This is a genomic window from Roseibium aggregatum (genome assembly GCF_014692675.1).
In the GTDB taxonomy this organism is placed as follows: domain Bacteria; phylum Pseudomonadota; class Alphaproteobacteria; order Rhizobiales; family Stappiaceae; genus Roseibium; species Roseibium aggregatum_C.
On record NZ_JABFCZ010000017.1, the window covers coordinates 57672 to 115342 of the forward strand.

Sequence of the window (57671 nt, forward strand, 5' to 3'; positions counted from 1 at the left end):
GAAATCGCCCGCGAGACGCCGGAAAAAGAGCGGGCCGGAACCCTGTGGCAGATGCTCGTGCGCAGGGCCGAGGCGAGTCCGAAATGGGACGAGGTGCGCAAGAAGCTGGATCTCTGGCGCGCCCGGGCCGACTTCATGCCGCCTTACGAGTTCTATGCCCGATTGCTTGCGGCAGACGGCGGCAGGCATGGCTTCCGCGCCCGCCTCGGCGTCGAGGTCGATGACGTGCTCGACGAGTTTCTTGCCCTCACCATCGCCTACGAGCAGACCGGAACACCCGGGCTTGAAGGCTTCCTCGCCTGGATGGATGCCGCCCCGACGGAGATCAAGCGCGAACTGACCAATTCCAAGGGCATGGTCCGCATCATGACCGTCCATGGCTCCAAGGGGCTGGAGGCGAAGATCGTTTTTCTGGTCGACCCGGGCGGGGCGCCGGTCAGCGCGATCCACGATCCGGCCTTCCTGCCGCGGCAAAGGCATGACAACCCGCTGCTGCCGCCGGCTCTTGTCTGGCTGCCGGTCAAGGAGGAACGGACCCCCTGGCATGCGGAGGCCATCGACGGTCTGCGGGAGGGCCAGGAGGAGGAATACCGCCGCCTGCTCTATGTGGCGCTGACCCGGGCCGAGGACCGCCTCGTCGTCTGTGGCTGGGAACCCAAGCGCGGCGCCCACGACGCCTGCTGGTACAACATCGTCGCCCGCGCGCTCAGACCGGAAGCGGAAGAGGTCAAGGGCGCCGGCGGTGAGACGGCCGCCTGGCGGTGGCAGAAGGAACAGGCTCCGGCAGTGGAAGAACGGAAAGGGCACCCCGCCGAAGCCGCAGCGCCTGTCGAACCCGAACAACCGGCACTGCCGTCCTGGCTGACGCAACGGGCACCCGCCTTCGTCCGTAAGGCCCGGCTGCAGCCGTCCCGCGTTTTCGAGGTGATGGAGGAAAAGGAAGGGATCGAACCGGTCCCCGCCGCTTCCAGGCTGGAAGCGCGCCGCCAGCCGGCCCATTGGCCACTGGAAAAAGGCCGGCTCGTTCACAGGCTGCTGGAAACCCTCCCGGACCTTGCGCCGGGTGAACGGGAAGCCGCGGCCGAACGGTTCATTGCCGCCGCGCTGCCGGAGGAGTTCGCCGGTTATTCCGGGGCGCTTCTCGGCGAAGTTCACGAGATTCTGAACGCCCCCGAATTCTCCCCGCTTTTTTCAAGTGCGGCCCGGGCCGAAGTGCCGGTGGTCGGCAACCTGATTGCGTCCGACGGCAAGGAGGTCTCCATCTCCGGTCAGATCGACCGTCTGGTGGTCGAACCGGACCGGGTCCTGATCGTCGACTACAAGACCAATCTGCGCCCGCCGGCGGCAGTGGAGGGGATTCCGCAAGAATATCTCGCCCAGCTTTGCGTCTACCGGAAACTGCTGTGCGGGATCTATTCCGACCGGGCGGTGGAGGCAGCGCTCCTGTGGACCGTGACCCCGTCGCTCATGCCGGTGCCGTCGGACCTGCTGGATGAGACGTTTTCGCGCCTGCGCAGCGACGGTTCGCCCGCTTGACGGATCGCCAATGGCTACCTACGTTCGGCCCAACGCGCGTGATCGCTTTTCAGCGTCCGCATGACCTGTGAAAGAGGCAAGACATGGCTACCAACAAAACCACTGACGCTACGTTCGAAGCAGACGTTCTGAAGTCTTCCGAACCGGTCGTCGTCGATTTCTGGGCGGAATGGTGCGGCCCCTGTAAAATGATCGCGCCGGCTCTTGAGGAAATCTCCGAGGAAATGTCGGGCCAGGTGAAGATCACCAAGCTCAACATCGACGAGAACCAGGACATGGCCATGAAGTATGGCGTCCGCTCGATCCCGATGCTGATCCTGTTCAAGGACGGCGAACCGGCTGCAAGCCAGGTTGGCGCCGCGCCGAAGGGCAAGATCGCCGACTGGATCAAGAGCGCGCTCTGATTCCAAAACGGGCCGAAGAGGCCTTTGGACCAGTTGCCCCGCACCGGCGGGCGACATGATCGGTGGTTTTCAGGCGGGTATGCTTATGGCATATCCGCTCGAACCGTTTAGGTCATGACCTAAACCGACCGAACGCAATCTTACGGACCACATATGAGCAACGACAACAACACCCCTGAAGATAAAGAGGCCGAGGTCGCCGCTCAGGCCGCGGAAACGGCGGCCGAAGAGGCGTCTGCCGGCAACGAGGCAGCCGACCCGATCGAAGAGCTGAAGGCGGAAAACGCCGAGCTCAAGGATCGGGCTCTGCGCGTGATGGCGGAAATGGAAAACCTGCGCCGCCGGACCGAGAAGGAACTGAAGGACGCCCGGCAATATTCCGTCGCGGGCTTCGCACGCGACATGCTGACGGTCTCCGACAACCTGCGCCGGGCGCTTGATGCCATTCCGGACGAGCTGCGCCAGAATGCGGATGCCGGGCTTGTGGCGCTTCTCGAAGGCGTGGAAATGACCGAGCGCGAGCTTCTGAACCAGCTTGAAAAGAACGGCGTGAAGAAGCTCGATCCTGCGGGACAGAAGTTCGACCCCAATTTCCATCAAGCCATGTTCGAGGTTCCGAATACGGAAGTGCCGAACAACACGGTCGTCCAGGTCGTTCAGGCCGGTTACAGCATCGGCGACCGTGTCCTCAGACCGGCCATGGTCGGCGTCTCCAGGGGCGGTCCGAAGGAAGCATCCCCTGCACCGCAGGACGGCGGCGACGAAACCGGGCAGACGATCGACAAGACCGCCTGACGCTTTCTAAAGCCCGATTGAATTCTATAATGCCGCTTCCCCGGTCGCCGGGGAGGCGGTTTTTCTTTGGGGGCGGACATGTTGTTGCAGGTGCTGGATTACATTGGCGTCGGTGTTTTTGCCGTTTCCGGCGCCATCGTGGCCTCGCGCAAGCAGATGGATTTCATCGCTTTTCTGTTTTTCGCCACCCTGACCGGAATAGGCGGGGGAACCCTGCGCGACCTGTTGCTGGACGTGCCGGTTTTCTGGGTTCATTCCAACGCGTATCTCTTTGTCTGCGTGGCGGTCAGCGTTGCCATGTGGTTCTTCGCCCATATTGTGGAAGGCTTCGGAAAACCGCTCAGGTGGGCCGATGCGGTCGGCATCTCTGCCTATTCGGTGATGGGCGCCGCCAAGTCGCTCAGCGTCGGCGACACAGCCCTGGTTGCCGTGTCGATGGGAGTGGCGACGGCGACCTTCGGCGGCATCCTGCGCGATGTCATCGCCGGCGAACCGTCCGCGATCGTCAAATCCGAGATTTACGTTTCGGCTGCCTTCGCCGGTGCCGGAACTTATGTGCTTCTCGCGACGCTGGGGATCGGCGGATGGGGCGCGGCCGCTGCAGCCGCTGCCCTGGCGTTCGTTCTGCGCGGCGGAGCCATTCAATTCGGCTGGACGCTGCCGGGCTACAGCAGCCCGAAATCGTGAGTGCCCGTTTGGATTTCAGGTCAATGCCCGGACATGAAAAAGCCGGCTATCAAGCCGGCTTTTTCAAAAAAACGGGATCCGGGCTTACATCGAGACCAGAGATGCCGTCAGTCCGATAACGGCGATGGCCAGCATTGGCAGGCCTGCCGCGTAGACCAGCGTCCTGAGCATGGTCTGTTCCTTTCGTGCAGATACGGGTACGTCGTTTGTTCCTCCCCATTCGTGGCGTCATATGGGGAAGAAAAACCGTTTCTGGAAGAGGATCAGCTTCTCAAATAAATGTGTCCGGCGACCGCGAGATCCGCCAGCCCGGAGGATCCTCCCGGGTGAAAATGGGTCATCTGGCCGTAAAACCGCCGCCCGGCCTTTTCGCCCTTTGCCAGCTCCCGGAGATCGGCGGCGATTTCCTCGCCGGTGAGCATCCCGGCCTCGTTCCGGTCTCCGACGAAAATCCGCACCTGGGAAAGCATGTCTTCTTCAAGGCGGGTGCCGGGGTCGAAGACATCGATGTGTACGCCGGGCGAAAGCGCGGCTCCCGGCAGGTCGAGCGGGCAACCGGAGGCGCAGCAGATCATGTCCGCACCCGCAACCGCACCGGCCAGGTCGTCCGTTGCCCCGAAGGTGACGCCTTTCAACTTCGGATGGAGCCGAAGCCGGTCGAGGAAGGCTTCGGCGCCTCCCATCAGGAGAACGGACCGGATGTCCCTGACGGCCGTATAGGCCGCCAGCAGGCTTGGCAGCATCGGATCGGAGCCCAGGACCAGCAGACGGCTGGTGTCCTCCCGCGCCAGATAGCGTGTGGCCAGCGCATGCAGGGCGCAGCGCCGCCAGACGGCAAGCCGCACGCCGTCGAGAAGGGCGACGGGATGGCCCGTCGTGCCGGACAGAAGCAGGTAGAGGGCCGAGCCCGACTGGGAGGATCCGATATCGGGCGTATCGTCTGACTGGGGAAGCTCGAGCGTGATCCCGCAGCCGATATAGCCCCGGTCGGTGTGGCCCTGCGCCACGAAATTGGACCAGGCCGGGATCGCCCTGAGAATTCCCGCGGTCTCGTCGGGGCGCTCAATGGGAAAATGCGCAGGTTGCGGGACAACGATCCGGGACCGGTAGGCGCGCAAAAGCGTTTCGATCAGCTCCGGATAGGCAAGGGCGCTGTCGATCTCGTCGCTGGAAATGATACGCATGGATCAGAAACGGTCACGCAGCGTGTCGGCTGTCGGGTCCTGAAAGCTTGGGAGCCGTCGACGAGGCGCCGGGGGTCAGGCTTTCGGTTTGTTCGCGCAGCTGATCGGCTTCCTTATGCCATTTGTCGGCTTCGCGGCGTTTCACGCGCGCTTCCTTGCGCCAGCGTCCCTGTTTGGCCCAGGAACCGAGACCGCCGACAATGATGCCGACGCCCAGGCTGGCGAAGATCACCCAGAACAGCGGGATGTTCACAATCGTGAGGCGGGGGTCCTGGGGATCGAAGGGATTGAGCGACAGGGAGACCGTGTGGCGGTTGGCGACCGACAGGGGAACAAGCACAACGGCAATGGCCAGAAGAATGATGTTCTTGATAAACCGGGTCACAGGGGCCTCCTGAAGCCGTTTTCATGCAGGGACGATGTATCCGCGCCACTCACCGCGCCAATCTCCGCGTTGGCAATCTGCGGCACGGATGCACTCCTGTTTAGCCCTTAGTCGTCGCCGTGGTCCACACCGTCGTTCAGGCGTACACGCATTTCCTTGCCGGTCTTGAAGAAGGGCACGAATTTTTCGTCGACTTCCACCTTCTGGCCGGTCCTGGGATTGCGCCCGACCCGCGCCGGCCGGTTCTTGACGGAGAAGGCGCCGAAGCCGCGCAATTCCACCCGGTCACCGCGCATCAGGGCCTCGGTGATCTCGTCCAGAATGGCATTGACGATATTTTCGACATCACGCTGGTAGAGGTGTGGATTTTGTTCCGCAATATGTTGAACCAGCTCTGACTTTATCATTTGCCGCGCCCCCTCGATTTATGGATTTTCGTCTGCCGCCTCAGGAGCCTGCCAAACCGATACAAGACCGTCAAGCGTAAGCCCTCGGGGAATCAGTCCTTTAGCGGCTCCCAGACTACCGGTGAGACCTTTTGCGAAGCCTTCGCCGAGACTTTGGCTCATGCTGCTGGCCAGCGGCAGTCCGTCTTGATCCTCATCCACGCTCCAGTTGATCACCGGCAGATCCTTTGCCACGGACCGTTCCGTCTCCAGCCAGGAGATGGCCGCGTCTTCGCCGCCGATGGCATCGATCAGCTTGAGATCCAGAGCGTTGTGCCCGGTATAGATTTGCCCGTCGGCGCGGCTGCGGGCTTCTTCCACGCTCAGCCCGCGACGTTCCGCCACAAGGTTCACGAACCAGTCGTAGGAATCCATGACCAGCGTTTTCAGCATGGCGCGGGCTTCCGGCGACGTCGGCGTATAAAAATCCGGTTCCGCCTTCAGCGGTGCGCTTTTGACCGCATCCATCTGGACGCCCAGGGTTTCCATCAGCTTGGCGATGTTGCCGAACTGGAACAGGACGCCGATCGATCCGGTGATCGAATTGTAGCGGGCGACAATGTGGTCCGCCGACAGGGCGATCATGTAACCGGCAGAGGCGCCAACGGTGCGGATTTCCGCCACCAGCGGCTTCTTTTCGGCCAGTTTGCGCAAGGCATCGTAGAGCGCCTCGCCGCCGGTCGTGGACCCGCCCGGCGAATTGATCGAAAGGATCACGCCCTTGACGGCCTTCGCCTTGGAGATCTTTTCAATCAGCTTCAGCTGGTCCCGGTTTTCCAGGATCACGCCGTCGATGGACAAGCGTGCGATATGGGCGGATCGCTTGCCGATACCGGCAAACCCGGCCGCGTAGGCGATGCCGGCGATGACAACGAGCGCGACCAGGATGAAGGCGGCCCCGCGCCAAAAGGACAGTTTGCGTCGCATCCGTCTGCGGTCCACCAAGGCGTCTGCATCAAGGCTCATGTCTGACTAGCCGTCCCTAACCGGATTGAATGTGGGTCTGGCCACCTAAATAGGATCAAGGCGGCCGAAAATGCAATTATCTGCAAATGTTTTAGCGAAAATTCCCGCACTGGCATCGCCGGGCCGCATTCTCGCACTTGCGCAGGCCGATGCCTAGAGCGGCATTATGCGATCTTTCGTTCCACCCGCGCCAGGGCGCCCGACAATGTCTTCACGATTCCGTGATCGTGCGGCAATCGCGGCGCAGGCCGGCGGCCGAGCGTGTCCGTCCCCGCGGAGGCGGACTGTCTGGACACGGGAGTGTCACCGGGAACGGAGGACGCAGCCAGCGGCGATTGCTATTCGCCCGCGTCCGCCCCCTCAGGCGCTGGCGTCCTGCCTGTCGCGGGACAGGAAAACGATCACCAGGAAGAGGATCATGGAAAGAATGGTGAGCAGGGACCCGACCTTCGCGAACAGTTCTCCTTCCTGCCGGATCGCGAATACGATCCCGGGGATGAAAATCCACAGAGCCAGGGTCGCCACTACGAAATGGATCCTGGCCAGCAGGCCTTGGGCCGCTTTCGGGACCAGATGATAATAGATGCCGAACAGGGCCATGGTGACCCAGCCGAGCAGGTTCAGGTGGGCATGGGCGGGCGCCAGCGCGAAGTCCTGGACCACCGACATGTGGATGCCGAAGGCCATTCCGGCGATGACGTAGATGATGGCTGTAAAGAAAAACCAGAATGCAAGTCCGCGCATAATCTCCCCCTCATGATCGCATGCGTCTGCAGGAGATTATCCGAAAAAATACATAGTGCTACTTTAATTCGGCGCACAGCCGCCGGGCGGGAAAGCCCGGCGGCTGTGCGCCTGCTTGTCATGCTTCTAGTCGATACCGACCAGCGAGATCGCAAAGGTCAGGTCCTTGCCGGCGAGCGGATGGTTCGCGTCCAGGATGACGTTGTCGTCGCCGACCTCGGCAATGACCACCTGCAGCGTCTGGCCGTCCTGGGTCTGGACCTGCAGCTGCCGGCCGACCTCGAGGGGAATTTCCGGCGGGAACTGGTCGCGCGGCACCGGCTGGCGGGCCTGGGGCTGAACCGGTCCATAGGCCTTGTCGGCGGGAACGTGAACGGTTTTCTCGTCACCGACCTTCATGCCTGGAATGGCGTTGTCGAGGCCGGGAATGATCTGTCCGGTGCCGACCGTGAACTTCAGCGGATCGCGGCCTTCGGAACTGTCGAAAACGGAGCCGTCGTCCAGCGTGCCCTTGTAGTGAATGGATACGGTATCACCCGCTTTGACTTCGGTCATCGCGTGTCTCTCAATTCTGTCTGGTAGTTTTGGGGACGGTGAGTGTGCGAGGCCGCGCGTGTGGCGCAGGTTCTCTTGGCGCATGTCAAGCGTAACGGCTGTGGGCGAAATGTCAAAGGCGGCCCGGAACGGTCCACATTTAGACTTTCGGGCCCTAACCGGCCCAGGGTGCGGAGGACAGGATCTGCCGGGCCTTCCGTCTTTGCAGGAGCCTGCCCAGCCGGGTTTTGCCGGACCCGGCGGTCCCGCTGGCGCAGGCCTCCAGCGGCTGCAGGATCGCCCACACGGTCGCCGCCGCGTAGCCATCCGTGTCGTAGCTGCCGTCCATGAAGGATTGCCGCTGCCGCCTGAGCGCCTCCAGGCAGGGGTCAAGCGCGACCATGCCGTTCTCGTCGAGATGCTGCTTGATGATCGCGACGGCGCAGTGAACCGCATGGGCCTGCTGGTTGCCGACCGGCCCCCAATACCAGGTATCCTCTGTTTTCTTCTGCGCCTCGTCCGCCTCCCGGCGCACCACCTCGTCAATGTCGCAAATGCTGATTGTGGCAGGTGTCATGGCTCTTCGGACTGTTCCATGAAGACGGTCATGCACGCAAGCGGATAGAAGTCGGGGCGGGCACCGCCTTGGCCCACGCTCAGGCCGTCATCACACGGCGAAGTCCGGGTGATCCAATCCACCTCACCACAGGTCGGGGAAGAGGGGAAAGAAACATGTCTTCTTTCTTTCGCAATCGCTCCGACAAACGGCCGGGCGAGTAGATTGCCCGGACTTCGCCGGGCAATGACGATGGAGAGTTTGAAGAATTGTCATGAGTCAGAAGGGCGGCCCGAAGACCGCCCTTTCGCATTTCTGCCGGTTCGGGCCGCTTACTTGTCGACGCCGCCCCAGATGGCTTCGGCGGTCTTGACCACCAGTTCCAGCTTGCGGCGCTGGTCGTCCATGGTGACCTTGTTGCCCTCTTCCGTGGAGGAGAAGCCGCACTGCGGCGCGATGCCGAGCTGGTTGATGTCGCAGTACTTGGAGGCTTCCTCGAACTTCTTCTTCAGGTCGTCGAGGCTTTCCAGTTCCGGCGTCTTGGTGGTGATGAAGCCCGGCAGGACGCGCTTGTCGCCCTTCGGCAGCAGACGCAGCGGCTCGAGCGAGCCGGCACGTTCCGTGTCGTACTCCATGAAGTAGATGTCGATGCCGGTCTTGTTGAAGATGGCGTCGGCGGCCAGGTCATAGGCCCCTTCGGCCGCGTGGGTGGAGACGAAGTTGCCGCGGCACAGGTGCATGCCGATCTTCATGTCTGCCGGACGGTCCTTGATCGCCTCGTTCATGGTCCAGGCATACTTTTCGATCAGCATGTCCGGATCCTGGCCGAGTTCCTGTTTGGCGGCACGGTGCTTCGGGTCGCACAGATAGGCGAAGAAGATGTCGTCCATCTGCAGGTAGCGGCAGCCGGCCGCATAGAACGCCTTGACCGCCTTGGCATAGGTCTTGGCCAGGTCGGCGAACAGGACGTCGAGGTCCTTGTATTCGGCCGGCGCGATGTCCTTCGGATCGGTGCGGAAATGGCAGCAGGACGGGCCGGGAATGGAGATCTTCGGCTGCACCTTGGTGTTTTCGGCGACGAACTTGTAGTGCTCGATCATCGGGTGGTCGTCCGGGAAGTCGAGCTTGGAGGTGATCGTCGGGAAGATCGGGCGCAGCTTGACGCCGGCGAACTGGACGCCTTCGTCCCGCTCTTCCAGATCGAGGCCGGTCAGGCCGCCCATGAAATCATAGTGCCAGAAGGAGCGGCGGATCTCGCCGTCGGTCACCGCCTTTAGGCCGACCTCTTCCTGCATCCTGATCACGTCGACGATGGCCTTGTCCTCGGCGGCCTTCAGTTCCTCGGCCGTCACGGTCTTGTCTTCGAAATATCCCTTGCGGGCCGCCTTGACGGCGTCGGAGCGCAACAGGCTGCCGACGTGATCGGCACGATACGGGGCTCCGGTGACAGGCTTGGTCATGTATTTCCTCCATTGCCGCGGCTGCCGTCTGCAGCACGCCATGTATACATATCGGCGCCTTTCCTATCGCGGCGAAGCGGCGGCGTAAAGGCCACCCGACCGCCGATGCGCTAAAATGCCGTGCCGCTTGCACACTTCGACCTCCTTGCCGTTTGATCGATGCGAGTGGATTGCCCGGACTTCGCCGTGCAATGACACGGGGGAATGGCAAGGCTTATCTACACACGCTGCGTCATCACACGGCGAAGCCCGGGTGATCCAATCCATCTCGCCATAATTTCCCGAAAGTCGGGATGGTTCACACCCCGCTCCACCCGGTTCGGCTGAAGCGGAAATGAAATGTGCGAATGTCCTGGCCCATGGAGAAAGGAAGCTGAGCCTTGCCTGACGCAACTGCCCTGCTTCAGGAAAACGGGTTGGGTATGGGTCAACAAAAAAGCCCGGCGTTGCCGCCGGGCTTTTCGATGTCGGTATAAAGATCGGCTGGGCCGGTCTTATTCCTCGTCGCCGTCGCCGGCCTTCTTGAGGGCGGCACCCAGGATGTCGCCGAGGGACGCGCCGGAGTCGGAGGAGCCGTACTGAGCGACTGCTTCCTTCTCTTCCGCGATTTCCAGCGCCTTGATGGACGCGGACACGCGGCGGGTCTTCTTGTCGAACTGGGTGATGCGGGCGTCGAACTTGTCGCCGACGGCGAACCGTTCCGGACGCTGTTCGGCACGGTCGCGGGACAGGTCCGCGCGGCGGATGAAGGCCGTCAGGTCGCTGTCTGCGATCTTGACTTCCAGACCGCCGTCCTTGACCTCGATCACCTCACAGGTGACGACGGCATTCTTGCGGATGTCGCCGGCAGCAGCGGATTCCATCGGATCGCCGCCAACCTGCTTGATGCCGAGGGAGATACGTTCCTTCTCGACGTCCACATCGAGCACCACGGCCTTGACCATGTCGCCCTTCTTGTATTCCTCGATGACCTGCTCGCCCGGACGGTTCCAGTCCAGGTCGGACAGGTGCACCATGCCGTCGACATCGCCTTCGAGACCGATGAACAGGCCGAATTCGGTCTTGTTCTTGACTTCGCCCTCGACTTCGGTGCCGACCGGGAACTGCTCTGCGAAAGCTTCCCACGGATTCTGCAGGCACTGCTTGAGGCCGAGCGAGATCCGGCGCTTGACCGGGTCCACTTCCAGGATCATCACTTCCACTTCCTGGGAGGTGGAAACGATCTTGCCCGGATGGACGTTCTTCTTGGTCCAGGACATTTCCGACACGTGGATCAGGCCTTCGATGCCCGGCTCCAGTTCGACGAATGCGCCGTAGTCGGTGATGTTGGTCACGCGGCCGGTGAACTTGGCGCCGAGCGGGTACTTGGCTTCGATGCCGTCCCACGGATCGGTTTCAAGCTGCTTCATGCCAAGGCTGATGCGGTGCGTGTCCTGGTTGACACGGATGATCTGCACCTTGACGGTCTGGCCGATGGACAGAACTTCCGACGGATGGTTGATGCGGCGCCACGCGATGTCGGTGACGTGCAGCAGGCCGTCGATGCCGCCGAGGTCCACGAACGCACCGTAGTCGGTGATGTTCTTGACCACGCCTTCCACGGTCTGGCCTTCTTCCAGGCTCTGGACCAGTTCCGAACGCTGTTCGGCGCGGGTTTCTTCCAGAACGACCCGGCGGGAGACCACGATGTTGCCGCGGCGCTTGTCCATCTTCAGGATCTGGAACGGCTGCGGAGTGTGCATCAGCGGGGTCACGTCGCGCACCGGACGGATATCGACCTGGGAGCGCGGCAGGAAGGCCACGGCGCCGTCGAGATCGACGGTGAAGCCGCCCTTGACCTGGTTGAAGATCTGGCCGGTAACCTTTTCGTTCGCTTCGAAGGCGACTTCCAGGCGAACCCAGCTTTCTTCGCGGCGGGCTTTTTCGCGCGACAGCACGGCTTCGCCGAGCGCGTTTTCGACGCGCTCAAGATAAACCTCGACTTCGTCGCCGACTTTCATTTCGCCGTCGCGGCCCTTGGCGCCGAATTCCTTCAGCGGCACGCGGCCTTCGACCTTCAGGCCGACGTCGATGACGGCGAGGTCTTTTTCGATTGCGACAACGGTCCCCTTGACGACCGCACCTTCGTACATGTCGTTCTGGGTGAAGGACTCTTCGAGAAGAGCCGCAAAATCCTCGGTGGAGGGATTAAGTTCAGACATTGAAACTCCTGATGCCATTCCTGGCAGGCCGCCGGCGGGTTTGTGTTGCACTCCGGATCCTCAGACCCCCGGGACGCGATTTCACGTCCTGCCATCCCTTAAAGCTTTTGCGCGGGATGGGCCGGCGGGGCGAGAGACGGAAAATCCGGTCTCGTCTCAAGGCATGTGTCATGCCTTGCCGAATAGCGTTCCTGGGGTAATGAAGACCGGAAAACCCGGCGATACCGACCTAACACGAAAGGGGGCGCACCTGACGGTGAACCCCGCACACCCGGTCATATGATGGGCGCTTACGCGTCGCAGGCCTGCGTAACGATATCCACAGCCGCCTGGAACGCGGTCTCTATATCCATTTCTGTCGTATCAAGCAAGTGCGCATCGCGGGCCTGCTTCATCGGCGCCACCGTGCGCTGGCTGTCGCGCGCGTCGCGGCGCTTCAGATCTTCCAGAATGGACTTGTAGTCCGCCTGCTCGCCTTTCGACAGCAGTTCGTCGGTCCGCCGCCGCGCCCGCGCCTCAGGAGAGGCGGTGACGAACAGCTTCACCGTGGCGTTCGGACAGACCACTGTGCCGATGTCCCGGCCGTCGAGAACGGCGCCCGGAGGCGCTGCGGCGAAGCGCTGCTGCAGCTTCACCAGCTCCGTGCGCAAGGCGGCAAGCGTTGCCACGCGGGAGGCGGCCTCGCCGATCTCGTGGGCCGACAGCACGGACTTGTCCATGTTGGCCAGATCCAGATGGCGCGCCATTTCCACCGCGATCTTCTCGTCGCCGAGCGGCAGCCCCTTGGCAAGCAGGGCCGCGGCCACCGCCCGGTAGGTCAGGCCGGTGTCCAGGTGGCGCAGGCCGAAGTGATCGGCAAGGCGGCGGGCGAGTGTGCCTTTTCCGGAAGCGGCCGGTCCGTCGATCGCGATAATCATGCCGCCTCGCTTTCCGACCCGGAAATGGTCGCGCCCAGCTCTGCAAACAGGCTGGTGAAGGTCGGGAAGCTGGTGGCGATCACCGCGCCGTCGTCCACGGTCACCGGTTTGCCGCTGGCAAGCCCCAGCACCAGGAACGACATGGCGATGCGGTGGTCGAGATGGGTCACCACCGTGCCGCCGCCGATCGCGTTGGCGCCGCCCTTGACGGTCAGCGCGTCCTCGGCCTCGATACAGGGGATGCCGTTCGCCTCCAGCCCGCGGGCGACGGCCGCCAGCCGGTCGGATTCCTTGACCCGCAGTTCTTCAACGCCGGGCATGTGGGTGTCGCCTTCGGCAAAGGCGGCGGCCACGGCCAGCACCGGATACTCGTCGATCATCGACGGCGCGCGGTTCGGCGGAACGGTGATGCCCTTGAGCTTCGAATGACGCACATGGATGTCGCCGACCCGCTCACCCCCGGCGCTGCGTTCGTTGAGGATTTCGATATCCGCGCCCATTTCGATCAGCGTGGTGATCAGGCCGGTGCGGTGCTCGTTGAGCAGGATGTTTTCCACCGTCACGTCGGAACCCGGCACGATCAGGGCGGCGACGATCGGAAAGGCGGCCGACGACGGGTCGCCCGGCACTTCCAGATCCTGGGGCTTGAGCTCCGGCTGGCCCTTCAACCTGATCACCCGCTCGCCGGCCTCGTTCAGGGTCACGGATATCTCCGCGCCGAAACCGGCCAGCATCTTTTCCGTATGGTCGCGGGTCGCGATCGGCTCGATCACCGTGGTCTCGCCCGGCGCGTTGAGGCCGGCCAGGAGCACCGCGGACTTCACCTGGGCGGAGGGCACCGGCACCCGGTAGGTGATCGGCAGCGGCTGGCGCGCGCCCCGGATGGAGGCGGGCAGGCGGTCGCCGGAGCGCGCGATCACGTTGGTGCCCATCTGGCGCAGCGGATCGAACACCCGGCCCATGGGCCGCTTGGAGAGCGACGCATCGCCGACGAAGGTGGCGGCGATGTCATGGGTGCCGAGGATGCCCATCGTGAGGCGCACGCCCGTGCCCGCATTGCCGAAATCGATCACGCTTTCCGGCTCCAGCAGGCTGCCGAGGCCGATGCCGTCGATGGTGTAGCTGCCGTCGGCCTGCTTCTCGATGGTGGCGCCGACGGCGCGCATGGCGTTTGCCGTTGCCAGCACGTCTTCCGACTCAAGCAGGCCCGTCACCGTCGTGCGGCCGACCGCGAGCGCGCCGAACATCAGGGCGCGGTGGGAAATCGACTTGTCGCCGGGAACGCGGATCGTGCCGGCAAGAGGCCCGGCCTGGCCTGCGGTGAGAGGATGCGGTGTTGAACCGTGGGACATTGCGGGTTCCCGATTATGCGCTTTTTTAAGGGAGCATCTCCCTATCATGTGGATCGGCATTCGTCATCCGCCTCACTCCTTGAAATTTGTCTCGTCTCGTGCAGAACAATGGGTGAGGCTGGCAAATGGATTGATTTGCCTTTGACACCGGGGCGCAACAGAGCTATGGGGCGCCGACTATTCAAGAAGACGAAGGGTTAGCACAGTGGCAAAACCTGAACTTGGCACAAAGCGGCTGTGCCCAAGCTGCGGCGCGAAATACTACGACCTGAACCGGGACCCGATCACCTGTCCGAAATGCGGCACGATCTTCGAAATCGTGATGGTGTCCCGCTCCGCCAAGGCGGCCAAGGCGGCTGAGGTCGTCGAGGAAGAGGATGAAGAGGACGAGGACGCGCCGGAAATCGTAACCCTGGAAGAGGCGGACGCCGAAGCCGAGGGCGGCGACGAAGTGCCGGATCTCGACGACGACGAGGAAGTCGAACTTTCCGACGACGACAGCACCGACGACGACGTCTTCATCGACGACGAGGATGAGGACGAGGACAGCGTTCCCGGCATCCGCGTCGAGCGCGACGACGACCGCGAAGCTTAAGAGACTGACTTTCAAGGGATAATTTCGCCGGAGGCCTTTTCCACAAGGCGAATTTGAAATCCTTTGAAATTCTGCTTGATCAATGCGGGCGGCGCGACTATGTTCCGCCCGCATCGACGCCGGAAACCCAAGCCGGCTCATGGAGAAACGGGGCCATAGCTCAGTTGGGAGAGCGCTACAATGGCATTGTAGAGGTCAGGGGTTCGACTCCCCTTGGCTCCACCATCTCCTTCCTCTCCTGCGGGAGAGATTTTCCCTTAAAATCAATTTTGTTTCGTCGCTCACGCGCGTCCAGCGCATGCCTGCTTTTTTGCGCGGTTTGATAAGTCTTTGGGCGCTCTGCATCATGGCAGGTATCGGCCCGGCGCCGATTTTGGAGATCTCTCCGATCAACTTCCGCTTTGAGGAAACAGAGAGAGGTTGTGAGGGGTCTTGGAAGCAGGCACCGGCGACCGGCGAGGTTCCGCCAAGACGAGCTTCCTCCTCGCTGCGAGCTGTGGCCGCTGTTCTCAGTCAATGTTGTTGGCGCCGCCGGGATGCGAACCGGATCCGCCAGGGTGTGGTTGTCGAACACGCTCGAAAAGGCGTCCATCGCTTCGGCCGCAATGGCGTTCCTCCGGATCAGGAGACAGCCCCCCTCAGGCCGTCGACCATGGCATCGACCAGCGATTTGTTTCGATCTTCCCTGATGAGCACCCACGCCGGCAATTCGAAGACGGGGGCATCCGGGAGAACAAACAACGCGCCTTCGGAAATGCGGCTTCGCACGAGGCGTTCCGGAAAATAGCCGCATCCGCCGTTCTTCTCCAGGCATTGCAAGCCCAGCCAGCCTATGTTGACCGTGACGGCCGGCCCGGGAAACTCCGGAAAGCTTGCGCTGAACTGGGTGTCGAATTCCGGTCCCCAATCCACATGGATATAGGCTTCTGGCCGCATATCGAGATCGCGGTCGGAGGTGACCATCACAAGCCGCTCCGTAAGAAACGGAATAACGGAGAGGTTCGGGCGCCGCTGCGGCGTGTACATCAGGCCGATGTCGATCCTGCCGTCGATCAGTCCCTGCATCAGGTCCGGCTCGAAGCCGATCTCGGCGCGAAACGAGACGGCGGGATAATCGCGTGCCAAGGACGCGAACCAGTCAATCATGGCGCCGTCCCACAGCCCCATTCTCGCACCGATCACGATCCTCGCGCGGAACTGTTTCGGAAGCCCGATATCCTGGCGTGCGCGCTCCAGCGTGCGGACGAGTTGCCCTGCATATCCCAGGAAACGCCTGCCGGAATTGGTCAGGACCGCACCGGACCTGTTACGTACGAAGACCCGGGCTCCGAGCGTTGTCTCCAGCGCGGCAATCCGGGCGCTGACGGTTGACTGCGTGATGTGCAGCCGTTCCGCGGCAGCGACGAAACTGCCCGTGTCGGCGACCGCAAGAAAGGTTCGGGCATGTTCTACATTCATCGATCCGACATCCATCGAATTTTCCGATATATTATCGCATTAAAATTTGCTTTTTCAATTGAATGACATGCGGAAGAATGGGGCGCTGCCGGCCTGTTCCGGTTTTCCGGTCCAAGACGGGAGAGGAGACCATGAGCGATCCCACTTACGCATCACCGCCCTGCTTCGCCCACGAGATCGACGGGGGATGGAACGGTTTTGAGCCCGTCGATTCGCAGACCGCGTCCGACGTCGCGCGCTGGCGAAAGGCGGAGCGCGAGCGCCTCATCGCTGCTCGTCTTTCCGTTCCGGTCGAGGAGCGCCGTTCGACCGCACAGGCGGTCGTCGCTGTGCTGGACGGCTTCGTTGCGCAGTTTTCCCGTCCCGTCATCGGCCTCTATTGGCCGTTCCGGGGAGAGCTTGATCTCCGCCCGTGGATGGCGGACCTGTGCAAGCGCGGCGCCCGTGTGGCGTTGCCCGTCGTCGTCGAAATGGGGCGCCCCCTCCAGTTCCGGGAATGGCACCCCGGATGCCGGATGGAACGGGGCGTGTGGAATATCCCGATCCCGGCCGATGGGGGCGAAATATCTCCCGCGATCGTGATTTCGCCCGTGGTCGGCGCAGATCGCGCAGGTTATCGCCTGGGGTATGGCGGCGGCTTCTACGACCGCACCCTGGCCGCCCTGCCGGTGAAACCCCTGACGATCGGGGTTGGTCATCCTGCGGCAGAAATCAAGACGATCTTTCCGCAGCCGCACGATGTTCCGTTTGACTGGATGATCCTGGGCCACGAATGCCGGGAGAGGTCGACATGAACGCGCTGCGTATCAAACGCGTCTGCCGCGCTCCACGGACCTCGGAGGGAACGCGCATCCTGGTCGACCGCGTGTGGCCCAGAGGAATGACGCGCGACCGGTTGCGGATTGCCGAATGGTCGAAAGACATTGCCCCAAGCGCAAATCTCCGGCGCTCGTTCAACCATGATCCGGCGAAATGGGACGGCTTTCGCAAATCCTATTTCCGGGAACTGGCGGACAAACGTTCGCTTGTGTCGCGGCTCCTCCGCCTGCTGGAGGAGGGGGCGGTGACGCTCGTCTATGGAGCGAGAGACGAGACCCTCAACACCGCGGCAGCACTCAAGCACAATATTGAAGGGGAACGTGGCAAGCATAACCATTTCGCTTCATCGATGCATACGGGACGTCCGATGCACCTCACGCGGGCCGCGGCAAAGGGAGAATGCAGATGAAAAGACCGATCACACCTCTGCGCGAAGGCGAAGTGACACTCATGGCCGGCATGGTAGCCACGGTAATCGGAATCGTTCTCTTTTGCGTGGGGCAGGCATCCGCCATGAGCCATGATCCGATATTTCTGACGCCGGCTACAGGCGACGGCATTATCGCAACCGGCGTCCTGATCTGGCTGAAAGGCGTCGCGGAGCATTCGTGGGAACTTTAGGGTACGAAATTCAAAAAATAGGCTGAACTCGCGCGATCGGCGACGACGGTCTCCGGAGCATCGTCAACGCAACGGCGCCCGAACCTGTCCGCAATTCAGCCTTCACCCGCGCCCTTGCCCGGGCCCTGCATCGTCCCGCCAATCCTCCGCAGCCGCTGAAGCAGCTCCGCATCGGCCGGCGGCGGAGGCACGAGGCGGAAGGGGCCGTCGGAGTCGCGGATCCACAAGGTGCCGTCGGCGGCGAAGGCGAGGGGTTTGAGGCCGCTGGCCCAGACGGAGGCCGTGCGCTCCACCGTGCAGGTTTCGATGTCGAAGATCTTCACCTGGCCGTCTCCGTCGGCCACGGCAAGACGGCTGCCGTCGCCGTTGAAGGCGGCGGCGTCGGCGGCCGTGCCGTCGAGGCTCGGGCAGAGCGCGCCTGGGTCCGTCTTGGCGTAGGCAAGGATGGACAGCCGGCTGTTGTCGGTGCTGACGAAGGCGCGCCGCAGCGGGTCCTCGACCCGCCATGTGTCGTGGGCGGACCCGGCTTGTGCGCTTGCAAGCGGCGTCAGGGCTCCGGACGCGAGATCCATCAGCATCGGCGGCGCGGCATCTCCGAACAGGAGGGCGGCGGTGCCGGTTTCCCCACTTGTGGCCGGAAAGGTGACGTCTTCGATGGCATAGGCGGCTTCGGGCAGGTCGGCGGTGGCCGCGAGCGTGCCGTCGGCGGCAACGACGGAAAGCGCTGTCTGCGCGCCGCCGTTGCTGTAGCGGTGGGCGATCATCAGCGCGCTGCCGTCCGGCGCGGCATAGAGCGTGCCGTCCTGCGACAGCCGCCGGTCGACGGTTTTCAGATCCCCGTTTGAAAGGGTTTTGGCGCTCAGGCTTTCCGGGAGCCGCAGAAGCTCCACATTGCGTTTATCCGGGTCTTGCGGGCTGTCGTCCTGCACCAGCCACCAGTGGCCGTGGGCAAAGGCGGCATCGCGGATATAGGACCCGTCCGGCGGCGTGATGGTGGCGCGGACCGACCCATTGGAAAGGTCGACGATCCGGGCCGTTCCGTCTCTCAGCCGCAACAGCGCCTGATCGCCCGCCAGATGCAGCGCGACCGGGATCTGCTTGAGAAACCCGCCGGGCGCCATGCCGTCGACCTGGAGCAGGGAGCTGCCGTCCTTGACGCGCCACAGCGTCAGCCGGTTCTGCAGGCCGTCCGGACACGCCAGAAAACCGCAGTCGAACGCCTCGGCAATCCCGACCGTTTGTCCGCCCGCAAGGAGCACCGGCGCAACGTTGCGGCGCGGCGCGGTGGTTCCCTCCGGCACGGGCGCGGGGCGGAAGGGAATGCGCGGCGAGACGGCGGTGCCTGCGCCATCGAAGGCCTGCAGAATGAGGCCGCCGTCCCCTTGTCTGAACAGCGCGGCCACATGAGGTCCGCCGGCGACGGCGGGCGTGACCGGCTGGAGATCTTCCTTGAGCGGCGAACCCTGCGGGATCGTCCAGCGCCGGACCGTGCCGTCCGCACCGCCCGACCACAGCTGCCGGTCCGGCCCGTCCAGCCAGAGCGCGGCCACCTCGTTGGCGTGACCGCGATAGGAACCGGCGGGCTGCCAGGCCGGTCCGGCGAGCACGGTGATGGCGTCGCCCGAAACGCAGGCAGAGATGCGGGTCGCCTGATCGGTGATCCATCGATCAAGGCTCGCCTCAAGCGTCAGGCTGCCCGAAAGAGGGCTGCCGCAGCCCTTCACGGGCCAGCGCGCGCCGTCCGCGGAGCGCAGTTCGGCGTCGGAAAACATGCTGTGGTGGTCTTTCGAAAGCGCGAGGAGTTCCGGGGTCAGCGCCATCACGGTCGAGGCGCGCGCCTCCGTCAGCACCTGTTCGGAGACCGGATCTCCCGTGCGCCCGTCCCAGATCCTGACACACAGGGTATCGTCGGCAAGATGCCTCGTATGGGTCACCAGCTTGCGGTCCGGCGAGAGCACCACACTGTCCTGCCGGTCCTCGTCGACGGGTCCGGATTCACCGCATCCGGGCGTGTCGTCCGGCTCGACCAGAATGCGTGGCTCGTGCTCGCCCGTGTTCCAGACGGCAAGCGTCTTGCGCTTGTCGCCCCAGGACAGGAACACCGTGTCGTCGTCGCCGAAGGCGGCGGAGAGATGGACATCCGTATCGAGAGTGGGCACATCCACGACCGATTGCGGCCCCGCCCCATCGTTGCCGTCCGCTTGTAGCGCGAAGACGGCGAGTTCCGTCGGCTTGTGCGATCCGGATTGGGTGGCGGAGGCCAGCACCCGGCTGCCGTCCGGAGAGACGGCATCCTTGAACCACCAGTCGTTACCGGTGGCGGCGACGGTCTTCAGGGTCTTGCCTGTGTCCGGATCGGCAACCACGGCCGAGTTGTCGATGGTCCAGGTGCCGTCGGCAAGCTGGTGTTCGTCGTTTGCAACCGTATAGACCAGCCCGGAGGTGCCAAGCGGCCGGTAGCGCCTGTCGGCGGCAAGGGTGCCGGCTTTGGCGCCGGTATCGGGATCGACCGTGACGATGGCGCCGCTGTCGAGGAAGACGGCAAGCCGCCTTTTGCCGGTCATGCGCAGCGCGCGCACCGGCTCCTCGAACCGGGCGAGCACGCCGTCTGCCGTGCTGTCCGCAAGCGCGCGCCTCAGGGCGGTCAGCGCCTGGGGCACGACCGGACGGTCCGGATGGTCGAGATCGGCGGGCAGGGCGGTCCGAAGTGCGCTCAAGGCGTCCTGAAGGCGGCCTTCGTCGAGGGCGGTCTGCGCCGCGCCGGCCAGCGCAAGGGACTCCGAGCGCAGCTCGCGCTGCTTCGCATCCCGCACCAGCACATATCCGGTGGCGCTTCCGGCAATCAGCGCGACGGCCGCGACGCCCGCCACGATCTTCTGCCTGAGCCGGCGGCGCCGTTCCCGCTGCCAGAGCGCGTCGAAGCCGACCCCGATCAGGCCGGCGGCAAGGCGGGTGACGAGACGGGGGAAGCCTTCCTTGGTGGCATCGGGCGCCAGCGGTTCGTCCGGCTCGCCGGTCAGGTTGCCGTCCGCGTCGACCCGGCTGAGCAGCGAGGGCGGGAAACATTGCTCGTCCGGATTATCCGCGTCCGGCCGGCCGGCGACGATCACCGCGAAGACGCGGGCCGACGGTCCGCGCTGCTTGAACCGGCGCACTTCCGCATCGACCCATTTGGACTGCGCCGCATTCGGGCTGCAGATGACGATCAGCGCGCCTGCGTCGTCGATCGCCCCTTCGAGCGCCGCTCCCAGGCTGGGCGCGCCCGCCAGTTCGTCGTCGTCGCGAAAGAAACGGCCGAGCCGGTTGCGTTTCCGCTTTTCCTCGGGCAGGCCGGCGGGCAGCCGGTAGCGTTCCAGCGCCCGGTGAATGCGCTTCGCCCAGGCCTTGTCCTTCTGGCTGTAGCTGATGAAACCGGCATAGCGGAAATCCCGCGCCTGCCTGTTCGCCCCGTCGCCCGCAATCGTCATCAATCCGCAACTCCCCTGTCCGGGACGTTACAGGACGCCGCGACCGGTCACAAACCCCTTTTCTTCAAGTGGGACAGTCGGTTGACGCATGCCGCCCGGACCGGGCCGTCAGGTCTTGTCGACCTTCTTCAGCGTCGCCCGTACAGCGGGAAGGGTCATCAGCGTGCCGGGGATCTGGAAGAGCTCCTTGAAGAAGCGGCCGGTGAGGGCAGTGCGGCTGGGCCTATAGGGGGAGGCAACGAAGGACTTCAGCCCCCAGCCGATGCCGCCCACGTTCGGCAGCGCCTTGATCGCCATGCCGTAAGCGCCCCGGACCAGCGCCGACTTGCTGGTCTTGAACGTGTGCAGCAGGTCGCAGCGCTCCGTTTCCCGGCGGAACTCCCGGGTCACCACCGAGGTTGCCTTCTTGGTGAAGGTCCAGTTGATGTTGATGTTTACCTCTTCCTTGGCGACCGCGCGGTGGAACCAGAGCGGTGGCACGTAAAGCAGGTCGCCCTCCTCCAGGTCGAACGTGTAGGCCTCCTTGTTGCGCAACAGCTTCGCCTCGTCCTTCAGCAGGGTGAAATTGGTGAAGGGATAGGACGGCAGCGGCGTGTCGGGCGAGACCAGGACCCATTCCTTGCACCCCTTCACCTGAACGGTGATCACGTTCTCCGCATTGGTGTCGTAGTGGAACACCGTCTTGTTGTGCTTCTTGTTGATCCAGAAGCGCCAGGCGATGGAGTCGGGCATCACATCATCCGACTTCAGGATCCCCTCCAGAAAATCCGGCATGACGATATCGTCTTGAAGGACCGGCTTTTTACTGACGAAGAAGACCCCTCGATCCTTCACCTTGGGGTGGTTGTGCAGGTCTGCCCTTAGCCGGTCCAGGGACCATTTCTCCCGCGCGGGCCAGTCCTTCGCCAGCCCCTTGATCAGCAGCGGCCGTTCCGGATGAACATGATTTTCAAGAAATTCGGCCCGGCTCGGCGGCTCGGTGACGGTGGGAATGTGACTGGCGGTCTCGCGGCTCATGGATGCCATATGTCACTCCAAAATCTGCGGCGCGCTACCGGTCAGGCAACAATCGAAATAACAAATGGCGTAGCGCAGAGTATAAAAAGACTAGACGCACCGTCACCTTGTATCAAGCCGGAATGGTCTGGCGTTATGTGGCCGTAAGCGCCCCGGACCTTGGCCGGAAAAGCATGATTTCCTTTCCGGCTTATGTCTTGCTCCCTTCGGGAGGCCGGTCCTCATTCGTGCTTTATTCGATCGGCAACGGGAGGAAGATTGTTCACTTTTCATGTCCTTAACGTCAACAATTATCGAAATTGTTTCTCTGGGAAATACAACCAATTTGAGACCCAACAGCGGGGTGCCGCATCAGCCGCCCCTTACGATTGGAAAGGAATTGAGCCCATGAACCAGATACTTCGTCCGTCCGCCGCCCGCGGTGCCGCCGATTTCGGCTGGCTGAAAAGCAGGCACTCGTTTTCCTTCGGCTCCTACTACGATCCGGATCACATCGGCTTCGGCGCACTGCGCGTGATCAACGAGGACCGCGTGGAACCGTCGGCAGGCTTCGGAACTCATCCGCACAGGAACATGGAAATCATCTCCTATGTCATCTCGGGTGCCTTGGAGCACAAGGATTCCCTTGGCACCGGCTCGGTGATCCGTCCGGACGAACTGCAGCGCATGACTGCCGGAACCGGGGTTACGCACAGCGAGTACAATCACTCCGATGACGACCTCGTCCACTTCCTGCAGATCTGGATCGTGCCTGAGCGGGACGGACTGGAACCCGGCTACGAGCAGAAGACGTTCCCGCAGGTGGAGCGGACCGATGCGCTACGGCTGCTGGGGTCCCGCGACGCCCGTGACGGGTCGGTCACGATCCACCAGGACGTGGATCTCTACGGGTCCGTGCTGACGGCGAACAAGTCGCTGACCTTCGACATCCGGCCGGGCCGCAAGGTCTGGGTGCAGATGGTCAAGGGCCGACTGACCGCCAACGGCCAGACGCTTCAGGCCGGCGACGGCCTCGGCATCCTGGATACAGGGCCGCTTGACCTCGTCGCCGGGGAAACGTCGGAGTTCCTGTTGTTCGACCTCGCCGCCTAGGCAGTTCGGTACAAATCATACGCGGCGCGGGAGGCTTCCCCGCGCCGCGGCTTTGGGTCGCCGGAGATAACGACCCGGAACAATATTACGACCTGAGCGCCGCTGCCGTGGCCGATGTTCCTTCGCGACCTTCGTGACTATCCTTTCTTGACTCGACGGCTATTTTTGAATACTGAATTCAGAGTTCGGAATTCAGAAATGAGCATCATGAAAATACTACCTGCACAACCGAGCCTGACCGAACAGGTCTACAAGGTGATCGTGGACGAGATCTGCAGCGGCGCCCTTCCGGAGGGCGCGCACCTGGTCCAGGAACAGGTTGCGGCGCGTTTGGGCGTGTCGCGCCAGCCGGTGCAGCAGGCCATGACGCTGCTGAAAGCGGATGGCCTTGTCGAGGAGATCGGCCGCCGCGGTCTCTATGTCACAGCGCTCGATCTCGATCTCATGCGCCAGCACTACGAGATCCGCGCGGTGCTCGACGGACTTGCCGCACGAATGGCGGCCGAGCAGGTTCGCAGCTCGCCGGAGGCAGCCAGGGCAATTGAGGCGCGCGGAAAGTCCATCCTGGAATCGGGAAAGGCCGCCGTCGCCAACAACGATGTCGCCGCGCAGATTGATCACGACGAGGCGCTGCATGCGCTGGTCTACGATTTTTCCGGGAACGCCCTGGTCGCGCGCACGGCGGAACCGCATTGGCGGTTTCTGCGCCGCGCGATGGGGGAAGTTCTGCGCCATGCGAAGCTTCCCAGGGAAATATGGCGGCAACACGCTGAAATCCTGGAGGCGATCGTTCAGGGCGATCCCGACCGCGCCGAGCAGCTTGCGGTCGATCATGATCTGGAAGCGTCGAAGACCCTTTATGACGCGCTTGCCGAGCAGCAGGCGAAAACCGCTTAGGGAGGGCGGTGACCATGGGAGGCGTTTTGACAGCCGGCCAGATGCTGGCCGCACAGGCGCGCGTGCAACCGGATCGCATCGGCGCGCGCGATCTCGAACGGCAGATGACTTTCCGGGAATGGAATGGCCGGGCATGCCGACTGGCCAACGGATTGCTGGGCCTGGGGTTGTCCAAGGGCGACCGGGTCGCGGTCTTTGCCTACAACCGGGTCGAGTGGGCCGAAATCTACGTTGCCGTTGCAAAGGCCGGCCTGATCGCGGTTCCGGTCAATTTCCGTCTGACCGGGCCCGAAGCGCGTTACATCTGCACCGACTGCGCTGTTCGTGCCGTCATCGCCGAAGAGGCCCTGTGCGACCTCGTGGAGGGGATCCGCGATGATCTGGCTGTGCCAGGCGATTGCTACATCCTGATCAGCGACAGGCAAAAGGCCGGTTGGCGGTCTTACGAAGCCGTGATTGCAACCGGTGGGCAAGGGGAACCCGGCACGGACGTTTCCCCGGACGATACCTGGTGCCTCATGTACACTTCGGGCACGACCGGAAATCCCAAGGGAGCGATCCGCAGTCACCGCGGCATGGCGATGCTGGCGCTGATGACCGAAGTGGAACTCGGGTTGAAGCGGCGTGACGATGCGCTCCTGGTCATGCCGATGTGTCATGCAAATTCGCTCAACTTCTTTACCGCCTTTCTCTGCATCGGCGCGACGGTCACCGTCTTTTCGCGCGCCAATTTCGATCCTGCGCTTTGCCTGAGGACGATCGGCGAAAAGGGCGTCACCTTCTCTTCGCTCACACCGACCCATTTCATGATGCTGCTGGATGTTCCGGAGGTCGACCGTGGCGCGGCCGGTTTCGACCGGGTCGAGAAACTCATGATCTCGTCGGCGCCGGCGCGGGCCGAAACCAAGCGTGCGGTCATGGAGATGTTTCCGAATTCCGGGCTCTTCGAGCTTTACGGATCGACGGAGGCCGGATGGGTGACGATGCTGCATCCCGATGAGCAGTTCGATCATCTCGGCACTGTCGGACGCGAGATCGTGGGCTCCATGCCGATCCGTCTGCTGGACGATGACGGCAACGAGGTTGCAGACGGCACGCCGGGCGAACTCTTTTCCTGCGGGCCCTATTGTTTTGAAGGCTACTGGAACCTGCCCGAAAAGACGGCCGAGGCATTCCGGGGCGACTTCATGACCGTAGGCGACATGGCGCTCAGGGACGCCGAAGGATACATCCGCCTGATCGACCGCAAGAAGAACATGATTATTACCGGCGGCGAGAACGTCTATCCGACCGAGGTCGAGGCGGTCCTGGCCGGGCACCCCGAGGTCAAGGATGTCGCGGTGGTGGGGCGGCCGGACGACAAATGGGGCGAGCTGGTCGCAGCCGCCGTGGTCCGGCGCGACGGCTCCACGCTCACGGCGGAGGAGCTGATCGCATGGTCGCGCGATCGCCTGGCCGGCTACAAGCGGCCGCGTGCCGTGATCTTCCTGACACCCGATGAGATGCCGCGGAACCAGACCGGCAAGATCCTTCACCGTGTCCTGCGGGACATGCTGGCTGAACACGCGCACTGACCCGCGCGCCGCGGACCCCTTTCCCGAGGAGAGAATGAAATGACCGACGTGCAGGACTTGAACCGCGACGAGGACAGCGTTGCAGCCTGGATCGCCCATGTGCTGAAGACGCGCGGTGTCGACAGGGTCTTCGGGTTGCAGGGCGGACATATCCAGCCGATCTGGGACCACCTGGCGCGAAAGGGAATACAGATCATCGATGTCCGCGACGAAGGCGCGGCCGTGCACATGGCGCATGCCCATGGCGAACTGACCGGGCAACTGGGCGTCGCGATGGTGACGGCCGGGCCGGGTGTCACGAACTGCGTGACCGGTGTCGCCAATGCCTCCCTCGCGCGCGTTCCCCTGCTGCTGATCGGCGGATGTACATCGCGCCCGCAGGCCAACATGGGTCCGTTGCAGGACATCCCCCATGTCGAAATCCTGAAACCCGTGTCGCGATATTGTCGCACCGCGCGGGTGCCCGAACAGGTCATTCGTGAGCTTGACGAGGCTATTGCCCGGGCTGAAGGAGACCTGGATGAACCCGGCCCCTCCTATATCGAGGTGCCGACCGACGTGTTGCGCTCGCGGGTCGGGGCAAACCTGATACCGCAGGACTGGATTGCACCCAAATTCCGCCGCCGTCCGATGCCCGAGGCCGAGCGGGTCGCGGAAGCGGTCGAGGCGATCCGGGCCGCCAAACGTCCACTGGTCGTCAGTGGCCGGGGCGCACGCGGCACAAGCACGGAGCTGGTTCGCTTCCTGGATGCGACAGACGCGCTTTATCTCGATACCCAGGAAAGCCGGGGGCTCGTGCCGCCCGGACATCTCTCGGTGGTCGGCGCCGTTCGCGCGGCTGCCATGGCCCAGGCCGATCTTGTCATCACGTTGGGACGAAAGCTCGACTATCAGCTCGGCTTCGGCTCTCCTGCGGTCTTTCCCGACGCACGCTTCATCCGCATCGCCGATACAGCCGGAGAACTCGTCGATAATAGGCGGGGGGATCCCGAGATCCTCGCCGCGGTGGATCTCGCCCTGGATGCGCTCACGGACGCATTGGGTAATGATACAGGAACACGCGATGCAGCATGGATCGACGGGTTGCGCGAGAAGCATCGCGAACGGATCGCCAGGGGACGGGAAACTCCGGTTCCGGAGCGTGGGTCCGACGGCAAGATTCATCCCATGGCGATCTTCGAGGCGTTGCGAAGCACGGCGGATCCCGACTACATCGCCATTGCAGATGGCGGCGATCTGCTGAGCTTTGCCCGGGTCGGACTGGAAGCGCGAACCTACATGGACGCAGGCGCCTTCGGATGTCTCGGGGTCGGGGTTCCTTTCGCCGTCGCAGCCGCTCTCGCCTTTCCTGAGCGGCAGGTTATCTCTGTCAACGGCGATGGAGCCTACGGCATCAACGCGATGGAAATCGACACGGCGGTGCGCCATGGGGCCAGGGCGGTTTTCATCATCTCCAATAATGCCGCCTGGAACATCGAACGCTACGACCAGGAGGTGAATTACGGGGGCAGGGTCGTTGGAACGACCCTGCGACACAGCGATTATGCCGCAATGGCTCGTGCCCTGGGTGCTCATGGTGAACGGGTCGAGGATCCCGCCGATCTCAAGGAAGCCATTTCGCGCGCACTTGCCAATGCGCCCGCCGTGATCGACGTCTTAACGTCCCAGGGCGCAATTTCGTCGGACGCGACGAAAGGCCTGGGCTTCGTGCCCGACTACCAGGCCCTGACCGCCTGGGACGAGGCCGAACGCAAGCGACGATCGTAACCCTCACGTTTCGAAAAGATTACCGGGAAGTTCCATATCCCGTTCTCACACGCGTATCGGAAATGACGCTGTCGCCCGGCCGGGTCCGGTTGCCTGCACTTTCGCGAAGTCCAGACCGAATTTCTGCAGATACTTGCGCAGCCGGTCGGAGTCGTTGCCGCTGCTTTTCTTCTGCCGAGAGTTGGCAAACAGGCGGCGGCCGGCCTCGCTGAGGGTTTTGCTTTCCCGGCAGACGGCGAGAACGTAGTCGAGCTGGACCGCATCGAACGGGTCGAGACCTGCGGCCTCGTCCGCGCCAAGGACGTCCGTCAACGTCGCGCCCGGACCGGAGGCGGGTTCTGCCTGCCGCCAGGCGGCGCGAAGGCGTTCGATCTCCCGGAGCACCGTTTCCTCGTTGATCCGGCCCTTCGGTGCGAGTGTCGCCATGCGGGTGATCGAGGCCGACAGGTCGCGGAAGTTCGCGACCCAGCGCGACTGAGGATCCTGGGCAAAGCTCAGGTAACGCTGCAGGGCTTCCTTGTTGAAAGTGACGTTCTGGCCTTCGGCCTCGCGGATGCGGCGCAATTCGTAGTCGATGTTGGGCTCGATATCCTCTCGGCGGTCGCGCAGCGCCGGCAGATGGAAGGTCCACAGGTTGAGCCGGGCGAACAGGTCCTCCCGGAAGCGTCCGCGCTGCACCTCCTCGGCAAGGTCGCGATTGGTGCCTGCCAGAAGCTGGAAATCGGACTCCGTGTCCCTGTCCGACCCGACCGGCAGAAAGCGCCGTTCCTCGATGGCACGCAGGCACATGGCCTGCTCGTCAAGGCCGAGTTCGCCGATCTCGTCGAGGAACAGCAGCCCCTTGTCGGCGGCCTTCATCAATCCGGGACGGTCGGAGAGGGCGCCGGTAAAGGCACCGCGCACATGGCCGAACAGGGTCGACATGGCCTGGTCGCCCCTGAGTGTGGCGCAATTGACCTCGATGAAGTCGCCCGTGAGCTGGCGTTGCGCTTTCTTGAGCTCGAAGATCCTCTTGGCGAGCTGGGATTTTCCGGCCCCGGTCGGTCCGATCAGGAGCACCGGCGCACGGGAGCGGATCGCGACGTTCTCGATCTCGTCGATCATCGCGTTGAAGGTCGCATTGCGCGTCTCTATGCCGGATTTCAGAAACGATGTGGCCTGGTCGCGCTCGGCGGCAAAGCGGGTCGCGATCTGGTCGTAGCGGGAAAGATCGAGGTCGATGATCGAGTGATGGCCGGCATAGTCCGGTTCCTCTCCGTCGGTTTCCCGCGAAGTCGGCGGCGACAGCTGCAGCAGGCGTCCGGGAATGAAATTGGCCTCGGTCAGCAGGAACCAGCAGATCTGGGCGACGTGGGTGCCGGTCGTGATGTTGACCAGATAGTCCTCCCGCTCCGGATCGAACGGATAGGCGGACGCGAAGTCGCGCATGGCCGTGTACATTTCGGCGAAGTCCCAGGGATCCTTCACGTCCATCTGGTGCAGGCGGACTTCGGTCGCCGGCGACACCTGGCCGATTTCAGTTGCGACGCGTTCGGCAAGACGCAGCCAGTTGCTGTCATGGATCAGCTCGAACCGGTCGATGAAAAGCCCGTCCTGTTGGCAGAGGCCGATGGACGGCCTCCATCTGGCGCGCTTGTTCTTCCCGCCCGCATCGAGAACCGTTCCGAGAAATCCAATGGCGACACGCCGGCGCATGAGATTATCCAAAATTATAAATAAGAATAGAAATATATCACTAATTAGGATTTTTTGACCAGTGGGTTGTGTGGCCAAAATTGCGAAAAATTTTATTATGATAATAATATCATATAGATAAGAGAATTTCTGCTTTTCGTTCCAGCGTTTGGCACAGCGCTTGAAATCAAGGGTGCAAACGAAAGGATTGGAACGATGGCGAACAAGAGCATTTTCCGGTCGGTTCCCGGATCCCGGGTGCCCGCCACCGATACGGTGAACCGCGAAGGCGCACCGGCCTACCAGATGAAACCCTACCAGGCGCTGGCCCAGCTGGCCGTGACCGGCACGTTCAACCGGACCTTCTATGCCGGTGCCGGCGAACAGCTGGACGAGGTAATGGACCTGGCCTGGCAGGTTCAGCCGGACTATCTGGCGAAGACCGCCGTCTATGCCTTTGAGCAGGGCCGGATGAAGGATATGCCCGCGCTATTGCTGGCGGTTCTGTCGGCGATGGAAGGTGACGAATTCAACCGGGCGTTCCCGCGGATCGTCAGGAACGGCAAGATGCTGCGCACTTTCGTGCAGATGATCCGTTCGGGTGTCACGGGACGGAAGTCCCTGGGATCCCGTCCGAAGCGGCTGGTTCAGGCGTGGCTGGAAACCGCAAGCGACGAGCAGCTGATGCGCGCCGCCGTCGGCAATAGCCCGTCCCTGGCGGATGTCATCAAGATGGTGCACCCGAAGCCGAAATGCAGGTCCCGGGAAGCCTTCTTCGGCTACCTGATCGGCAAGCCCTATGAAGTCGGTGCCCTGCCGGAGGTCGTGAAGGCGTTCGAAGCGTTCAAGCGCGACAGGACGCTGCCGGTTCCCGACGTTCCGTTCCAGATGCTGACCGCACTGGAACTGACGAAGGAGCACTGGGTCCAGATCGCGCAAAAGGCCGGCTGGCAGATGTTGCGGCAGAACCTGAACACCTTCGCCCGCAACGGCGTCTACCAGGTCCCGGGCTTTACCCGGATGATCGCCGATCGCCTGCGCGACCGCGACACCATCCGCCGGGCGGGCGTCTTGCCCTACCAGGTGATGGTGGCCTGCCAGTACGCCGACCAGGGCGTGCCCTACGAGGTCTATGACGCCTTGCAGGAGGCACTGGAAATCGCACTGGAACTGGTGCCGAAGGTCGAGGGCCGTGTGGTCGTCTGCCCGGATGTGTCCGGCTCGATGCAGTCTCCCGTGACGGGATACCGTCAAGGCGCGACCACGGCGGTGCGCTGTGTCGATGTGGCGGCGCTGGTTGCCGCGGCGATGCTGCGCACCAATCCGGACACGGTCGTTTTGCCGTTCGAACGGACGGTGGTCGATGTGCGCCTGAACCCGCGCGACTCGGTGCTGACCAACGCCGCCAAGCTGGCGTCGGTGGGCGGCGGCGGAACCAACTGTTCCGCACCGCTGGAACGGCTGGTTGAACAACGGGCGCAGGTCGACGTGGTCGTTTTCGTCTCCGACAACCAGTCGTGGTTGGACGCCGCCAGGTCGCGGTATCAGGGAACGGGCATGATGGGAAACTGGCATAAACTGAAGGTGCTGAACCCGAAAGCGAAACTGGTTTGCATCGATATTCAGCCCGACACGACCTCCCAGGCCGTGGAACGTGCGGACATCCTGAATGTCGGCGGTTTCTCCGACCAGGTGTTCACGGCGATCGCGCAGATGGTCGACGGTGGAAGTTCCAAGGAATGGACCCGGATGATCAACGCGGTTGAACTCTGAAAATACGCCCCGGCGGAATCCGCTGCCGGGGTGGGAAATCGAAGGAAGACATGCCGAATGCGGACGGAACTACAGGCTGTAACCCTCCAGGTTGCGGGTTCGAATCCCGTCGGGTCCACCACATTCACCTGCGCTACCGCCATTGGCTACTTGAGCGCAGGTTTCGGAGCAGGACGATGTCCCCGCTCCGCCGTTTATGGGCCCGTAGCTCAAAGGTAGAGCAGGTGTTTCGTTGGAACTTGTCGGCTTGTCTTTCTTCGATTGGAAATTTGAACCGTCAGGGATCGGCGGCGGCGAATGCATGGGGAACTACATCGAGGAAGATGGCATCCCCGTTCCTTGTCGCCGCCGCCCGATAGCCGGACCGAATGCAGGTGAAACTACATCGTGTCGCGGGTTCGAGCCCCGCCGGGCCTTTTTCAAGGTTCGTAGCTCAGTCGGTAGAGCAGGTCAGCGTTTCATCGGACCCTTGTCGGTGCCGTTGGCGGAAGACCCGGGCCCCGGCCCGGAACATGGAAGAAATGAACAGCGTGGCGAATGCCAGGTGGAACTACAGCTCCATGAAGGGGGCAATCCGGGAGGTTCGACTCCTCCCCTTGCTGGCGCTCTTTGGCATGGGCGGGATCCCCGATGGTTTCATCGCACTCTTGTCGCCACACGAATTGATAACCGCGGCGAATGCCTGCGGGACTACAGGGTAGAGCGCCCGGTCTTTCGGGACCGGGAGGTCGGGTGTTCAAATCACCCCTTCACCGATGGTGGAGTGGCTCAGGAAAATGTCCCGCATCCCCTTGTCGCCGCACTCGATTTTTCGCAGGACGAATGCCTGCGGGACTACAGGTAGACGCAGCCCGTTCATGCGGGTGGGCCAGGGTTATGGTCTCGTTTTCGGGACTATGACTGAGAGCCGTGAGGGTCCAAGTCCCTCCCGGGCGAAAGCACGGTGGCGGAATAAACGTCCCGCATTTCCTTGTCGTCCGACCGGGATTTGAACGCAGGATTAGGAACGATGACGGAAGTATTGAGCGGACAGGATCTGATCGACGCCGGGTGCTTGCAGGGCAAGTGGTTTGGCGAGGCATTGCGCGCAGCGAACGCCCTTCTTGAGGGCGGCTCCAGCCGCGAAGACGCGCTCGCCCACGCACTGACCTTCATGCCGCCTCCGCCGACACCGCTGCGTGTGGCCGGGGACCTGCCGTTTTACGAGAACATCATTGCCGAGACGCCGGAAGAGGAGGAGAACCTGCTTTCCGTGCGCGGATCCATGGCGGAACTGATGCGCACCCCGGTTATCAAGGCGGGTGCCGTGATGCCCGATGCCTGCCCGGCCGGGCCGGTCGGGACCATCCCCGTCGGTGGCGTGGCCGTGTCGGAAGCAATCCATCCGGGCATGCACTCGGCCGACATCTGCTGTTCCATGGCGATCTCCGTGTTTCCGCAGGTGTCGCCGGCAGCCCTGCTCGACGCGGTGAACGAGGTGACCCACTTCGGTCCGGGCGGGCGGCAGCGCGGCAAGCAGTTCCGCCCCGAGGCCGGCCTGATGGAACGGTTCGAGGCGAACGACTTCCTGCGTGACATCCAGAGTGCCGCGATCGAGCATTTCGGCACCCAGGGTGACGGCAACCACTTCGCCTTCGTCGGCACGATCGGGTCGACCGGCGAAACGGCCCTGGTCACCCACCACGGGTCGCGGGCGCCCGGCGCCCGGCTCTTTACCAAGGGCATGAAGGTCGCCGACCGGACGCGCCGGGACGTGTCTCCGGAGACCCTGAAGCAGAACGCCTGGATCGAGGCGGACACGGCGGAAGGGGACGCCTACTGGGAAGCGCTGCAGATCGTCCGGGCCTGGACGAAAGGCAACCACTACCTGATCCACGACATGGCGGCGGAGCGCCTGTCGGCGAAGGTGTCGGACCGGTTCTGGAACGAACACAATTTCGTCTTCCGCCGGCCGGACGGGCTCTTCTACCACGGCAAGGGGGCAACGCCCGCCTTTGCCGGCTGGGCGGAGGACGCGACGGACCTGACCCTGATCCCGCTGAACATGGCGGAGCCGGTCCTGATCGTCCGCGGCAAGGACTCAGCCAACGGTCTGGGTTTCTCGCCCCATGGCGCCGGGCGCAACTTTTCCCGCACCCGGCACAAGCGGCTCCAGGAAGGACGCCCCGAAGCGGATATCCTGGCGGAAGAGACGGAAGGGCTCGACGTCCGCTTCTTCATGGGCAAGGCGGATATTTCCGAGCTGCCGAGCGCCTACAAGAACGCGGCGTCGGTCCGGGCCCAGATCGAGCGCTACGGCCTTGCCGAGGTGGTCGATGAAGTGGTGCCTTACGGCTGCATCATGGCCGGCGACTGGCACCAGGACCCGCCGTGGCGGCGCAAGAAAAAGCAGCGCCCGGCGTGAACGAACAGACCGGTGAACCTTCGTCAGAAGGCTCACCGGTCATCACGTGTACAACGACCCAGGGCCGTTATCGGACTCTTTAGAGGCTTACCCAGGCCGCGTTGCGGGCCGAGGAGCGGACACAGGCGTCGATGAACCGCATGCCCTTCAGACCGTCCTCGATCCCGGGAACCAGGGTGTCGACCGGCGTGCCTTCCTGGTGCGCCCGAATGGCGTCCGCGGCCTCCCGGTAGAGATTGGCGAACCCTTCCAGGTAGCCTTCCGGATGGCCGGGCGGAATGCGGGTCGCGGGCGCGATGCTTGCCGACATGCCCGCACCACCCCTGGTCAGGATCCGGGCCGGCTGACCGAAGGGCGTGAACTGCAGCAGGTTGGGATTTTCCTGGTGCCATTCCAGTCCGCCCTTGTCTCCGTAGACGCGGATCTTCAGGCCGTTTTCATTGCCCGGCGCGACCTGCGAACACCACAGCATACCGCGCGCGCCGCCCTCGAACCGCAGCATCACATGGGCGTTGTCGTCGACCTGGCGTCCGGGGACGAAGGATTGCAGGTCCGCGGCCAGGCTTTCCGCCGTCAGCCCGGTGACGAAGCAGGCGAGGTTGAAGGCGTGGGTGCCGATATCGCCGGTGGAGCCGCCGGCGCCCGTGCGGGTCGGATCCGTGCGCCAGTCCGCCTGCTTGTTGTGCTGTTCCACCGTCAGCCAGTCCTGCGGATATTCCACCTGCACCACGCGTAAGGTGCCGAGCTCGCCGCTTTGCACCATCTCGCGCGCCTGGCGCACCATCGGGTAGCCGGTGTAGTTGTGGGTCAGGAAGAACAGCGCGCCGGAGGCTTCGGCAGCCTTGGCCAGCTTCTTCGCATCGGTGAGCGTCGAGGTCAGCGGCTTGTCGCAGATGACGTGAATGCCGCGTTTCAGAAACTCCCGCGCCGCCGGATAATGCATGTGGTTCGGGGTGACGATCGCCACCGCCTCGATGCCGGATTTCAGCCGGGCCTCCCGGATGGCCATCTGGCTGAAGGACGGGTAGATCCGGCTTTCCTCCAGACCGAGCGCGCGGCCCGATTCCAGGGCCTTTTCCGGCGTCGAGGACAAGGCGCCGGCGACGAGTTCGTAACGGCCGTCCAGGCGGGCGGCGATCCGGTGGACCGCGCCGATGAAGGCGTCCTTGCCGCCGCCGACCATGCCGAGACGGATCGGGCGGGTGCTGTCGGCAGCACTTCCTTGAATGGTCATTGCCTTACTCCTATCCGATACCCAGCATCTTCCGGTTGGCGGCCTCGTCCGTTCCGCCGCCGGCAAAGTCGTCGAAGGCCTTGGCCGCTATTTTGGAAAAGATCGCGCCGAAGTCCACATGGCCGTCGCCTGGCGGGCGGAACCGATCGCCGGATTTGCAGGCGAAACTGAATTCAACCGCAATTCTGACTATCCCCTCGGCATGCCCTTCACCCTGAGGTGGCGTTTCTGGGCGGCGATGCGGAAGGGGGCGTTGCCGGCGCCATAGCCGGCATAGCCGCCGCGGCGCTCGATGATCTCGAAGAAGAAACCCTCGCCGAAGAACGGGCTGTAGAGCTGGAAATACTCGCCGCCCTTTTCGTCCCGGTCGTAGAGGACGCCGTGGCTTTTCAGCCGGTCGAGGAAGGCATCGTCCAGCCCGAAACGGGCGTCGAGATCGTCGTAGTAGTTCGGCGAGATCACGAGCGGCCTGAAGCCGTTGATGGCAAGCGCATCGGCGGTGGCAAAGATATCCGCCGTCTCGAAGGCGAGATGCTGAACGGCGGAACCGAAATTCTCCGTCAGGAAGTGGCCGGCCAGGGTCTTACGGTTCTCCGCGCCGTTCAGCGTGATCCGTAAAGACCCTTCCGCATTCTCGATCGCCTGGCTGCGCACAAGGCCCGCCGGATCGACCACGTCCACCATCGGCGTCTTCACCGTCTCGAAGAGCGATGTGTAGAACAGGAGCCAGGTCAGCATCTCGTCGAAGGCCATGGTCTCGGCGATATGGTCGATGCGTAACAGATCCGCCGGCTCCGCCTTCCGCTCGTCGGAAACGGGAACGAACTCGATCTCCCACACCCGGGCAAGCTCACTTTTGCCGTCGATGAAATGCATCACCCCGCCGCCAAGGCCCCGGATGGCCGGGATGTTCAGTTCCCCCGGCCCGACCGGCTGTTCGAAGGGTTCCGCGCCAAGCGCCCGTGCCCGGTCCACCGTGGCCCTGGCGTCGGCGACCTTCAGGCCGATGTCGCAGACATTGGTGCCGTGTGTGACGTAGGAGGAATGGGCAAAGCCCGACTGTTCGGTGTTGAGTACGATGTTGATCTCGCCCTGGCGCCACAGGTCGACCTTCTTCGACACGTGCCGGCCGACCCGGGCAAAGCCGAGCGTGTGTAAAAGCGCGCCGAGATCGGCGGCCTCCTGTTCGCTTGCGGCGAATTCGACGAACTCGATCCCTGAGACCGCGATCCGGTCGGGCATCTCCGGCACCTCGATCCGGATGCCCGGCTCCTGCCGCTTCACCTGATCCATCAGGTAGACCAGGGAGCGGTGACCGTCGACGGAGATCGGCTTGGCCGAGCCGCCGCGGAACTGGTCGTTGAAGATCTCTAGCGAGATCACCCCGTCATAGCCGGTGGCGGCGACCGCGCGCATGAAGCCGGTCACATCCAGATCGCCTTCGCCGGGCATGTTGCGGAAGTGCCGGCTCCAGTAGAGCAGGTCCATGTCGATCTTCGGCGCGTCCGCCAGCTGGACGAAGAAGATCCGGTCGCCGGGAATGGAGCGGATCGTCTCCGGGTCGATCTTGCGGGCAAGCGTGTGGAAGCTGTCGAGGATCAGGCCGACGTTGGGATGATCGGCCCTGCGGACGATCTCCCAGGCATCCCGGTGATCGCTGACATGCCGGCCCCAGGCGAGCGCCTCGTAGCCGACCTTGATGCCATGCTTCGCCGCCCGTTCGCCAAGCTCGCGGAAGTCGTCGGCCGCCCGGTCGATGCCGCCGAGCGACAGCGGCGAGACGTTGGAGCAGATCAACACCAGGTCGGTGCCAAGCTCCCCCATCAGGTCGAACTTGCGTTCCGCCCGCTCGAAAGCCCGTGTCCGCTGTGGCTCCGGCATACCCTCGAAGTCCCGGAACGGCTGGAACAGGGAGATCTCCAGACCGTGGTCGCGCACCATTTGACCGACCTCGCGCGGGCTGGCGTCGAAGGCGAGGAAATCGTTCTCGAAGATCTCCACCCCGTCGAACCCGGCCGCCGCAATCGCGGCAAGCTTCTCCGCAAGATCACCCGAAATCGAGACGGTCGCTATCGCGGTCTTCATGGCGGGTCACTCCGTGGCGTAGCAGCCGGCGAGCCAGGCGCACATGCGGGCGAGGCTGTCGCGGGAGGCCGCGCAATATTCCATGGCGCGCAGATAGCCGTGGATCAGGCCCTCGCCTTTATCGAACTCTACCGGCACGCCGGCGGCGCGGAGCTTGTCGGCATAGGTGGTGCCGTCGTCGCGCAGCGGATCGTACTGCGCCACGGCGATATAGGCCTGCGGCAGCCCGGCGTGACTTTCCGCGAGCGACGGGGCCGCGAGCGGATTTTTCCGGTCTTCCTCGTTCGGACAGTAATTGGCATTGACCGTCGGCATGCCGGCGACCTTCAGGAGCGGCGCATCGGCGTTCTCCTTGTAGGACGGCTTGCTCATGTCGAAATCCGTGCCAGGGTAGATCAGCAGCTGCGCCATCGGGGCATAGGCGGTGCCACGCAAGGCGATCGTCATGGCCGCGGCAAGGTTGCCGCCGGCGCTGTCGCCGCCAACCGCGATCCGGTCGGGATCGATACCGAGATCGGCGGCATTGTCCTTGACCCACTTGACCGCGTCCCGGCACTCGTGGACGGCCTGCGGAAACGGATGTTCTGGCGCAAGCGCATAATCGACGCTGACCACGGTCTGGCTGTTGGCGGCCGCAATCCGCATGGTGATGTCCGCATGGGTCATCGGGCTGCCCTGCGCCCAGGCCCCGCCGTGCATGTAGACGAGGCAGGGCTGGGTGCCGCCGTCGTCGTGCCGGTCGATCCTGACCAGCACATTGCGTTTCTCGCAAGGCACGAAGCGGACGGAAGAGGTCACGCCTTCGGGCCGGGGAAGGCGCATACGTTCGGCGATATATTCGAACAGAAGCCGCCGCTCCTTCGGCGAGGCATTGGCCGGCAGCACCGACCAGCCTTCGTCCCAGACCGAAAGAAAGGCGTCCAGTTCAGGATTAATCATCTGAAATTCCTCAAATATTAGCCTGGCGTCCGCCTAGCCCGTGTAGCCGAGCATCCGCGGCAGAAAGAGCACGAAATCCGGCACGAAGGTGATGAAGGCGAGTGCTGCGAACAGCGCGATGATGAAAGGGACGAGGTCGCGCACGACCCGCGCCAGCGGTTGTTTGGTTATGTTGGCCACGATGAACAACAAGAGCCCGTAGGGCGGGGTAATCAGCCCCAGCATGGCATTGACCACGACCACCACGCCGAAATGCACCAGATCGATTCCGAGCGCCTGGGCGGTGGGAATGAAGATCGGTGCGATGATCAAGAGGATCGCGCCGGCCTCGATGATGCAGCCGAGCGCCAGGAACAGCACGTTGATCGCGAGCAGGAAGCCCCATTTCGACAGTTCGAACTGGGCCATGAAATCCGCAATGGAATTGGGGACGTTTTCGCGGGTGATCACGTAGTTGAAGGTGAGTGCACCGGCAATGAGAATGCCGACGGTCGCGGTCGATCGGGCGCTGTTCAGAAGCGTCGAATAGAACTGGCCGGCGGAGACCGACCGGTAGACCACGACCGAAATGACGAGAGCATAGAAGGCTGCGACCGCGGCCGCCTCGGTCGGGGTCATGATGCCGCCGTAGATGCCACCCAGCAGGATGACCGGCAGCATCAGCGCCGGAAAGGCCTGCACCGTGACGTTGGGCATTTCCGAAAGCGGCACGCTGTCATCGACCGGGAAATTGCGACGGCGGGCAATGACCGTGTTCATCACAGCAAGGACAAGGCCCATCAGCAGGCCGGGCGCCATGCCGGCCGCGAACAGGTAGCCGATCGACTGGTCGGAGACGAGCGCATAGAGCACCATCGGAATGGAGGGCGGAATGATCGGGCCGATCGTTGCCGTCGCCGCGGTGATCGCGGCCGAATAGCTGGCCGTGTATTTGCCGTCCTTGGTCATCATGCCGATGATGATCCGCCCCATGCCGACCGCATCCGCGACCGCCGAACCCGACATGCCGGAAAAGATCAGCGACGAGACCACGTTGACGTGGCCGAGCCCGCCGCGGAACCGGCCGACCAGTGCCTGGCAGAACCGGAGCAGGCGGTCCGCCAGGCTGCCGACGTTCATGATGTCTGCGGCCAGGATGAACAGCGGGATCGCGAGCAGCGTGTAGCTGTTGAACAGGCCCTGCAGCAGTGTTTCGGCGGCGATCGACGGATCGAAGCCCTTCAGGATCAGGTACAGGGTGGAGCCGCAGATCATGGCAAGGCCGATTGACAGGCCCGAAAGGGCCAGGGCGATGATCAGGATCAGGGAGAGAAGGAACGGATCAGTCATAGTCGTGCATTTCCGACGCCGCGCCGACGGCATATTTGGGGTGGTTTCCGTTGAGGCCGTGCCAGGCGCTGATCAGCGACCGGATGATGACGGAAAGGGCGAAGGGGATGTAGATCATGAAGACGTAGTCGAACCGGATCTGCATGTAGGCGGTCCGTTCGATGGACATGAAGGTCACGTAGTCCCAGACATCGGGGAGCGTCCAGAGGAAGATGCCGGCGCAGACCAGGCCGGAAAAGACATCCATGATCCGCTGGACTGCCACCGGAACCGAGCCGTAGACGATGTCCAGCCGGATCACGTCATCCTCCTTCACGACGAAGGCGTAACCGAACAGGATGCCCCACAGCCAGGCGATGGAGACATATTCGACCGTCCAGCCGAGCGGCAGGTTGAGCACGTATCGGAAGACGATCTGGATCAGAAAGCTGACAAAAAGGCTTGCCAGCACGAGCGCGAGGATGTTCTCGGCTCTGCTGTAGAGGAATTCGATTGATCTGGTCACGCTGGGCACGGGGAAGCATCCGGTTCAGAGAGTGAGGACCCGGCCTTCACCGCCGGGTCCCTGACGTTTGCTGCGCGGTTTACTCCGCGTTGATCTTGTCGATCAGGCCTTTCGGCCAGTCCTCGGAAAACTTGGAATCCGCATAGGCCGCCAGGACATGATTGCGGAACGCGTCGATGTCCGGCGTGTAGACCTGAAGGCCCTGTTCCTTGAAGAAGTCGACCAGTTCGCCCTCGCGTTTGCGGGTGACCGCGTCCAGCGCGTTCTGGAAGTTGATCGAGCACTCCTGCACCTTGGCCTGCTGCGCCGGCGTCAGGCTGTTCCACTTCGACAGGGATATGGAATGCTGGTTGTTGGCGATCAGGTGGCCGGTCAGGATGATCTGGTCCGTCACCTCGTAGAACTTCATGTCCTTGTCGGTCGGCAGCGGATTGTCTTGACCGTCGATGGCGCCGGTCTGAAGCGCGGTATAGACCTCGGTGAAGGCCATCGGCGTCGGGTTGGCGCCAAGGGCCTCGCCGACGAACTGCCATCCCTCGCCGCCGGGCATGCGCAGCTTGACGCCTGCCAGGTCCGCCGGGGTCATGATCTTCTTGTCGCCCCTCAGGTTCAGATGGCGGGTGCCGATATAGGGGTTCGACAGCACCTTGACCTTGGCCTTGTCCTCGATCTCCTTCATCAGGCCGTCGAGCGCACCGGAGGCCCAGACTTTCCGCATATGATCGTAATCGCGGTAGAGATAGGCGGCGCCGAGAATGCTGGTCGAGGGCACCTGGTTGTAGAAGTCGTAGATGGCGAGGTTCGCCATATCCAGGTTGCCGCGCTGCATGGCGGTCAGTTCTGTGCCCTGCTTGAACAGGGTCGCGCCGTGATAATCCTTGAACTCGAACTCGTCGCCCAGGCACTTGCCGAAGCTTTCGCGCAGGATCTGCGTGCGGTCGTCATTTTCCGGAACGGTGTCCGAATAGATGATTTCGACCTTGTCGGCCGCCAGGGCCGCCTTGAGCGGCATCGCCACCGAGGTGAGCGCGACACACCCCGCGGCCAGTTTCCATAAAGTCTGCATTGTTTCCTCCCATTGCAGTTTCTGCACCGTTTTGAATTTTCCTCCGGCCGGTCAGGTGCCTGGTGCCGGCCGTTTGAATTCGGTCACCTCTCCCTGCAGGTGACCGGGCAAATCGAAGGAGTTGAACGTTGCTTCCATTCGCGAAATATCGGGCTTGATGCCGGTGAACAGTTCGAACGCCCGGACAGCCTGGAAAACCGCCATTCCCGAGCCCGGCAGTGTCCGGCATCCGCGTGCTCGTGCATGGGCCAGGAGCTCGGTCTCGAGCGGGAAATAGACGATGTCTGCGACCCATAGGGCCGGATCGAGCAGATCTGCGGGAAACGGAGAACCCGGGGTCTTGGCCATCCCGACAGGCGTGGCGTTCACCAGGCCGTCGAGGCCGCGCATGGCCTCCGCATCGATCCGTTCGATCGGTCGCGCAATGATGTCCGGCCGGTTCGCGCAAACCTGCTCCGCCAATCTTTCCGACCGGTCAGCTTCGGCGTCGAAAATGCGCAGTTCCCGGACGCCGCAATCCGCAAGGGCATGGGCTACGGCGGCGCCCGCGCCGCCGGCGCCGATCAGGACCACACGCTCCCGCGCGGTGCCGTCCATGTTGCGGCGAAAGCTTTCGGCAAAACCCCAAAGGTCGGTGTTGTGGCCGTACCGGCGTCCGTTGCGGAAGACGACCGTATTGACGGATCCGATGGCGGCCGCATTCGGCGACAGCTCGTCAAGCATCGGAACGATGTCAATCTTGAAGGGATAGGTGACATTGAGACCGTTGAACCCGGTCATCTCTGCGGCGCGGACAATGTCGCTCAGGTCCGGCGAGGACCCGCCGAAGGCGTCGAGATCGATGATTTGATAGATGGCGCGCATGCCGAGCGCTTCGGCCTCGGCCATATGCATTTCGGGTGTCCTGGAGCGCGCAATGCCGCGCCCGACCAGCCCTGCCAACAACGTTCCGCCCGCGCCGCTCACGCGTCGCTCCTCCCGCAATTTTTATTCATTGAGCGCAAAATGAACCAACTGGTTAATTGAGTCAATCACTTTGTACTAGATAGTTAAATTGCTATGGTGTCCGCCCCGCCTCTGGGGTAGAAAGAAGCCATGGCTATGGATGATTCTTTGACGTCAGAAACCGGTACGAACCGCGCCCGCTGGAAGCAGGACCCGGAGGGGGTCCGGGCCGATATTCTCGCCGTCGCTCTGGAGGAGTTTTCGCGCAACGGCCTGTCCGGCGCGCGCATGGATGACATCGCCGCCAAGACGCGGACGTCGAAGCGGATGATCTATTACTATTTCGGCGACAAGGAGGGCCTTTACCGCAAGGCGCTCGAGGCGGCTTACAAAAAGGTGCGTAAAGGCGAGGAGGAGCTCGACCTGGAACACCTTCCACCGAAGGCGGCGCTGGAACGGCTCGTGGGATTCACCTTCGACCATCACCGGAAAAATCCGGATTTCATTCGTCTCGTGATGATTGAAAACATCCACCACGGCCGCTTTCTGGAACAGTCCGACGCGATCAAAAAGCTCAATGAGGCCGCGATCTCACAGATCCGGAACATTTATGACAAGGGCGTCCGGGACGGTGTCTTTCGCGCCGGCCTCACCCCGTTGCGCATCCACTGGCTGATCTCTGCCATCAGCTTCTTCAACGTGTCGAACGCGAGGACCTTCTCCCTGCTGTTCGGCAACGATCTGCAGACAGAGGCCGGTCAGGCCTGCCTGTCGGCGGATGCCTGCCAGACCGTCCTCAAGTTCGTCTCGAAGGAAGGCTGATCGCATATCTCGAATCAAGCCTGTTCTGCTCCGGTTAAATCTTGACATTTTAACTCAGGTATTTTTAGAAAACTGTTAGAGCCCACAGGCTCGATCTCCAATCTTCCGTGCGAGCAAGCCGATTGCCAGCCAGCACTTCATCGCCCGCGTGCGGACGCTTGCCTTCCGTCGGGAAGGTTCCGTCCGAGTATCGCCGGCCACCAGATGAAGGCTTGCCCGCAATGCGACACCTTTTGAAATCCTGCGCTCTCACGATGTTTCTGCTTCTGATGTCCTGCCTGACGGCTGAGGCCCAGGACGGCAGGCCTGCCGACCGCTTCGACCTGCAACTGAACCGGTTGAGCCCGTCCGGCCAGGGCTGTCTGATGACCTTCGTGGTGCGCAATGGCTTGCCCGCGCGTCTCGAAAAGTCCGCCTTCGAGATGGTGATCTTCAACGGGGAGGGGTTGGTGGAACGCATGACCGTGTTCGATTTCGGTGCGCTTCCGGCTGGCAAGACAGTCGTCCGCCAGTTCGAAATGCAGAACATGGCCTGTGAAGGGATCGGCCGGATCCTCGTCAACGGCGCGAAGGCCTGCACGGGCGAGGGGATTGCGCCGGATACCTGCATTGATGCCCTGACGGCGGAAAGCAGGGCCGAAGTCCCGTTCGGCAGCTGACGCGAACCGACATCCGGTGACCTGCAAGTCTCTTTCGAAAAAGGTCTTTTCCCGCCTGATACCTATCCCTTTGTAAACGGATCGATTCTAATATCCTTTCACGGAGAGGCGGATGGCTGACAGGCTCCGCGGAACACTTTCTTGCAAGGGGTGGGACTTGACGAAACCGGCAGCCAGGATGTCCTCGGAGACCGTCTTCCCGACGATGGCCGCGGTCGTGGCCGGATACGTCATGGTGATCGGCAATCTGGCCGGTTTCAAGCTGCCGCCCGTCATCTGGGTTCTGATCTTCGCCGTCTATTTCGCCTCCAGCTTTCGGTTCCTGAAGCGCGGCGGGCTGATCGTCATTGCGATCGCCGTCGCCCTCTACGGCCTTGCCTGGGTCTACACCGGCGAAGCCGGCCTGAAAGGCCTGTCGAGCGCGGGCTTCCTGTTCATTTTCCTGATGGTCATGCAGCATATGGCGGATCTTGCCGCCCGCTCGCCCAGGATCGCCGAGGCGGCCGAGCTGATCGTCTCCCGCCCGCCGGGCCAGCGCTATCTGTTCGTGACCTTCGGGACCCACGTCTTCGCCCTGTTCCTTAACATCGGCGCGGTGATCCTGATCACGACCCTTTTGTCCTCCCGCCTGAAGGGGGCGGGAGAAAGCAGCCAGCGCTCCCTGGCGATCGCAAGCTCGCGCGGGTTCGCCTCCACGGCCCTGTGGTCGCCCGTCTCCTTATGTTCGCTGATCGTCTTCACCCATGTCACCGGCGTGACCTACGCCGAGTTCGTGCCTTACGGCATCCTGTGCATGCTGTTTTTCCTGATGACCGGCTACTGGCTCGAACGGGGCCGCCGCTCCGCCGTGGTCAACACCGAAGGCCTGTCCCTTGACGACACGTTCAAGCTGCTCAGGGTCGTCGGGCTCGCCATGGTTCTGGTCGTCGGCGGTCTTCTGTGGGTGTCCGTGTTCGACGTCCGCCTGATCGAGGCGATGTTCAGTGTCGTCTTCATCCTCGGCGCGATCTGGACCGTCCTGTTCGTCCGGGCCGGCCACACCAATGTCCGCTCCCTGGTGAAGGACTATGCCCGGGCCACCTCGGGACTGGCAAACGAGACGGCGATAATTTCCGGCGCAACGGTGATCGGCGCCGCTGCATCGAGCCTTGTCGGCCAATGGGTCGGCTTCCAGGGAGAACTTTCGGCGGTTACCGCCACATGGGTCGCCGCCGTCATTCCCGTGACCGTTTTCGCCGCCGGCCTTCTGGCGATCAATCCGGTGGTGACCGTGACGGTCCTGGCCAGTTCGCTCAATCCGGTCTGGCCGGATGCGGCGAAGATGATCCTGGTGCTGGCCATGTCCTGGGGCTGGTCGATTTCCGGCGGAGGCACCCCCTTCACCGCCAATGTGGCCATCGCCGCGCAGAAGTTTGGCCAGACCGGGTTCACGGTCGCCATGAAATGGAACGGCATGTTCCTGGCGCTGATGCTTTCCATCGCCACGCTTGCCGCCGCGGCCGGTATGGTCTGGCTCGCCGGCTGACTGGTCGCCACAGCCTAGCTTTTCAGGATGTCCCGGATTTCTTCCAGATGCAGCAGGCGGCTGCTTTGCTCGCGGATCGCCGTCAGGATTCGCTCCGCAGCCCCGGTGGGTTTCTCGTCCGCCCGATGCAGCACGAACCATTGCCGGACGATCGGAAGGTTCTTCGCGTGGATCAGCGCAAGCCTGCCGGATTTCAGTTCTTCCGCGGCTGTGTGGATCGAGATCAGTGCAATGCCCAGGCCTGCGATGGCTGCCTGCTTGATGGTCTCGTTGGAATCCATTTCCGTATAGGTGAACGGCCGTCCTTCGCCGAACTGGTCGAGAAAGCGCATGGACAGGATTCGCGTGCCGGATCCCTGTTCGCGCATCAGGAAGTGCTCCGCGAGCACCTGGTCCGCGCTTGCCTCGCGAACCTTAGTCAGCGGGTGGTCGGGACTGGCGATCAGCACATGGGGATGGTCGCCGATGCCGTAGGCCTCGACTCCCGGCTGCCGCGGCGGCCGGCCCATGATGGCCAGGTCGATCTGGCCTGTGTCGAGCGCCGATATGATGGAATCCCGGTTGCCGATCTGCAGCACGACCTCGATATCGGGAAACTGCTTCTTCAGGCTGGCGACAATCGACGGGGCGAAATACTTGCCCGTGCTGACCACGCCGAGAATGACCGTGCCGGCAAGGCCCCGCTTCAGGCTGTCGATGGTCTGGGCCGCCTTTCCGAGCGCCGCCGATGCCTTCCGATAGGCCGTCAGCAGGACGGCGCCTTCCGCCGTGGCTTCGAAGGTGCCGTGGCTGTTGCGGGTCAACATGGCGCAGCCGAAGGTCTCGTCCAGGGCCTTCAGTTGGCTGTGCACGGCCGGCGGCGTCAGCGCCAGCGACTCCGCGGCACTGCTTATGGACCCGTAATGGGCGACGGCCTCAAGAGCCCGCAACTGTTTGAAGGTAAGGGCGTTTAGTGGAGTCATTCAGAAAAATTTAATCCGAGTTTCGAAAGTTTAAATTTTCCTAACAACCGAAATCGTGAATATCAAGGCCTGTCACAAGAAAGGACGGGAGGCCTTGGCAATGACAATGACCGGCAAAACGCCGCTGGAAGGTGCGCCGGAGCGATTTCAGGCTCCGATGAGCGCCCTGTGCAAGGTTGCTCGCGATCTCTCCAGAAAGATTGCGCTGGGCCCCTTGGCCGGCGAACTGGGCGCGGAGGTCGGCAGCAACCTCGGCGGCGATACCCAGAAGGCGCTCGACGTTCTGGCGGACGAGGCTTTCGTGGCTGCCCTGGCCGGGTCCGGTGTCCGCTGGTACGCCTCTGAAGAACGCGACGACGTTCTGGAAATCGATAACGACGGCGCGCTTGCCCTGGCGATCGACCCGCTCGACGGCTCTTCCAACATCGATGTGAACGTCTCCATCGGCACGATCTTTTCCATCTACGAGGCGAAACCCGAGCCGGAAGCCTCCTTCCTGCGCCCGGCGATCGAACAGATCGTGGCGGGCTATTTCATCTACGGCCCGCAGACGGCGCTGATTGTCACCTTCGGTGAGGGCGTGCGCCACTATGTGCTCGACCCCGAAGACCGGGAATTCAAGCTGGTCAATCCGGCCCTGACCATCCCGTCGAAGTCCACCGAATTCGCCATCAACGCGTCCAACTACCGGCATTGGTCCAAGCCGATCCGGGCCTATATCGACGACTGCCTGGCCGGCGATCAGGGTCCGCGGGCAAAGAATTTCAATATGCGCTGGGTCGCCTCCCTTGTAGCGGAGACCCATCGCATCATGAGCCGGGGCGGGATCTTTCTCTATCCCGCTGATGCCCGTCCCGGTTATGAACACGGCCGCCTGCGCATGGTCTACGAATGCGCACCGATCGCCATGCTGGTCGAACAGGCCGGCGGCAAGGCGACGACAGGCCCGGACCGGCTTCTGCCCCAGGCGGCGGAAACCCTTCACGGGCGCATCCCCCTGATCTTCGGGTCGGCCGACAAGGTCGACCGTGTGGCGGCCTATTACGACCTGCCCGATCAGGAAGTGTCCGCCCTCTTCGGTTCCCGCGGCCTGTTCCGCGGCTAAGGAAATTTTCAATGTCCAAGAAACATCCGATCATTTCGGTCACGGGTTCGTCCGGGGCCGGCACCACCACCGTCAAGGCGACCTTCGACCAGATCTTCCGCCGCGAGGGCATCAATGCCGTGTCCATCGAGGGCGACGCCTTTCACCGCTATGACCGCATGGCGATGAAGGCCGAACTGGACAAGCGCAAGGCCGCGGGCGACGCGACCTTCAGCCACTTTTCCTATGACGCAAACGTACTCGACAAGCTGGAAGAGGTGTTCCGCAGCTATTCGGAGACCGGCACCGGCGCGACCCGGCACTATGTCCATGATGATGCGGAAGCCGAAAAATGGGGCGTCGCACCGGGCAACTTCACCGAGTGGGCGCCGCTGGAAGAAGGGTCCGATCTTCTCTTTTATGAAGGGCTGCATGGCGCCGTCGTCAATGACGAGGTCAACCTGGCCGCCCTGGCGGACCTGAAGATCGGCGTTGTTCCGGTGATCAATCTGGAGTGGATCCAGAAGATCCACCGGGACAAGGCGAGCCGCGGCTATACCACCGAGGCCGTCACCGACACGATCCTGCGCCGGATGCACGCCTATGTGCATTGCATCTGCCCGCAGTTCATCGAAACGGATGTCAATTTCCAGCGCGTGCCGGTGGTCGACACCTCCGACCCGTTCGTTGCCCGCTGGATTCCGACCGCCGATGAAAGCCTGGTGGTGATCCGCTTCAAGAACCCGCGCGGCATCGACTTCCCCTATCTGACTTCGATGATCCACGACAGCTGGATGACGCGGGCGAATTCCATCGTCATCCCGGGCGGCAAGCTCGATCTGGCCATGCAGCTCATTTTCACGCCGATGGTTATTCGGCTTGTCCATGAATCCAAGCGTGCGTGAGGAAAACCCGATGAACCAGCAAACCAAGATCACAGCGTCTGAAGACCTGATGGCCAATGCCGTGCGCGCGCTCGCCATGGACGCGGTCCAGGCAGCCAACTCCGGCCATCCCGGCGCGCCCATGGGCCTCGCCGATGTCGCCACCGTCCTGTTCAACCGCTTCATGAGCATCGATCCGTCGGATCACACCTGGCCCGACCGCGACCGCTTCGTGCTTTCCGCCGGCCACGGGTCGATGCTGCTTTATGCGATCAACCACCTGCTCGGCTATGACGACATGGACATCGAGCAGATCAGGAACTTCCGCCAGCTTGGGTCGCGCACCGCCGGGCATCCCGAATACGGTCACGCCAAGGGCATCGAGACCACCACCGGACCGCTCGGCCAGGGCATTTCCACTGCCGTCGGCATGGCGCTGGCGGAGCGCATGCACAACGCCCGCTTCGGCACCGATCTCGTCGATCACTACACCTATGTGATCGCCGGCGACGGCTGCCTGATGGAAGGCATCAGCCACGAGGCCATCGACTTTGCGGGCCATCTCGGCCTCGGCCGGCTGATCGTCTTCTGGGACGACAATCAGATCACCATCGACGGCAAGACCGATCTCTCCACCTCTACCGACCAGAAGAAGCGGTTCGAAGCCGCCGGCTGGCATGTGCTCTCCGTCGACGGTCATGACAAGGACGCCATCGCCGGGGCCATCGAAGCCGCCCGGGCCGATGCCCGGCCGTCCATGATCGCCTGCCGGACCGTGATCGGCTTCGGCGCGCCCAACAAGCAGGGCACATCGGCAACCCACGGCTCTCCGCTCGGGGCCGATGAAGTGGCCGCGGCCCGGGAAACCCTGCACTGGCCCCATCAGCCTTTCGTGATCCCGGACGAAGTCTATGCCGCATGGCGCGACATTGCCGTGCGTGGCGCGACGGCGCGGGCGAAGTGGATCGCCCGTCTGGAAACCTCCGGGAAGGCCGAGGCATTCGAGGCGTCGCTCGACCTGCCGGACGGGAAAACCCTGGGTGCCGCAATGACGGCCTACAAGGACAAATTGCTCACTGAGGCGCCGAAGGTCGCGACCCGCAAGGCCTCCGAAATGGCGCTGGAAGTGATCAACGCCACCCTGCCGAACACCATCGGCGGCTCCGCCGACCTGACCGGCTCCAACAACACCCGCACCAGGGACATGGTGCCGGTGAGCCGGGCGAACTACGGCGGCGACTACATCCACTACGGCATTCGCGAGCACGGCATGGCCGCGGTGATGAACGGCATTTCGCTCCACGGCGGCTTCGTGCCCTATGGCGGCACCTTCCTGGTCTTTGCCGACTACTGCCGCCCGGCGATCCGCCTGTCGGCGCTGATGGAACAGCCGGTCACCTATGTCATGACCCATGATTCCATCGGTCTCGGCGAAGACGGTCCGACCCATCAGCCGGTCGAAACGCTGGCGGGCCTGCGCTCCATGCCGAACCTGAACGTCATCCGTCCGGCCGATGCGCTGGAGACGGCGGAAGCCTGGGAAATCGCGGTCGCCTCCGAGGCGACGCCGACCATGCTCTGCCTGTCGCGACAGAACCTGCCGATGGTGCGCAAGGAACGGTCTTCTGAAAACCTGACCGCCCGCGGCGCCTATCTGCTGCGCGACCCGGACCGGCGCGACGTCACCCTGATTGCCACCGGCTCGGAAGTCTCGCTGGCGCTGGACGCCGCCGACCGGCTTGCCGAGGACGGCATCCAGGCAGCCGTTGTCTCGGCCCCCTCATTCGAACTCTTCGCGAAACAGCCGGCCGCCTACCGAGAAAAGGTTCTGGGCGCCGCCCCGCGTGTCGGTGTGGAAGCGGCCGTCGCCGATGGCTGGCACCGCTGGCTCGGCAGCTGGAGCGCCTTCGTCGGCATGGACGGCTTCGGCGCATCGGCTCCGGCGGAGGAACTTTACGAGCACTTCGGCATCACTCCATCCGCGGTCGTGACGGCTGCGAAATCACTGCTATCCGCTTGACCGGGAGGACTTGAAAATGGCGCTTATCACGCTTCGGCAATTGCTGGACCACGCCGCTGAGAACGACTACGGCGTTCCGGCCTTCAACATCAACAACATGGAACAGGGTCTCGCCATCCTGCGCGCGGCCAAGGCCTGCGACGCCCCGGTGATCCTGCAGGCGAGCCGCGGTGCGCGCTCCTACGCCGGCGACATCATGCTGCGCCATATGGTCGAGGCGCTTGCCGAGATGAACCCGGACATCCCGATCGTCATGCATCAGGACCACGGCAACAACGAAGCCACCTGCCTGTCGGCGATCCGCTACGGCTTTACCAGCGTGATGATGGACGGCTCGCTGGAGGAGGACATGAAGACGCCCGCCTCCTACGACTACAACGTCGCCATTACCAAGCGTGTGACCCAGGCCGCTCATGCCGTCGGTGCCAGTGTCGAGGGCGAACTCGGTGTTCTGGGGTCGCTTGAAACCGGCGAAGCCGGCGAGGAAGACGGCTCCGGCGCAGTAGGCAAGCTCTCCCACGACCAGCTGCTCACCGATCCGGACCAGGCCGTCGACTTCGTGCTGGCGACCCGGTGCGATGCGCTGGCGATCGCCTGCGGCACGTCCCACGGCGCCTACAAGTTTTCCCGCAAGCCGGACGGCGAGATCCTGTCGATGAAGACCATCGAGGCGATCCACCAGAAGCTTCCGTCCACCCACCTGGTGATGCACGGCTCCTCGTCGGTGCCGCAGTACCTGCAGGACCTGATCAATTCCAACGGCGGCGACATGCCCCAGACCTACGGCGTGCCGGTCGAGGAGATCGAGCGCGGCATCAAGATGGGTGTGCGCAAGGTCAACATCGACACCGACTGCCGCATGGCCATGACCGGCCAGTTCCGCAAGGTGGCCGAGGAGAAGAAGGCCGAATTCGATCCGCGCAAATTCCTCATCCCGGCGATGGATGAACTGGAAGCCCTGTGCGCCGATCGTTTCGAGCGCTTCGGCACCGCCGGCAACGCCGGAAAGATCAAGCCGCTTTCCCTGGACGAGATGGCCAGGCGCTATGCCAGCGGCGCTCTCGATCCGCAGATCGCAACTTCCCGGGCCGCCTGACCGTCGCAGGAACACGAGGCCTTTTTTCAAAAGCACGAACAACCACGGGAATAGAACCATGAACGCTCATCAACCGTCCGGAAAATACTCTGCAGGCGTGAAGGAATACCGCGAGACCTATTGGGAGCCGAACTACACGCCCAAGGACAGCGACATCCTCGCCTGCTTCAAGATCACGCCGCAGGCCGGCGTGCCGCGCGAGGAAGCCGCCGCCGCAGTTGCCGCTGAATCCTCCACCGGCACCTGGACGACGGTCTGGACCGATCTCTTGACCGATCTGGAGTATTACAAGGGCCGCGCCTACGCCATCGAGGACGTGCCCGGCGACGACGAGAGCTACTACGCCTTCATCGCCTACCCGATGGGCCTGTTCGAGGAAGGTTCGGTCGTCAACGTCTTCACCTCGCTGGTCGGCAACGTGTTCGGCTTCAAGGCCGTCCGCGCCCTGCGTCTGGAGGACGTCCGCTTCCCGCTGTGGTTCGTGGCGACCTGTGACGGCCCGCCCCACGGCATCCAGGTGGAACGCGACAAGCTCGACAAATACGGCCGTCCGTTCCTCGGCTGCACGATCAAGCCGAAGCTGGGCCTCTCGGCCAAGAACTACGGCCGTGCGGTTTACGAGGCGCTGCGTGGCGGTCTCGATTTCACCAAGGACGACGAGAACGTCAACTCGCAGCCGTTCATGCGCTGGCGCGACCGCTTCGAGTTCTGCCAGGAAGCCATCGAAAAGGCCGAAGCAGAGACCGGTGAGCGCAAGGGCCACTACCTCAATGTCACCGCGCCCAACATCGAGGAGATGTACAAGCGTGCGGAATTTGCCAAGGAACTCGGCTCGCCGATCATCATGTCGGATTACCTGACGCTGGGCTGGGCCGCTCAGGCGAGCCTGTCGCGCTGGTGCCGGGACAACGGCATGCTGCTTCACGTCCACCGCGCCATGCATGGCGTGATCGACCGTCACCCCAAGCACGGCATCAACTTCCGCGTCCTTGCAAAGATGCTCCGTCTGCTGGGCGGCGACCATCTGCACTCGGGCACGGTTGTCGGCAAGCTTGAGGGCGACCGCGCGGCGACGCTCGGCTGGATCGACCTGATGCGCGACAAGTTCGTCGCCGAAGACCGCTCCCGCGGCATCTTCTTCGATCAGGACTGGGGCCAGATGCCGGGCGTTCTGCCGGTGGCATCCGGTGGGATCCACGTCTGGCACATGCCGGCGCTGGTCAACATCTTCGGCGACGACGCCTGCCTGCAGTTCGGCGGCGGAACCCTCGGTCACCCGTGGGGCAACGCAGCCGGTGCGGCCGCCAACCGCGTCGCGGTCGAGGCCTGCGTCAAGGCTCGCAACGAAGGCCGTGAACTGGAGAAGGAAGGCAAGGACATCCTGACCGCCGCCGCCAAGCACAGCCCCGAACTGAAGATCGCCATGGAGACATGGAAGGAGATCAAGTTCGAGTTCGACACCGTCGACAAACTGGATGTCGCCCACCGCTGATCCGACAGCGAACACGATAACCAGGATTACATTCGAGGAACCAAACCATGAGTGACGTACACGACTACAGCTCGAGACTGTCGGACCCCAACAGCCGCAAGATGGGAACCTTCTCCTACCTGCCGCCGCTGACGCCGGAAGAGCTGCGCAAGCAGGTGGAATACATCGTGGCCAAGGGCTGGAACCCGGCGATCGAGCACACCGAGCCGGAGAACGCGTCTTCCAACTACTGGTACATGTGGAAGCTTCCCATGTTCGGCGAGACCGACGTCGACGCCATCTTCCAGGAAGTCGAGCTCTGCAAGACGGCCAACCCGGACAATCACGTCCGCCTGGTCGGCTACGACAACTTCAAGCAGACCCAAGGCACGTCCATGGTCGTGCACCGCGCCGAAATTAAGGCCTGATCCGGATAAGGGGCTGCGTTTGTGCAGCCCCCGTCCACCCGATTTTCAAATGATTTGCTGACCGCCAGAGGGGTGTTGAACATGAGCGACATCGATCCCACACAGTTCCGTATCGAGACGGAACCCTATTACCGGCCGGTCGGAAACGAGATCGAACAGTTTTCCGCCGCCTATGACGTGCGCATGCCGGTCATGCTCAAAGGACCGACCGGTTGCGGCAAGTCGCGCTTTGTCGAATTCATGGCGTGGAAACTGAACAAGCCGCTGATCACGGTCGCCTGTAACGAGGACATGACCGCCTCCGATCTGATCGGCCGGTTCCTGCTCGATATCAACGGCACCAAATGGCAGGACGGCCCGCTCACCATCGCCGCGCGGATCGGCGCCATCTGCTATCTCGACGAGGTGGTGGAAGCGCGTCAGGACACCACGGTGGTGATCCACCCGCTGACCGACCACAGGCGGCAGCTGCCCTTGGAGAAAAAGGGCGAGGTGGTCAATGCCCATCCCGACTTCCAGGTGGTGATCTCCTATAACCCCGGCTACCAGTCGATGATGAAGGACCTGAAACAGTCCACCAAGCAGCGCTTCGGCGCCATGTCCTTCGACTATCCCGTGAGCGAGGTGGAAGTCGAGATCGTCGCCCATGAAGCGGGCATCGACCGGGCGGTTGCCGAGCGGCTGGTCCAGGTGGCGGAACGGTCGCGCAACCTGAAGGGCCACGGCCTCGACGAGGGCATGTCGACCCGCCTGCTGGTCTATGCCGGCCAGTTGATCGGCAAAGGTATTCCGGCGCAGGCGGCCTGCCAGATGGCGCTGGTCGAACCGCTCACCGACGACCTGGACATGCGCGATACGCTGCAGGCAGCGGTCGGCACCTTCTTTCCCAAACTTTCCAGCAGCGAAGACCAGGCGGCATGACGGTCGATCTCGGCGATTATCGGGAAGAGCTGGTCAAGGCCGCTCCGGACCTGGAAGAGACCCTGGACGGGCTCTTCCACGAGTCCGCCCGTCTCATGTCGCCGGCCGGTCTCAAGGACTATCTCGATGGCGCCCGGGCGCTGATTTCGCTCGGCAAGGGGCCGAACCTGCTCGTGAGCTATCTCGACGAGATGCCCCAGGTGGTCAAGGAATGCGGCGAGGACATCATCCGCGATGTGGTGGGCGCCACGCTGAAACTGTCCTCCATGGTGTCGGGCGAAATCCTGACGCTGATGATTTCGACACTGCCCGGAGCCGCAAGGCGGTTCGGCGATGCCGATCTCTTGCGCGACTATTTGCAGTTGCTGCACCGTCTGGCCGCCCGGGCGCCGCGCGGGTTGCGGCCCATGTTCGGCGTGCTTGAGGAATTGCTGTCGAAGCTGACCCTGTCCGGCCTGCGCCGCTGGGTCGATTTCGGGGCTGAAGCCTATCGCCGCGACCTGCCCAAGCAGGCGGACTATTTCGGTCTGGTGAGCGAGGACTCCCGGGCTGTCCTGAAACAGGAGCGCCGCGGCACGCTCTTCATCGATTCCCAGCGTCGGCTGAACTTCTATCTGAGGGCCTTCTGGGCGCGCGATTTCTTCCTGCGCCCGAGTGCTGCCGACCATGCGGGGTTCCGCCCCTTCATCGAGGACGGCGCGCTGCATCTGCCCGATGCGGTCGATCAATTGGGCGAGGTGAGTGGCCTCGATCTCTACCGGGCCATGTGCGCCCACATGGCCGCGCATATCACCTCCTCCGACAAGGGATTGAGCCAGCAGGCGCTCAGTCCGGCGCAGATCTTCTTCGTCGGCATGCTGGAGGATGCCCGGATCGAGCATTGCGCCATCAGGCAGTTCCCCGGTCTGCGCGACCTGTTCCGGTCCCTGATGCCGGTTTCGCCCAAAGGCCACTACGAACACGACACCATGTATCTCCTGGAGAAGACGGCGAAAGCCCTGCTCGAGCCGGGTGTCAGGACCGGCGATCTGGCGATCGATTCACTGGTTGAACAGTTCCACATCAACATCGGCGCCAATGAGCGCGAAACCATGTTCTCCTGGGGGCTGGGCGTCGAGCTTTACAATCTTCTGGCGGAACGGCGCGCCGTTCCGAGCCTGCGCATCCTGGAAACGCTGAACATTCCCTATCGCGACGACAACCGCTTCGTCTGGACGATGGACGACTACGACTGGTCGGACAGCACGGCTTATCAGCCGGATCTTCAGAAGCAGGTGCGCCGCAATGTCGGGCTGATGGAATTCATCAACGAGGTGGATGTCGAAACCGCCGGAGACGATGCCCAGGAAGTCTGGGTGCTGTCCTCCGAACTCTTCCCTTACGAGGACGAAGGCGTTTCCTACAACGATAGGGAAGGCAAGGAGCCTGTCTCCGATCCGTTCCATTACGGCGAATGGGACTACAAGGTCCAATTGAGCCGTCCGAGCTGGGCCACCGTCTACGAGCGCCGCCAGGGGCGCGGCGACCCGGAGGCGATCGATGCCGTCCTGACGGCCCACAAGGGCATCAGCCACCGGATCAGGCAGATCGTCGACCGTTTGCGACCGCAGGGGATCACCCGGCAGCGGCGGCTGGAGGACGGCGACGAACTCGACATCAATGCGGCCGTGGATGCCATCGTCATGAGCCGGATCGGCATGCAGCCCGATCCGCGCATCACCATGCGCAATGTCATCAACCGGCGCGACCTGGCGGTGGTGATCCTGCTTGACCTGTCGGAATCCACCAATGAGACGGTGCGCGGTGCGGACAAGACGGTGCTGGAATTGACCCGCGATGCGTCGGCGCTTCTGGCCAGCGCCATCAACGGTATCGGCGACCCCTTCGCCATCCACGGCTTTGCCTCTGACGGCCGCCACGATGTCCAGTACTACCGGTTCAAGGATTTCGACCAGCGCCTCGACGCGGAGGTGAAAAGCCGGCTGGCGGGCATGAAGGGCGGTCTTTCCACCCGGATGGGCGCGGCCATGCGCCATGCCGCCCATCATCTCGCGCAACGCAGCGAACAGCACAAGCTTTTGCTGATCGTCACCGACGGCGAGCCCGCCGATATCGACGAACGCGATCCGCAGTATCTGAGAATGGACGCAAAGAAGGCCACGGCGGAACTGCAGCGGATGGGGATTTCCAGCTACTGCCTGACGCTCGATCCGGAAGCGGATCGCTATGTCTCGCGCATCTTCGGCTCCAACAATTACACGATCGTCGACCAGGTGGAGCGCCTGCCGGAGAAGCTGCCGAGCCTGTTCGCCAATCTCACGAAATAGACGGTTTCAACCGGGAGGGTCACACCCATGACATCCAGTACCATTATCGCGCCGTCGGTGCTGTCGGCGGACTTCTCAAGGCTCGGAGACGAGATCGAGGCTGTCGTTCGCGCAGGCGCGGACTGGATCCATCTCGATGTCATGGACGGTCACTTCGTTCCGAACATCACGTTCGGGCCGCAGATCGTCAAGGCGGTGCGGGACCGGACGGACAAGGTGTTTGACTGCCATTTGATGATCGAGCCTTGCGATCCGTTTATCGAAGCCTTTGCCGATGCCGGCTGCGACATCATCACCGTGCATGCCGAGGCGACGACCCATCTCGACCGGTCGCTGCAGGCGATCCGCAATCTCGGCCGGAAGGCCGGTGTCTCCCTCAATCCGTCGACGCCCGAGAACGTGATCGAATACGTCCTCGACCGGCTGGATCTGGTGCTGCTGATGACCGTCAATCCCGGCTTCGGCGGCCAGGCCTTCATTCCTTCGGTCGTGGAGAAGGTCAGGCGGATCAAGTCGATGATCGGCGACCGGCCGATCGACATCGAGGTCGACGGCGGCGTCACCCCGGAAACGGCCCCTCTGGTTGCGGCTGCGGGCGCCAATGTCCTGGTCGCAGGGTCGGCCGTCTTCCGGGGCGGGGAAGAGGCTGCCTACCGGTCCAACATCGCGGCGATCCGGACTGCGGCGGATGGCGCGCTCGAACAGGCGGCCTGAATGGACTAAACGGACGGACATAAAAGGAGGAAAAGCATGCTGATACCGAACCGACTGCTCATGGGCCCCGGCCCTTCGAATGTGTCTTCTGACGTCCTGTCCGCCCTGGCGCAGCCGACGATCGGTCACCTGGATCCGGTCTTCCAGACCATGATGGAAGAGGTGAAGGACCTGCTTCGCTATGCGTTCCGGACGAAGAACGCCATGACCTTCCCGGTTTCGGCACCCGCATCGCTTGCCATGGAAGCCGCCCTCGTCAACCTGCTGGAGCCGGGCGACACCGCGATCATTGCCCAGAACGGGGTGTTCGGCGGCCGTATGGCGGACATCGCCGAGCGCGCCGGCGCCACGGTCGTGCTGCTGTCCTTCGAATGGGGCAAGCCGGTCTGCAACGAAACGGTGGCCCATGCGGTCAAGGCCAATCCGCATGCCAAGCTGCTCGCCTTCGTCCATGCGGAAACCTCCACCGGTGTCGAATCCGATGCCGCAGACCTGTGCCGGATCGCGCGCGAGGCCGGCATGCTCAGCGTGGTCGACACGGTGACCGGTCTGGGCGGCATTCCCGTCGCCGTCGACGACTGGCTGGCCGACGTCGTTTATTCCGGCACCCAGAAGTGCCTGTCGGTCCCCCCGGGCCTTGCGCCGATCACCTTCTCCGACAAGGCGATTGATACGATCAAAAGCCGCAAGACCAAGGTCCAGTCCTGGTTCTGCGACCTGAACCTGGTGCTCGGCTACTGGTCCGGCGAGGGCGGGCGCTCCTATCACCACACCGCGCCGGTCAATGCGATCTACGGCCTTTATCAGGGTCTCGCCGATCTCAAGGCGGAAGGGCTGGAAGCAAGCTGGGCTCGTCACCGCGCCATGCATGAGCGGCTGGCAAAAGGGCTGGACGACCTCGGCCTGGAGCTGCTGGTCGAAGCGCCGCACCGGCTGCCGCAGCTCAATCCGGTCGTGGTGCCTGCCGATGTGGATGAGGCCTTTGTCCGCTCCCGGCTGCTCGCCGATCATGATATTGAAATCGGCGCGGGGCTGGGTAGCCTGGCCGGCAAGGTCTGGCGTATCGGCCTCATGGGGCAGACCGCGCAGGCGGAAAACGTCGACCGGCTGATTGCCGCCCTCGGCTCCGTTCTGGCGGAGGCTCGAAGGCGCGCGGTCGCTTAACGACAGCAATAGAGGAGCTTGAGCAATGGCAGCGATACCACCGGTCTGTGACTTCGGATGGAAAGCACCGGAGTTCAAACTCCCGGCGACCGACGGACGGGTGTTGAGCCTGTCCGATATCAGGGGGCCGAAAGGCACCCTGATCATGTTCATCTGCAATCACTGC

Annotated in this window: 51 protein-coding genes, 1 tRNA gene and 1 pseudogene (2 of these 53 cut by a window edge); 29 read left to right on the plus strand and 24 right to left on the minus strand. The window is 63.1% G+C overall.

The features are described 5' to 3' along the window. The 4 genes from addA to HK439_RS15825 form a co-directional block, all read left to right on the plus strand. On the plus strand, positions 1–1536 hold the final stretch of the coding sequence (gene addA, locus HK439_RS15810) for a double-strand break repair helicase AddA (RefSeq protein WP_190292496.1). The gene continues 1977 nt to the left of window position 1, outside the view; only the last 1536 of its 3513 coding nucleotides appear in the window; its start codon lies off the left edge, out of view; its stop codon occupies positions 1534–1536. 83 nt (positions 1537–1619) lie between these two features. After that, entirely contained in the window at positions 1620–1940 is a 321-nt protein-coding gene (gene trxA, locus HK439_RS15815) for a thioredoxin (protein ID WP_190292497.1), read from the plus strand. A 153-nt stretch (positions 1941–2093) separates the two neighbouring features. Further along, entirely contained in the window at positions 2094–2735 is a 642-nt protein-coding gene (grpE, locus tag HK439_RS15820; RefSeq protein ID WP_190292498.1) for a nucleotide exchange factor GrpE, read from the plus strand. A gap of 78 nt (positions 2736–2813) precedes the next feature. Continuing rightward, positions 2814–3422: a trimeric intracellular cation channel family protein gene (locus HK439_RS15825; RefSeq protein ID WP_190292499.1), complete on the plus strand. Its 609-nt coding sequence runs from the start codon at positions 2814–2816 to the stop codon at positions 3420–3422. Between the two features lie 263 nt (positions 3423–3685). Here HK439_RS15825 and HK439_RS15830 read toward each other — a convergent pair whose 3' ends face one another. The 11 genes from HK439_RS15830 to aroA form a co-directional block, all read right to left on the minus strand. After that, a complete protein-coding gene (locus HK439_RS15830) occupies positions 3686–4606 on the minus strand; it encodes an ornithine cyclodeaminase (RefSeq protein WP_190292500.1) in 921 nt (306 codons plus the stop codon). Positions 4607–4619: 13 nt separating this feature from the next. Further along, the gene (locus HK439_RS15835) at positions 4620–4991 is read right to left on the minus strand and encodes a lipopolysaccharide assembly protein LapA domain-containing protein (RefSeq protein WP_328804176.1); all 372 of its coding nucleotides are present in this window, start codon (positions 4989–4991) and stop codon (positions 4620–4622) included. Between the two features lie 107 nt (positions 4992–5098). After that, the gene (gene ihfB / locus HK439_RS15840; RefSeq protein WP_190292501.1) at positions 5099–5398 is read right to left on the minus strand and encodes an integration host factor subunit beta; all 300 of its coding nucleotides are present in this window, start codon (positions 5396–5398) and stop codon (positions 5099–5101) included. Between the two features lie 18 nt (positions 5399–5416). Further along, a complete protein-coding gene (gene sppA / locus HK439_RS15845; protein WP_190292502.1) occupies positions 5417–6403 on the minus strand; it encodes a signal peptide peptidase SppA in 987 nt (328 codons plus the stop codon). Between the two features lie 360 nt (positions 6404–6763). Beyond that, a complete protein-coding gene (locus HK439_RS15850; RefSeq protein ID WP_190292503.1) occupies positions 6764–7147 on the minus strand; it encodes a hypothetical protein in 384 nt (127 codons plus the stop codon). Between the two features lie 126 nt (positions 7148–7273). After that, the gene (locus tag HK439_RS15855; RefSeq protein ID WP_190292504.1) at positions 7274–7702 is read right to left on the minus strand and encodes an FKBP-type peptidyl-prolyl cis-trans isomerase; all 429 of its coding nucleotides are present in this window, start codon (positions 7700–7702) and stop codon (positions 7274–7276) included. Positions 7703–7856: 154 nt separating this feature from the next. Next, complete coding sequence (locus HK439_RS15860) at positions 7857–8258, minus strand: hypothetical protein (protein WP_190292505.1); 402 nt, start codon at positions 8256–8258, stop codon at positions 7857–7859. 311 nt (positions 8259–8569) lie between these two features. Continuing rightward, on the minus strand, positions 8570–9697 hold the full coding sequence (locus HK439_RS15865; RefSeq protein WP_190292506.1) for a 5-methyltetrahydropteroyltriglutamate--homocysteine S-methyltransferase: 1128 nt from the start codon (positions 9695–9697) through the stop codon (positions 8570–8572). A 494-nt stretch (positions 9698–10191) separates the two neighbouring features. After that, entirely contained in the window at positions 10192–11898 is a 1707-nt protein-coding gene (rpsA, locus tag HK439_RS15870) for a 30S ribosomal protein S1 (protein WP_190292507.1), read from the minus strand. Between the two features lie 290 nt (positions 11899–12188). Continuing rightward, complete coding sequence (cmk, locus tag HK439_RS15875) at positions 12189–12815, minus strand: (d)CMP kinase (protein WP_190292508.1); 627 nt, start codon at positions 12813–12815, stop codon at positions 12189–12191. Continuing rightward, the gene (aroA, locus tag HK439_RS15880) at positions 12812–14167 is read right to left on the minus strand and encodes a 3-phosphoshikimate 1-carboxyvinyltransferase (protein WP_190292509.1); all 1356 of its coding nucleotides are present in this window, start codon (positions 14165–14167) and stop codon (positions 12812–12814) included. The genes cmk and aroA overlap by 4 nt, the downstream gene beginning before the upstream one ends. A 205-nt stretch (positions 14168–14372) precedes the next feature. Between aroA and HK439_RS15885 the strand changes: the two genes are divergently transcribed. Both HK439_RS15885 and HK439_RS15890 read left to right on the plus strand, forming a co-directional pair. Continuing rightward, on the plus strand, positions 14373–14762 hold the full coding sequence (locus tag HK439_RS15885; protein WP_190292510.1) for a TIGR02300 family protein: 390 nt from the start codon (positions 14373–14375) through the stop codon (positions 14760–14762). Positions 14763–14911: 149 nt separating this feature from the next. After that, a tRNA-Ala gene (locus HK439_RS15890) sits at positions 14912–14987 on the plus strand. A 396-nt stretch (positions 14988–15383) separates the two neighbouring features. Here the strand turns inward: HK439_RS15890 and HK439_RS15895 are convergent. Beyond that, positions 15384–16220 (minus strand): LysR family transcriptional regulator, encoded by an 837-nt coding sequence (locus tag HK439_RS15895; RefSeq protein ID WP_190292511.1) that lies wholly within the window; start codon positions 16218–16220, stop codon positions 15384–15386. 131 nt (positions 16221–16351) lie between these two features. On the opposite strand from HK439_RS15895, the gene HK439_RS15900 reads away from it, so the two are divergent. From HK439_RS15900 to HK439_RS15910, 3 genes are read left to right on the plus strand one after another with little or no spacing between them, the layout of a single operon-like run. Beyond that, positions 16352–17014, plus strand: coding sequence for a 5-formyltetrahydrofolate cyclo-ligase (locus HK439_RS15900; RefSeq protein WP_190292512.1), 663 nt, complete (start codon positions 16352–16354; stop codon positions 17012–17014). Further along, positions 17011–17448 carry a DUF488 domain-containing protein gene (locus HK439_RS15905; RefSeq protein ID WP_190292513.1) on the plus strand — a complete coding sequence of 146 codons (438 nt, stop codon included), beginning with the start codon at positions 17011–17013 and terminating at the stop codon, positions 17446–17448. Before HK439_RS15900 ends, HK439_RS15905 begins: the two co-directional genes overlap by 4 nt. Next, entirely contained in the window at positions 17445–17660 is a 216-nt protein-coding gene (locus HK439_RS15910) for a hypothetical protein (RefSeq protein WP_190292514.1), read from the plus strand. Before HK439_RS15905 ends, HK439_RS15910 begins: the two co-directional genes overlap by 4 nt. Positions 17661–17755: 95 nt before the next feature. Here the strand turns inward: HK439_RS15910 and HK439_RS15915 are convergent, their stop codons facing one another. After that, a complete protein-coding gene (locus HK439_RS15915; RefSeq protein ID WP_190292515.1) occupies positions 17756–21127 on the minus strand; it encodes a TIR domain-containing protein in 3372 nt (1123 codons plus the stop codon). Positions 21128–21235: 108 nt separating this feature from the next. Continuing rightward, entirely contained in the window at positions 21236–22153 is a 918-nt protein-coding gene (locus tag HK439_RS15920) for a cupin-like domain-containing protein (RefSeq protein WP_190292516.1), read from the minus strand. 378 nt (positions 22154–22531) lie between these two features. On the opposite strand from HK439_RS15920, the gene HK439_RS15925 reads away from it, so the two are divergent. The 4 genes from HK439_RS15925 (at position 22532) to HK439_RS15940 (ending at position 27474) form a co-directional block, all read left to right on the plus strand. After that, on the plus strand, positions 22532–23236 hold the full coding sequence (locus tag HK439_RS15925) for a pirin family protein (protein ID WP_190292517.1): 705 nt from the start codon (positions 22532–22534) through the stop codon (positions 23234–23236). Between the two features lie 198 nt (positions 23237–23434). Further along, complete coding sequence (locus HK439_RS15930; RefSeq protein ID WP_190292518.1) at positions 23435–24133, plus strand: GntR family transcriptional regulator; 699 nt, start codon at positions 23435–23437, stop codon at positions 24131–24133. Positions 24134–24147: 14 nt separating this feature from the next. Beyond that, positions 24148–25707 carry a class I adenylate-forming enzyme family protein gene (locus HK439_RS15935; RefSeq protein WP_190292519.1) on the plus strand — a complete coding sequence of 520 codons (1560 nt, stop codon included), beginning with the start codon at positions 24148–24150 and terminating at the stop codon, positions 25705–25707. Between the two features lie 39 nt (positions 25708–25746). Beyond that, positions 25747–27474: a thiamine pyrophosphate-binding protein gene (locus HK439_RS15940; RefSeq protein ID WP_190292520.1), complete on the plus strand. Its 1728-nt coding sequence runs from the start codon at positions 25747–25749 to the stop codon at positions 27472–27474. 45 nt (positions 27475–27519) lie between these two features. Here HK439_RS15940 and rtcR read toward each other — a convergent pair whose 3' ends face one another. After that, positions 27520–29169, minus strand: a complete 1650-nt coding sequence (rtcR, locus tag HK439_RS15945; RefSeq protein WP_190292521.1) for an RNA repair transcriptional activator RtcR — start codon at positions 29167–29169, stop codon at positions 27520–27522. A 195-nt stretch (positions 29170–29364) separates the two neighbouring features. Between rtcR and HK439_RS15950 the strand changes: the two genes are divergently transcribed. Together HK439_RS15950 and HK439_RS15955 are read left to right on the plus strand one after the other, a co-directional pair. Then, positions 29365–30921 carry a vWA domain-containing protein gene (locus HK439_RS15950; RefSeq protein WP_190292522.1) on the plus strand — a complete coding sequence of 519 codons (1557 nt, stop codon included), beginning with the start codon at positions 29365–29367 and terminating at the stop codon, positions 30919–30921. 1009 nt (positions 30922–31930) lie between these two features. Then, entirely contained in the window at positions 31931–33325 is a 1395-nt protein-coding gene (locus HK439_RS15955) for an RtcB family protein (RefSeq protein ID WP_190292523.1), read from the plus strand. Between the two features lie 79 nt (positions 33326–33404). On the opposite strand, the gene HK439_RS15960 is transcribed toward HK439_RS15955, so the two are convergent. The 8 genes and pseudogenes from HK439_RS15960 to HK439_RS15995 all read right to left on the minus strand — a co-directional run bounded on the left by HK439_RS15960 (position 33405) and on the right by HK439_RS15995 (position 41449). Continuing rightward, complete coding sequence (locus HK439_RS15960) at positions 33405–34559, minus strand: Gfo/Idh/MocA family protein (RefSeq protein WP_190292524.1); 1155 nt, start codon at positions 34557–34559, stop codon at positions 33405–33407. 10 nt (positions 34560–34569) lie between these two features. Next, a pseudogene (locus HK439_RS15965) lies at positions 34570–34704 on the minus strand (sugar phosphate isomerase/epimerase); the annotation flags it as partial. A gap of 44 nt (positions 34705–34748) precedes the next feature. Further along, a complete protein-coding gene (locus tag HK439_RS15970) occupies positions 34749–36644 on the minus strand; it encodes a bifunctional sugar phosphate isomerase/epimerase/4-hydroxyphenylpyruvate dioxygenase family protein (protein ID WP_190292525.1) in 1896 nt (631 codons plus the stop codon). A 6-nt stretch (positions 36645–36650) separates the two neighbouring features. Next, the gene (locus HK439_RS15975; protein ID WP_190292526.1) at positions 36651–37583 is read right to left on the minus strand and encodes an alpha/beta hydrolase; all 933 of its coding nucleotides are present in this window, start codon (positions 37581–37583) and stop codon (positions 36651–36653) included. Between the two features lie 33 nt (positions 37584–37616). Next, the gene (locus tag HK439_RS15980; RefSeq protein ID WP_190292527.1) at positions 37617–38912 is read right to left on the minus strand and encodes a TRAP transporter large permease; all 1296 of its coding nucleotides are present in this window, start codon (positions 38910–38912) and stop codon (positions 37617–37619) included. After that, positions 38905–39426 (minus strand): TRAP transporter small permease, encoded by a 522-nt coding sequence (locus tag HK439_RS15985; protein WP_209011864.1) that lies wholly within the window; start codon positions 39424–39426, stop codon positions 38905–38907. The genes HK439_RS15980 and HK439_RS15985 overlap by 8 nt, the downstream gene beginning before the upstream one ends. Positions 39427–39496: 70 nt before the next feature. Continuing rightward, positions 39497–40483, minus strand: a complete 987-nt coding sequence (gene dctP, locus HK439_RS15990) for a TRAP transporter substrate-binding protein DctP (RefSeq protein ID WP_190292528.1) — start codon at positions 40481–40483, stop codon at positions 39497–39499. A gap of 51 nt (positions 40484–40534) precedes the next feature. Continuing rightward, the gene (locus tag HK439_RS15995) at positions 40535–41449 is read right to left on the minus strand and encodes a shikimate dehydrogenase (RefSeq protein WP_190292529.1); all 915 of its coding nucleotides are present in this window, start codon (positions 41447–41449) and stop codon (positions 40535–40537) included. Positions 41450–41584: 135 nt separating this feature from the next. On the opposite strand from HK439_RS15995, the gene HK439_RS16000 reads away from it, so the two are divergent. The 3 genes from HK439_RS16000 (at position 41585) to HK439_RS16010 (ending at position 44434) form a co-directional block, all read left to right on the plus strand. Beyond that, positions 41585–42250, plus strand: coding sequence for a TetR/AcrR family transcriptional regulator (locus HK439_RS16000; RefSeq protein ID WP_209011866.1), 666 nt, complete (start codon positions 41585–41587; stop codon positions 42248–42250). A gap of 254 nt (positions 42251–42504) precedes the next feature. Further along, positions 42505–42909, plus strand: coding sequence for a hypothetical protein (locus HK439_RS16005; RefSeq protein ID WP_190292531.1), 405 nt, complete (start codon positions 42505–42507; stop codon positions 42907–42909). Between the two features lie 157 nt (positions 42910–43066). Further along, on the plus strand, positions 43067–44434 hold the full coding sequence (locus HK439_RS16010) for a hypothetical protein (RefSeq protein WP_190292532.1): 1368 nt from the start codon (positions 43067–43069) through the stop codon (positions 44432–44434). A 14-nt stretch (positions 44435–44448) separates the two neighbouring features. Here HK439_RS16010 and HK439_RS16015 read toward each other — a convergent pair whose 3' ends face one another. Next, positions 44449–45396, minus strand: coding sequence for a LysR family transcriptional regulator (locus HK439_RS16015; RefSeq protein WP_190292533.1), 948 nt, complete (start codon positions 45394–45396; stop codon positions 44449–44451). A gap of 94 nt (positions 45397–45490) precedes the next feature. Here HK439_RS16015 and HK439_RS16020 point away from each other — a divergent pair, with 94 nt between their 5' ends. The 11 genes from HK439_RS16020 to HK439_RS16070 form a co-directional block, all read left to right on the plus strand. After that, entirely contained in the window at positions 45491–46501 is a 1011-nt protein-coding gene (locus HK439_RS16020; protein WP_419247590.1) for a class 1 fructose-bisphosphatase, read from the plus strand. 11 nt (positions 46502–46512) lie between these two features. After that, positions 46513–47385 carry a phosphoribulokinase gene (locus tag HK439_RS16025; protein ID WP_190292534.1) on the plus strand — a complete coding sequence of 291 codons (873 nt, stop codon included), beginning with the start codon at positions 46513–46515 and terminating at the stop codon, positions 47383–47385. 10 nt (positions 47386–47395) lie between these two features. Continuing rightward, entirely contained in the window at positions 47396–49384 is a 1989-nt protein-coding gene (gene tkt, locus HK439_RS16030) for a transketolase (RefSeq protein ID WP_190292535.1), read from the plus strand. 16 nt (positions 49385–49400) lie between these two features. Further along, on the plus strand, positions 49401–50480 hold the full coding sequence (fba, locus tag HK439_RS16035) for a class II fructose-bisphosphate aldolase (RefSeq protein WP_190292536.1): 1080 nt from the start codon (positions 49401–49403) through the stop codon (positions 50478–50480). Positions 50481–50538: 58 nt separating this feature from the next. Further along, positions 50539–51972, plus strand: a complete 1434-nt coding sequence (locus tag HK439_RS16040; RefSeq protein ID WP_190292537.1) for a form I ribulose bisphosphate carboxylase large subunit — start codon at positions 50539–50541, stop codon at positions 51970–51972. A gap of 47 nt (positions 51973–52019) precedes the next feature. Next, complete coding sequence (locus HK439_RS16045) at positions 52020–52379, plus strand: ribulose bisphosphate carboxylase small subunit (RefSeq protein ID WP_190292538.1); 360 nt, start codon at positions 52020–52022, stop codon at positions 52377–52379. Between the two features lie 81 nt (positions 52380–52460). Further along, positions 52461–53300, plus strand: coding sequence for a CbbQ/NirQ/NorQ/GpvN family protein (locus tag HK439_RS16050; protein ID WP_190292539.1), 840 nt, complete (start codon positions 52461–52463; stop codon positions 53298–53300). Further along, the gene (locus HK439_RS16055) at positions 53297–55627 is read left to right on the plus strand and encodes a nitric oxide reductase activation protein NorD (RefSeq protein ID WP_190292540.1); all 2331 of its coding nucleotides are present in this window, start codon (positions 53297–53299) and stop codon (positions 55625–55627) included. The genes HK439_RS16050 and HK439_RS16055 overlap by 4 nt, the downstream gene beginning before the upstream one ends. Positions 55628–55654: 27 nt before the next feature. Continuing rightward, positions 55655–56341 carry a ribulose-phosphate 3-epimerase gene (rpe, locus tag HK439_RS16060; RefSeq protein ID WP_190292541.1) on the plus strand — a complete coding sequence of 229 codons (687 nt, stop codon included), beginning with the start codon at positions 55655–55657 and terminating at the stop codon, positions 56339–56341. A gap of 36 nt (positions 56342–56377) precedes the next feature. Next, positions 56378–57505 carry a pyridoxal-phosphate-dependent aminotransferase family protein gene (locus HK439_RS16065; RefSeq protein ID WP_190292542.1) on the plus strand — a complete coding sequence of 376 codons (1128 nt, stop codon included), beginning with the start codon at positions 56378–56380 and terminating at the stop codon, positions 57503–57505. A 25-nt stretch (positions 57506–57530) separates the two neighbouring features. After that, positions 57531–57671 carry the 5' end (the start) of a thioredoxin family protein gene (locus tag HK439_RS16070; RefSeq protein ID WP_190292543.1) on the plus strand. 417 nt of this gene lie beyond the right edge of the window, so the window shows 141 of its 558 coding nt (coding positions 1–141); it begins with the start codon at positions 57531–57533; its stop codon lies off the right edge, out of view.

Bases quoted from the DNA above. Each gene is read 5' to 3' on its own strand.
- HK439_RS15825 (WP_190292499.1), top strand. From the start codon at position 2,814: ATGTTGTTGCAGGTGCTGGATTACATTGGCGTCGGTGTTTTTGCCGTT.
- HK439_RS15955 (WP_190292523.1), top strand. From the start codon at position 31,931: ATGACGGAAGTATTGAGCGGACAGGATCTGATCGACGCCGGGTGCTTG.
- aroA (WP_190292509.1), bottom strand. From the start codon at position 14,167: ATGTCCCACGGTTCAACACCGCATCCTCTCACCGCAGGCCAGGCCGGG.
- rtcR (WP_190292521.1), bottom strand. From the start codon at position 29,169: ATGCGCCGGCGTGTCGCCATTGGATTTCTCGGAACGGTTCTCGATGCG.
- HK439_RS15960 (WP_190292524.1), bottom strand. From the start codon at position 34,559: ATGACCATTCAAGGAAGTGCTGCCGACAGCACCCGCCCGATCCGTCTC.
- tkt (WP_190292535.1), top strand. From the start codon at position 47,396: ATGAACCAGCAAACCAAGATCACAGCGTCTGAAGACCTGATGGCCAAT.
- sppA (WP_190292502.1), bottom strand. From the start codon at position 6,403: ATGAGCCTTGATGCAGACGCCTTGGTGGACCGCAGACGGATGCGACGC.
- HK439_RS15975 (WP_190292526.1), bottom strand. From the start codon at position 37,583: ATGATTAATCCTGAACTGGACGCCTTTCTTTCGGTCTGGGACGAAGGC.
- HK439_RS15830 (WP_190292500.1), bottom strand. From the start codon at position 4,606: ATGCGTATCATTTCCAGCGACGAGATCGACAGCGCCCTTGCCTATCCG.
- trxA (WP_190292497.1), top strand. From the start codon at position 1,620: ATGGCTACCAACAAAACCACTGACGCTACGTTCGAAGCAGACGTTCTG.
- HK439_RS16055 (WP_190292540.1), top strand. From the start codon at position 53,297: ATGACGGTCGATCTCGGCGATTATCGGGAAGAGCTGGTCAAGGCCGCT.
- cmk (WP_190292508.1), bottom strand. From the start codon at position 12,815: ATGATTATCGCGATCGACGGACCGGCCGCTTCCGGAAAAGGCACACTC.
- HK439_RS16000 (WP_209011866.1), top strand. From the start codon at position 41,585: ATGGATGATTCTTTGACGTCAGAAACCGGTACGAACCGCGCCCGCTGG.
- HK439_RS16025 (WP_190292534.1), top strand. From the start codon at position 46,513: ATGTCCAAGAAACATCCGATCATTTCGGTCACGGGTTCGTCCGGGGCC.
- ihfB (WP_190292501.1), bottom strand. From the start codon at position 5,398: ATGATAAAGTCAGAGCTGGTTCAACATATTGCGGAACAAAATCCACAC.
- HK439_RS16040 (WP_190292537.1), top strand. From the start codon at position 50,539: ATGAACGCTCATCAACCGTCCGGAAAATACTCTGCAGGCGTGAAGGAA.
- HK439_RS15905 (WP_190292513.1), top strand. From the start codon at position 17,011: ATGAACGCGCTGCGTATCAAACGCGTCTGCCGCGCTCCACGGACCTCG.
- HK439_RS15930 (WP_190292518.1), top strand. From the start codon at position 23,435: ATGAGCATCATGAAAATACTACCTGCACAACCGAGCCTGACCGAACAG.
- HK439_RS15980 (WP_190292527.1), bottom strand. From the start codon at position 38,912: ATGACTGATCCGTTCCTTCTCTCCCTGATCCTGATCATCGCCCTGGCC.
- HK439_RS15895 (WP_190292511.1), bottom strand. From the start codon at position 16,220: ATGAATGTAGAACATGCCCGAACCTTTCTTGCGGTCGCCGACACGGGC.
- HK439_RS15920 (WP_190292516.1), bottom strand. From the start codon at position 22,153: ATGGCATCCATGAGCCGCGAGACCGCCAGTCACATTCCCACCGTCACC.
- HK439_RS15940 (WP_190292520.1), top strand. From the start codon at position 25,747: ATGACCGACGTGCAGGACTTGAACCGCGACGAGGACAGCGTTGCAGCC.
- grpE (WP_190292498.1), top strand. From the start codon at position 2,094: ATGAGCAACGACAACAACACCCCTGAAGATAAAGAGGCCGAGGTCGCC.
- HK439_RS15855 (WP_190292504.1), bottom strand. From the start codon at position 7,702: ATGACCGAAGTCAAAGCGGGTGATACCGTATCCATTCACTACAAGGGC.
- HK439_RS15915 (WP_190292515.1), bottom strand. From the start codon at position 21,127: ATGACGATTGCGGGCGACGGGGCGAACAGGCAGGCGCGGGATTTCCGC.
- HK439_RS15935 (WP_190292519.1), top strand. From the start codon at position 24,148: ATGGGAGGCGTTTTGACAGCCGGCCAGATGCTGGCCGCACAGGCGCGC.
- HK439_RS15950 (WP_190292522.1), top strand. From the start codon at position 29,365: ATGGCGAACAAGAGCATTTTCCGGTCGGTTCCCGGATCCCGGGTGCCC.
- HK439_RS16050 (WP_190292539.1), top strand. From the start codon at position 52,461: ATGAGCGACATCGATCCCACACAGTTCCGTATCGAGACGGAACCCTAT.
- HK439_RS15850 (WP_190292503.1), bottom strand. From the start codon at position 7,147: ATGCGCGGACTTGCATTCTGGTTTTTCTTTACAGCCATCATCTACGTC.
- dctP (WP_190292528.1), bottom strand. From the start codon at position 40,483: ATGCAGACTTTATGGAAACTGGCCGCGGGGTGTGTCGCGCTCACCTCG.
- HK439_RS15925 (WP_190292517.1), top strand. From the start codon at position 22,532: ATGAACCAGATACTTCGTCCGTCCGCCGCCCGCGGTGCCGCCGATTTC.
- HK439_RS16045 (WP_190292538.1), top strand. From the start codon at position 52,020: ATGAGTGACGTACACGACTACAGCTCGAGACTGTCGGACCCCAACAGC.
- rpsA (WP_190292507.1), bottom strand. From the start codon at position 11,898: ATGTCTGAACTTAATCCCTCCACCGAGGATTTTGCGGCTCTTCTCGAA.
- HK439_RS15900 (WP_190292512.1), top strand. From the start codon at position 16,352: ATGAGCGATCCCACTTACGCATCACCGCCCTGCTTCGCCCACGAGATC.
- HK439_RS15970 (WP_190292525.1), bottom strand. From the start codon at position 36,644: ATGAAGACCGCGATAGCGACCGTCTCGATTTCGGGTGATCTTGCGGAG.
- HK439_RS16005 (WP_190292531.1), top strand. From the start codon at position 42,505: ATGTTTCTGCTTCTGATGTCCTGCCTGACGGCTGAGGCCCAGGACGGC.
- HK439_RS16065 (WP_190292542.1), top strand. From the start codon at position 56,378: ATGCTGATACCGAACCGACTGCTCATGGGCCCCGGCCCTTCGAATGTG.
- HK439_RS15865 (WP_190292506.1), bottom strand. From the start codon at position 9,697: ATGACCAAGCCTGTCACCGGAGCCCCGTATCGTGCCGATCACGTCGGC.
- HK439_RS16015 (WP_190292533.1), bottom strand. From the start codon at position 45,396: ATGACTCCACTAAACGCCCTTACCTTCAAACAGTTGCGGGCTCTTGAG.
- HK439_RS15860 (WP_190292505.1), bottom strand. From the start codon at position 8,258: ATGACACCTGCCACAATCAGCATTTGCGACATTGACGAGGTGGTGCGC.
- HK439_RS15910 (WP_190292514.1), top strand. From the start codon at position 17,445: ATGAAAAGACCGATCACACCTCTGCGCGAAGGCGAAGTGACACTCATG.
- fba (WP_190292536.1), top strand. From the start codon at position 49,401: ATGGCGCTTATCACGCTTCGGCAATTGCTGGACCACGCCGCTGAGAAC.
- rpe (WP_190292541.1), top strand. From the start codon at position 55,655: ATGACATCCAGTACCATTATCGCGCCGTCGGTGCTGTCGGCGGACTTC.